We start from the raw sequence: 55,420 nt of genomic DNA, 5'->3' as shown, positions 1-55,420 counted from the left end.
CTCCTCGCCCTCCGCCGCCTTCTTCAGGGCCGCGAGCGCCGAGTCCACCGCCCCTTGGTCCCGCTCCGCCCGCAGCCGCGCCAGCCGCTCCGCCTGCTGGGACTCGATCGCCGGGTCCACCCGTAGCGGCTCGTACGGCTCCTCTTGCTCCAGCTGGAAGCGGTTGACGCCCACCACCACCCGTTCCCCCGAGTCCGTCTCCTGGGAGATGCGGTAGGCGTTCTGCTCGATCTCGTTCTTCTGGAAGCCGTGCTCGATGGCCGAGACCGCGCCGCCCAGGTCCTCGACCCTGCGCATCAGGGCCAGCGCCGCCGCCTCCACCTCGTCCGTCATCTTCTCGACCACGTACGAGCCCGCGAAGGGGTCGACCGTCGCCGTCACGTCCGTCTCGTAGGCCAGGACCTGCTGCGTACGGAGAGCGAGACGCGCGCTCTTGTCCGTCGGCAGGGCGATCGCCTCGTCGAAGGAGTTGGTGTGCAGGGACTGGGTGCCGCCCAGCACCGCGGCCAGGCCCTGGACCGCCACCCGGACCAGGTTCACCTCGGGCTGCTGGGCCGTCAGCTGGACGCCCGCCGTCTGGGTGTGGAAGCGCAGCATCAGCGACTTGGGGTCGCGCGCCCCGAACTCGTCCCGCATCACCCGGGCCCAGATCCGGCGCGCGGCGCGGAACTTCGCGACCTCCTCCAGGATCGTCGTACGAGAGACGAAGAAGAAGGACAGGCGGGGCGCGAAGTCGTCGACGTCCATGCCGGCCGCGACCGCCGTGCGCACGTACTCGATGCCGTCGGCCAGCGTGAAGGCGATCTCCTGCGCGGGGGACGCGCCCGCCTCCGCCATGTGGTAGCCGGAGATCGAGATCGTGTTCCACTTCGGGATCTCGGCCCGGCAGTACTTGAAGATGTCCGCGATCAGGCGGAGGGAGGGCTTCGGCGGGAAGATGTACGTCCCACGCGCGATGTACTCCTTCAGGACGTCGTTCTGGATCGTCCCCGTCAGCTGATCGGCGGCCACCCCCTGTTCCTCCGCCACCAGTTGGTAGAGGAGCAGCAGCAGGGCCGCCGGTGCGTTGATCGTCATCGACGTCGAGACCCTGTCCAGCGGGATCCCGTCGAACAGCACCCGCATGTCGTCGACCGAGTCGATCGCCACGCCCACTTTCCCGACCTCGCCGTGCGCGATCGGGGCGTCCGAGTCGTGGCCCATCTGGGTGGGGAGGTCGAAGGCGACCGACAGACCGGTCGTGCCGTGGGCGATCAGCTGGCGGTAGCGGGCGTTGGACTCGGTCGCCGTACCGAAGCCGGCGTACTGGCGCATCGTCCAGGGGCGGCCCGTGTACATCGACGGGTAGACACCGCGGGTGAAGGGGTACGACCCCGGTTCGCCGAGTTTCTCGGCCGGGTCCCAGCCCGCCAGGTCGGCGGGCCCGTAGACCGGTTCGATGGGCAGCCCGGACTCCGACTCACGCGCCATGGGTGTGATGCCTCCCTCGCCGACGGCCCTGTGCAGTCCAGGTCACCTCAATGCGCCGCCGTTCGCAACCAGTCGCCCGCGGGCAGCATCTCCAGTGACATGCGTGCTCATCGGTGAGACGGCGGGGGTCGTGTTGCGTACTACGGGCATGGGGAGAGCGAGCGCCACTGCGGCAGCCGCGGTGGTGGCCGGTCTGGTCGCCGTGTGCGGATGCACCGTGCAGGGCACCGACGGCAAGGGCAACTCTCCCGTGCACATCGAGCTGCCGAGCACCAAGTCGCCGTCGACGAAGGCCGACGACAGGCCGAGCCCGACACCGACGGCCACGGCCACGGCGGGAGCTCCCGTGCTGTGGCGGCGCGGCGACTCGGGGCGTGACGTGCGGGAGCTTCAGGCCCGGCTGCGACAGGTGCAGTGGCTCTTCGACGGGCCGACCGGGACGTACGACGACCTCACCGAGGACGCGGTCAGGGGCTTCCAGGGCAAGCGCGGGCTGCCGAAGACCGGCGAGACGGACACCGTCACCTGGCAGCGGCTGACGAAGATGACGCACGAGCCGGGGAAGTGGGACCTGTACCTGATGGGCGGGCAGCCGGCCGGCGCGCCCGATCCGCGGTGTCTGACCGGCCGGGTGCTGTGCATCGACAAGACGACCCGGACGCTGCGCTGGATGATCGACGGCCGGACGGTGTCGGAGATGTCCGTCCGCTTCGGCGCGACCGGCACGCCCACCCGCGAGGGCGTCTTCCACGTGTACTGGAAGTCACGTCACCACTGGTCGACGCTGTACGACTCCTCGATGCCGTACGCCATGTTCTTCAGCGGCGGCCAGGCCGTGCACTTCTCCTACGACTTCTCGGCCCGGGGTTACTCCGGCGCCTCGCACGGCTGCGTCAACGTCCGGGACGAGGCGGCGATCGCGGACCTGTACGCGCAGGTGAGGAACGGCGACAAGGTCGTCGTGTACTGGTGAAGTGCGGGGCGCGGGCGGGACCGGGGGAACGTGTCCCGCCCGCGCCGAGGTGCACGAGCCGTGGGTACGGGGGGAACCCCGGCTCTGTGCGACGGCCGATGACCAGTCGGCTCACTCAGTACTGCGTGGCGGCGGCCGAAAACGTTACTGGGGCGGCCGGAAAAATTTGGACCGGTAAGGAACCGCAGCTCACAGGGGGTGCGGGCGGGTCAGAGCGCGCTGTACGTCGGGTCCGGCGCCGGCGCCGGGGACTCACTCGTCAGGACGCGGCCGGGCAGCACGGACGTGCTGGTGGACGGGGTTACGGCGCCGCCCCCACCGGGGGCTATGTGGTTGCCGTCGTCGTCACCGCCCTGGCCACCGCTGTTCTGGCCGCCGCCCTGCTCGCCCTGGCCGTTGCCGTTGCCCTGACCGGAGCCGCCCTGGCCGTTCTGATCGCCCTGACCGCCCTGACCGCCCGCGCCGTTCTGCCCCCCGCCCTTGCCGGTCTTCTTGCCGTCGCGTGAGGTGGCGTCGGTGCCGGCGAGGACGTGCTTGCAGTACTTCCAGACCCGGTCGGGGGCGAGGCCGCCCGCCGCGGTCTCCAGCGCCTGCTTGCGGTTGGGCGCGAGTTCCTTGCCGCCGAGCGCGTCCCGGCAGGTCGACGGGGCGTGCTGCTTCCACCACCAGCCGCCGGCCCGGGTGTCGGGCTTGTCCGAGGAACCCGGGGTGGGCGTGTTCCGCGGGGTGGCGGAGCCGCCGGTCGAGCCGTCCGGCGTGGGCTTGCCCAGCAGGCCGTTCGGCGAGGGCGAGATCAGCGGGCGCTCGGGGGTGACGGCGGCCGAGACCGAGGCCGCGGGGCCGGGTTCGTCGCCGCCGAACGGCGTCGGCAGGACTCCGCTGGTGGCCGCGAGCGTCACCCCGCCGACCATGCCGGCCGCCAGTACGGCCGTGAGCCCGAAGCGCAGGGGGCGGCTCAGGGCGCGGCGCCGGGTGTCGGCGTCGGGGCGACCGCCGATCCGGACCAGCCCGGCGTCGGAGGTGTGGCTGCGTGAGCGGCGGCCGGTGTCGGCGGCGTGGGCGCGGTGGCCGGGGGCGGGCCGGCGGTCGTGCGCGGCGGAGCGGGCCGTGCGGAAGGCGGCCAGCGCGGCGGCCTCGCCCGGGAGTTCGGCGCCGCTCGACGGGAGCTCGGAGGTGAGCGACCCAAGCGTCCTCGCGAGGCGTTCTGCCTGGTCACGGGCGTCCGCGTCGACGGCTTCCAGTGACTCACCACGCAGCAGGGCCTCCGCTGCTTCGCGGTTCAGCCACGTGCCGGGGGTCCGGGGGTCGCCCCCCGGGGAGACACAGCGCTCGTCGGCCATCACATGTCCTTCTGCGTCCGCGCACGCAGATGCGTCACACTCGCGGACGTCACCGCGCGACCGCGCGGCTCTCGCTGGGGCGGCAGCGCGTCGAGGCCGCCGGTCGATTCCGGATCCTCGCCGAGCAGTTCGGCGAGCCGTTTGAGACCGCGGTGCGCCGCCGTGCGTACGGCACCCGGTCTCTTGCCGAGCGTCTCCGCCGCGGTCTTGGCGTCGAGGCCGACGACCACGCGCAGCACCACGGCCTCGGCCTGGTCCTGCGGGAGTCTGGCGATGAGGGAGAGCGTGTGGTCGGTGGCCAGGGCCTCGATGGCCTCGCCGGCGGTGTCGGACTCGCCGGCCTTGCCCGTCAGCTCGGTCTCGTCGCCGCCGATCGCGGGGCGGCGGCCGCGCATGCGTATGTGGTCCAGGGCGCGGTTGCGGGCGATCCGGGCGGCCCAGCCGCGGAAGCGGTCGGCGTCGCCGTCGAAGCGGTCCAGGTCACGGGCGATCTGCAGCCAGGCCTCGGAGGCGACGTCCTCCGCGTCCGGGTCGCCGACCAGGGTGCGGACGTAGCCGAGCAGCCGCGGGTGCACAGCTCGGTACACAGTCCGGAACGCGGTCTCGTTCCCGTCCTGTGCCGCAAGCACCGCGGCGGTCAGCTCCGCGTCGTCCCCCAGCACCCGTGGTACGCCCTTTGCGCCTAAACCGGCGCCGCTCTCGCGGACCGGGTCCTCGCCGTCGTGGTTCCTCAATTGATGGTTGCGGTGGTCGGGGCCGCAGCTGGTGGCGGTGGTCGTACGCGCCCGCCGTGCCCCGGCGCGAAAGGCACGTTACGACCTGAAACCGCTGCTCGTCCATGTCCGTACAACCTGCAACCACCTTGTGACGGAGCGGTCCGCATGCGGGGTGTGACAGAAACCGCAGTCATGGCGCTGTAGAAGATACGGGCCGCCGCGCGGCCCGACCGCGCGACGGCCGGGGCCTCTCCTGTGGGGGGTGGCGGCCCCGGCCGTCTCCCGGGCGTCACGTCTTTGTCGGGATGTCCGGAAGGTCGTTCCACCACCAGGAGACCGCGGGATTGTCCAGTGCCCGACCGGCCTGGGGCGGTGCGTCGCTGCGGCAGCCGCCGGTCAGGGCGGCCGGGCAGTCGGGGTTGACGTAGCGGTCGACGTCGTAGGACCAGTCCAGCCAGGAGCGCACCCAGGTCCGCATGCCGGAGACGTACGCGGTGAGCGCCTCGTCGGCCGTGTCGAGGATTCGGGTGCTCAAGGTGTCGAAGCGGCTCATGATCCGGTCCCGCATGTCCATCGCGCCGGCCAGCGCCTGCTCCAACGGCGCTTCGTCGATGCGGGCGAGCAGACTGACGAGATTGGGGTCGTCGGGGCTTCGGTGCATTTCCTTGTGCAGGGAGACGATGTCGTCGTCGAGGCCGATCACGGCGATTCCCATTTCGCAGACGGCCCGCACTGCCGGACGGTTGAAGTTCTTCCCGTCCACTTCCGTTCCGCGGGCGTAGTCGTTGAGGGCGAACACGGGGAAGGTTCCCGCGGTTTCGAGCCGCGTCGTCATGAAGTCGACGAGGTCGGGCCGGACGGATCGGCCGCGGGCAAGGGTCTCTCTGACCTGCCCGAACAGGAACATGCGCAGGCCGTAGGACCAGCGCAGGATCTGCGTTCCCGTGGCGCCGGTCGCCTCCAGGCGCCGGCGCAGTTCCCGCACGCTTGCCACATAGGGGTTGGCGTCGAACGCGTCGACCTCGGGGGCTTCCAGCACGCGAAGCACCTGAGCGGCGAAGGCCGCGTACTCGTACGGTGCATGGGAGAGGCCCGTTTCGTCGCAGTAGTCGTCCACGGCGAACAGCCACATGACGAAGTCGCTTATGACACGTGTCCGCTCGGGTGTCCCGTGCGGGACCCCGCGCGCCGTGAGGTGTCCGACATCCACACGTTCGAGACGGCTCCTGTGTTCCGGGCTGTTGTAGATCCCGGAGCGGGCCATCCATTCGTTGGTCTGCCGGTCGAGGAGGTCTCCGTCGACGTCCGGGGCCGGCGCGGGGAGGGGGCAGAACGGTGCGGGGACGGGGAGAGGGAGGGGAAGGGGGAGAGGCAGAGGGCTGCTCGATCGCCGGGGAAATGACATCGGGAATCCTCGATCTCGGGCCCTGGGCCTGGGGCCTTGGGCCTTGTGTGTGCCCCGGTCAGGCGTGGGGCGTCCCCTCCATGCGACTTCCCTGCCCTGACACGGCATCAACCTGGGCCGGCGGGCGTACGGAAGCGAACCGAGGCATCCGCGAGGGCCACGTCGAGGCCCGCGGGCGCGCCCCGTGCGGAACGGCCCCGTCCGGGCGCCGTACGCGCCGTGCCTGTTCGGCGGCCCTCGGCCCCTAGGTCAGTTGTTGTTGCCGTTGCCCTTGTCGGCGTTCTTGCCGTTGTCGGTCTTCGCGGAGCCGTCGGTCGCCTCGGACTTGCCGACCTTGCCGCTGTTGCCCGGCTTGGTCGCCGACGGTGTGGCCGTCGGCTCCCCCAGCTGCTCCGCGCAGTACGCGGCGACGTTCTGCTCGCCGCCCGCCGCCGCGATCAGCCGCTGCCAGGCCGTCGACTCAAGCGCCTTGCCGTTGCCCTTGACGTTGTCGTACGCCCGGCAGTGTGCCGCGGTGTCCTTCGCCGTGGCCGGACGGTCCGGCGTGGCGGCGGAGGTGCCCGGCGTGCGGGGCGCCGAGGTGGAGGGGCCGGTCGGCAGCTGTTCCCGCTGCCGGGCCGCGTGTCCGTCGTCGTGCGTGGAGCCGCCGCCCGTGCCGATCGCCGCGAACGCGACGCCGCCCAGGGTGAAGCCGGCGAGCGTGAGCGTGAGGGTGGCCTTCAGGGAGCGGCGGGTACGGCGCTGCTCGCGCGGCCGCCAGTCGTCACGGCGCCGGGTCCGCGCCTTGAGCGCCCCGGTGTCCCGGGCCTCCCGGAACGCCGCCACCGCCCGCTGCTCGGCCGCGCTGTCCAGCGCCTCCGGCCGCATCGCACCGGCCAGCAACTCCTCCAGCACCGGGCCGCCGGCCGCCCGGTCCTCGGGGCCCGACACGGCGCCGGGGTGCACGCGCCGAGGGCCATGCGCCCCGCCGTCGCTCCGCCGCTCACCCATGTCCGTATCCGTATCCATCCATGTCCGACGACCGTCCGCCGCCGCCACTCCTGCCACCCATGACGGCCGACCCGCCACAGGCGTTCACCCGACCACCGCCACCGGGGCCACCGCGGCCGAACCAACCACAACCACCAGGACCGCCCCGGCCGAACCAACCACAACCACCAGGACCGCCCCGGCCGAACCGACCACCGCAGCCGCCACGACCGACACCCGCCCGACCACCGCAGCCGCCCCGCCCGACAGCCGCCCGGCCACCGCAGCCGCCGCGACCGATGCCCGTCCGGCCACCGCTCCCGCCGCGACCGGCTAGCTCCCGACCGCCACCGCTGCCGCCGCCGATGCGCCGCCGACCGGCCTCACCGTCGCCGCCGACGGCCGTCCGGCCGCCTCCGCCGTCGTGGCCCCCGGTGATCCGGCCGCCACCGCTTTCGCGGCCCCCGGCATTCGCACTGCCGCTGTCGTTCATTTCGACTCCCCCAGCGTCCGGGGATCCTCATTCGTCACACCCGCGCCGCCGAGGCGGGCCGCGAGGCGCTTCAGGCCCCGGTGGGCCGCGGTGCGTACCGCGCCGGGGCGTTTGCCGAGGACCCGGGCCGCCCCCGGGCCGTCGAGGCCGACCACCACGCGGAGCAGTACCGCCTCGGCCTGGTCCCGGGGCAGGCTCCTGACCAGTTCCAGGGCGCGCTCGGTGGAGAGCGCCTCCAGGGCCTGGTCGTGGGTGCTGTGCGGGCCTGGGAGGTCCAGGACGTCCTGTTCCAGCCCGGCCGACCGGGGCCGTACCTTCAGCCGGCGCAGATGGTCCAGGGCCCGGTGCCGGGCGATGGTCGCCGTCCAGCCGCGGAAGCCCGCCCCGTCGCCCTTGAACCGCCCCAGGTCGCGGGCGATTTCCAGCCAGGCGTCCGAGGCCACGTCCTCCGCGTCCTCGCCGACGATCCCGCGCAGATAGCCGAGCAGTCCGGGCTGCACCAGCCGGTACGCGACCGCGAACGCGGCCTCGTCGCCCTCCTGGGCCCGCGCGACGGCCGCGCCCAGCTCCCCGTCGTAAGCCTGCGCGCGGCGGGGTTCCCGTCCCTGGCCCAACAACTGTCCTCGTCCGTACGAGTGCGAAGGGGGCTCTGCCGAACCCGCACCGCGCGCCACATCCGTCCGTGCGCACGCCTCCATGGACCTCTGCGTCCGGCATCACGGAAGTGTCACAGGGGACCCGTGTGACGGGCCGTCGGGGAGCCGGGACTCCGGGCCCTGCCGTGCAGCATCAGATAGAAGGTGAGCAGGGAGTCCTCCGGGTCGCCCGTCCCGAGACGGTTGTGGACCTTGCCGACCGGGTTCCACACCCGCCCGTCCGGCATCCGCACGCCGACCGGCTGGCCGAAGTACGCCCGCTGGTCGGCGTCGAAATCCACCCAGACCGCCCCTGCCCGGCGCACCAGCACCTCACCGACGTACGCCCCGAGTCCGAAGAGTGTGCCCCGGGCCCGTTCCGGGTCGGCGCCGCCCTTGCGCAGGCCGTCGACCAGGAAGTCGACGATCCGGAGGCTGCGCTCGGAGTAGTCGAGCGGCAGGCGGTTGCGGGCCGTGGCGCGGGCGACGAAGCCCGCGGCGCAGGACCGCATCCCGCTCGCGCCGGGAACGCGGTCGTCACTGGTGCTCATGGGTCCCCACCCCTCGTTCGATCGACGGGAGGCTCCCCACCTCCCGTTCAGCAAGCGGATGCGGTGCCGCGAACATCACCGGCCGGGAAAGGTGTGACGTTTGGCCAGAGGCCGACGCTGAGTTGTAAGTGCCACCTGTGTGACCGATGTGGACAGGTGTGGCAGTCGTGGCCAGTCATGGTCTTTCTCTAGGGGTGGGGTAGTTGAGTCCTCGTGGGACGCGTGCGTACAGACCGCTGAGCATGAAGCGGCGGGCCTGGCTGACGCTGGGGGCGGTCGTCCTGGGTGGCGGGGGTGTGGTGTCGTACGCCGTCGCCAGCCCGTCCTCCGGTCAGGCGGACGTGGGGCAGGCCAAGCGGCCGGTGAAGGTGTACGACCTGTCCCTGAAGGGCGGCGCGACCGGCAGGCGGGAGCTGCCGCGCACGGAGACCAAGCAGTTCTCGATGCTGGGTGTCTCCTGGACCGGCCCGAAGACGCGGCTGCACGGCACCGCTCAGGTCCGCACCCGCAGCGTCGAGACCGGCGAGTGGTCCGGGTGGCAGGACCTGGAGGCGGACGTCGACCCGCTACAGGACCAGGAGGCCGGCGCCGACGCGCGCGGCGCCTCCGAGCCGCTCTGGGTCGGGCCCGCCGACGGCGTCCAGGTCCAGGTCGTCCACAAGGACGGCTCCACCAGCGCGGGCCTGCCCAAGGGCCTCCAGGTCAACCTGGTCGACCCGGGCGTGGCGACCGCCGCCGAGCAGAAGGCCGCCGCCCCGGCCCCCGCCGCGTACGCCGCCGAGGCGTCCGCGAGCGACAGCGCCTCCGCGACCGACAGCGCCTCGCCCACCGACTCCGCGTCACCCACCGACTCGGTGTCCCCCACCGACTCCGTGTCCCCCACCGACTCGGTCTCCCCGAGCGACAGCGCCTCCGCGTCCCCGAGCGACTCGGCGTCCGCCACCACGCCCACCGCGCCGCCGTCCACCGTGCCCGAGCCGCCGATCACCTCGCGCGCAGGCTGGGGCGCCGACGAGTCGCTCAGCCCGGACCCCTCGGAGTACAACGCCGATGTGAAGGCCGTCTTCGTGCACCACACGGACGGCACGAACGACTACTCCTGCGCCGACTCCGCGGCGATCGTGCGGGGCATCTACGCGTACCACACGCAGACCAACGGCTGGAACGACATCGGCTACAACTTCCTGGTCGACAAGTGCGGCACGATCTTCGAGGGCCGCAAGGGCGGCGTCGACCTCCCGGTGCTCGGCGCCCACACCTACGGCTGGAACCGTGAGTCGGCCGGCATCGCGGTGCTCGGCGACTACACGACCACGGGGGCGAGCAACGCGGCCCTGGAGTCGGTCGCGCGGATCGCCGCCTGGAAGCTCGGCCAGTACGACGCCGATCCGAACTCGACGGTCCAGCTCAAGGCGGGCGCGACCCAGACGAACTACTTCGGCACCAGCTTCACCTCGGGCAGCAGCTACACCTTCAACCGGATCTCCGGTCACCGCGACGGCTACAACACCCAGTGCCCCGGCAGCTCGCTCTACGACCAGCTGCCCACCATCCGCGCCTGGGCGTCCGGCCCGGTCCAGGGCCTGAAGCTGGCCTCGCTCTCCGGCGCGGGCCTGTCCGGCTCGACGTACTACACCAAGGGCGCGATCACGGCGAAGTGGTCGACGACCACGCCGGGTTCGCTGATCTCGAAGTTCGAGCTGCTGGTGGACGGCACGGTCGCCGCCTCCGCGTCCGGCACGTCCACCTCGGTCGGCGCGACGCTCGCCGCGGGCAGCCACACGGTCGCCGTACGGGCCGTGCACCAGTCCGGCAGGACCACGACCACGGCCGCCGTGAAGGTCGTGACGGACACGACCGCGCCCACCTTCTCCACCGCGCCGAAACTCTCCCTGCGCACGGGCACGGTCAACACCACCGCCGTCCCGGTCACCCTCGGCTGGAAGGCGGCCGACGGCCAGGCCCTGAAGTCCGTGAGCCTGCTGACGCCGACCACGGCCACCTTCGGCCCGACCACGACCAGCTCCAAGCAGATCGCCAAGTCCGGTACGGCGTCCACCTGGTCGATGAAGGCGTACGACTACGCGGGCAACACCCGCACCTCGTCGCCGGCCTTCACGCCGCTGATCCTCCAGGAGACCTCGGCCACCAAGTCCGGTACCTGGACGGCCCGTTCGTCCACCAGCTACCTGGGCGGGAAGTCGTACTCCAGCAGCTCCAAGGGCGCGAGCCTGAGCTGGACGTTCACCGGACGGTCCGCGTCCTGGGTGGTCAGCCGGGCCTCCAGCAGCGGTCAGGCGTACGTGTACGTCGACGGGGTGAAGGTGAGCACCGTCGACCTGAAGTCCTCGACCACCGCCTACCGTCAGGCGATCTGGACCAAGACCTGGTCGAGCAGTGCCAAGCACACGGTGAAGATCGTGGTCGTGGCGACCAGCGGCCGTCCGACGGTCACGACGGACGGCCTGGTCTACATCAAGTAGCCGGCAAGTGGTCAGCCCAGCGTGTCCACCGGTTCGGGCGCCTGCTTCTCCGCACTCTGCGGGGTGGGCGCCCGGTCCGCGTTCACGACCACGCCCGCGATGACCGCGGCCAGCAGCAGCGCGGCCAGCGCCCACCAGGTGGCGACGTTGAAGCCGTGCACGGTGGCCTTCGCGGCGAGCAGCTGCTTGTCGACACCCGGTCCCGCATGGGCCGTCAGATAGGTCGCCGTCACGCTCGCGGCGATCGTGTTCAGCAGCGCCGTACCGATCGAACCGCCCACCTGCTGGGCCGTGTTGAAGGTCGCGGAGGCCGCGCCCGAGTCGCGCGGCGCCACGCTTCCGGTGGCCAGCGACACCGAGGTCATCATCGCCGTACTCATGCCGAGACCCAGCATGATCATGCCGGGCAGGACGTGCGAGGCGTACGCCGGTTCCACGCCGACCTGGGCGATGATCGCCAGCCCGCCCGCGGCGACCAGCAGCCCCGGCACCATCAGGAAGCGGGGCGGCACCTTGTTCAGCAGCCGCGCGGCGATCTGCGTCGAGCCGATCACCATCGCGACCGTCATCGGCAGGTAGGCGACGCCGGTCTTCAGCGGCGACCAGCCGAGCACGCCCTGGAGGTAGTACGTCAGGAAGAGGAACGTGCCGAACATGCCGATGGTGACGAACAGCGTGGCCAGGAAGGCGCCGACGCGCTGCCGGTCCTTGACCACGGACATCGGCAGCAGCGGCACCTTCGCCCGGGTCTGCCAGAATCCGAAGAGAGCGAGCAGTACGACGCCGGCGACGAGCAGCGTCAGGACCAGGCCGTCGTGCCAACTGCGCGACTCCGCCTCGGAGAAGCCGTAGACCACCGAGAGCATGCCGGCCGAGCCGAGCAGCGCGCCCGGTACGTCGAGCCGGGCGCCGGGATGGCGCTCGCCGACCTCGAGCAGCGCCAGCGCGCCGAAGAAGGCGACCAGCGCGATCGGGATGTTGACGTACAGGCACCAGCGCCAGTTCAGGTACTCGGTGAGGATGCCGCCCGCGAGCAGCCCGACCGCGGCGCCCGCGCCGATGATCGCGCCGAAGATGCCGAAGGCCTTGCCCCGGTCCTTGGGGTCGGTGAACGTCGTCGCGAGCAGCGACAGCGCGGACGGTGCGAGCAGCGCGGCGAACACGCCCTGCAGCGCCCGCGCCCCGAACAGCATCCCGGAGTTGGCCGCGGCACCGCCGAGCGCGGAGGCGGCGGCGAAGCCGAGCAGGCCGATCACGAAGGTGTTGCGGCGGCCCACCAGGTCGGCTATCCGGCCGCCGAGCAGCAGCAGTCCGCCGAAGGCCAGGGTGTATGCGGTGATGACCCACTGCCGGTTGCCGTCCGACATGTTCAGGTCGGCCTGGGCGGAGGGCAGCGCGATGTTGACGATGGTCATGTCGAGGACGACCATCAACTGGGCGAGCGCGATGACGACCAGCGCCCACCAGCGGCGGTTCTCGGCCATGGAGGCCTCCCGAATCGAGCCGAGTCGTACCGTCCCTGAGGTCGACTCCATGCTCCCTCCAGGATCCGCCGTTTGGGAACGCCAGCGTCTCTTATTACGCCGATTTTGCTTACGGCGACTCCGCCCGGGTGCTCATCCGCGTACGCCGCCGGTCGCGTCCCGGCACATCAGCCGCAGCGAACCGTCGCCGTAGAAGCAGCGCCGGGCCTCGTCGACCGGATCCCACAGCCGCCCGTCCGGCGTCCGCAGCCAGTACTCGCTCCCGCTCGACCACCACTCGCCACCGGTCTGCCGCACGATCACCTCACCGGCGTACGCGCCGAGCCCGCGCAACACGCTCTCCACGGCCGCATACGGCGCACCCTCCCGTCGTATGTCGTCGATCAGGCGGTCCACCCGCCACAGACTCTGCGCCGAGTAGTCGAGGCGCAGCCGCGCCCCCTCGCGCATCGTCGCCACCGCGTCGGCCGCCAGGCGCGCGGGCTTGGCCGCGGCGGAGGGCCGTCCTGTCGTCGCATGCTGGGCTGTCACACCCGGGAAAGCGCTCCGGGGAAGCGTTTCGTCACGGGAATTCGGGGTGCTCCCCCGGACCGGCGCAGGACCACCTCACCTCCACCCCACGACAGCCACAGTCCCCTCTCACATGGGGCTTTCGCCCGGGAGTGACGCTTCGCCCCTTCCGTGCGCTCCTCTCACTGATGAACGTGTACTTCCATCTCCGCGCGGTGCCGCCCTCGGCGCTGCGCAACAGCGCGAACTGGATGCAACGGCTGTTCGAGGACGACTGGAACGCGGTGCGCGAGCGAGTGGACCGCCACCGCGAGGAGTTCCTGGACCGGCGGTACTGCGACCACGACGTCTTCTACGCCGGCGCCGACCCGGCGGAGGACATACGAACCCATGTGGTCCTCGGCGGCCACCGAATCGCCCACCCGGACAAGGAAGCGCCACCCTTCCTGATGCTGACGGCGGCACAGGCGGCGAGAGTCGCCGACTTCCTGACGTCGACGGACTTCGACTCCCTGTGGAGCGCGGCCCGCGCCGAACTGCTCCCGCGCTACGGCGGCAAGGAGTCGGAGGAGGAGGCGAGGTGCGTCTTCGCGTCGGCACACCGCGACCTGACGGCGTTCTACGCACAGACTGCGGAGTACGGCGACGCGGTGGTGAAGTGGATTCTCGACTGATGAGGCGGGTTCTACGAAGTGGTCCTACGAGCCCGTCGCGAGACAACCGCCCGCAACACCCGCCGCCCCTCGGTGGACACCTCCAGCGCCCGGCGCAGGCCGGCCGCCCCATGCCCGGCCAGCAGCTCGAGCACCGTCACCTGCCGCCGCAACTCCGCGGCGACCAACGGCGAGATCCCCTCCGTACGCCCTTCCCGCCGCGCATCGACCGAAGAACCCTCGTCGTCGAGCGGATCGAGCAGCCGATGTATCTGCAAGGCGGCGACGGAACACCCGTCGGCCCACACCCGCACCACACCCGCGTCCCACTCCACCGGCGCGGCCGCCAGCATCCGACGAGCCAGCAACGCGGCCTCGTCCTCGGGGGACTCCGCGTACTCCTCCGGCCCGGCGAGCGTGTCCCGCACCTGCTCCAGCCACCCGCCCCAGTCCCCGGCGTCACCGTCGTCCGCGAGGCACCCCCACAACGGCCGCAACACCTCGTCGTCGGCCCCGAGCAGCGGCACACACCGGTCCAAACAAGCCAACCCGCTGGCGGCCAGCCCACGCTCGTCGGCCTGAGCGATCAGTTCCACCAGACTCATCCGGCCCTCCTTCTGCGGGGCGTCCGCAAGGCGCGACGGGCGTCTTTCCTGACGGAACCCGCACTTCCCCTTACTGCGTGCGACGGCCCGGGAGTGTCACAGGGGCACCACACCCAGCCGGTCGAGCAGCCGGAAGAAGAGATTTTCGGCCAACGGATCGGGGTCCGCGGTCAGCACGTCGAGCAGCGGATCCGCGGCCACGTCACGCCCCGCCTCGGCGGCCCAGGCGACGGCCCGGTCGGCGGCGTCGCGCGGTTCGAGGAAGTAGTCCTCGAGCGTGAGGCCCTCGTTCCCGGCGTCCAGATACCCGGCCATCGCGGCCCGCGCGAGACAGGTGGTCCACGCTCCGCTCTCCGGCGCCGCCGCCTCCACGACCACCGAGGCGCTGTCCATGACGTACCCGAAGAGCGCGGGCGCCCCGGTCTCCCCGGCGAGGACGTTCATGCTGCCGACCTCGCCGTCCCCGCTCGGGTACTCCCACACCTGCCAGCCGCCCGGCGCCTCGGCCCGTAACTCCATGCCCTTGGCGCCGGACAGCGCGTCCAGTTCGGTGAGCGGCCGCTCGCTGCGGCCCACGACGTAGTACCCCCAGTAGCCCATGTCCCGTTCCCCCACGGCAGTGTCGGCTTCGGCTCGCGCCGAATACACCACAGCCGTACGGCTGTTCGCAGCCGTACGCGCCAAGTGGCCGGGTTTCAGCCGAGCTTGTCCGCCAGCGCCTTGAACCGGGCCCACGTCAGCTTCGGTTGCCCGGGATCCCACAGTTTCTGCACGGTCGCCCTGAGCGGCATCCGGATCCCCGCCGCGACCTGGTCCTGCGTCTGCGCGTTCGCGAGATCGCACCACACCGCGAAGGACCCGCCGAGGATCTGCCCGTCGTACCTCGACGGCACCGCCTGCGTGCCGCGCACGACCAGCGGCGTCCACCGCTCGTAGATCCGCTGCCCGGTCGGGTAGACGAAGTTGTTCGGCTGCCCGAGCACGTAGTAGAGGAACTCGTCGTTGTAGTTGACGACCTTCCGCCCGGCGCTCAGGTACTCCACCGGCTGCCGCGCCCCGATCTCCTTGCCGGTCCAGTACCCGACCCGCAGGTCCTTGGCGGGCTGCACGGTCGTACCGCGGAAGAACCCGTCGTTCCACACGCGCATGGTCCGGTCGTGCGCGCGGACGGTGTCGGCGCGGTCGTTGAGCCACCCGGTGGTCAGGTCGGAGACGGTGGCGCCGGAGCCGTACCTGCTCCGCGCGGCGGCGGCCAGCTGCGGATAGGAGGCGGCCGGGTTGGACACCACGAGCGCCTGGTACTCGTCGCCGCCGAGGTTCCACTGCCCGCCGGGGAACAGACCGGCGTACTCGTTCAGCAGGTCGTCGACGATCTCGGCGGCGGCAGGCTTGGAGATGTCCACCGCGCCCTTCGTCGCCACCCCCTGCGTGTTGCGCAGCTGCAGATCCGGATGCGCGGCGATGACCGCCCCCAGATGCCCGGGCGAGTCGATCTCGGGCACCACGGTGATGTGCCGGCTCGCGGCGAGCGCGACGATCCGCTTGACCTCGGCCTTCGTCAGATGCGGCTGGGACACCACCTCGGGATGGGTGTCGGACTCGATCCGGAAGCCCTGGTCGTCGGAGAAGTGCAGCCCCAGCTCGTTGAACTTCAGGTCGCCGAGCTCCCGCACCCGGTCCTCGATCCACTTCGCCGTGTAGTGCTTGCGCGCGATGTCGAGCATGAACCCGCGCACCGGCTTGGCCGGTTCGTCCCGCACGACACCCTCCGGCGCCGTACCACCGCCGTGGACCTCCTGCTTGAGCGTCCGGGTCCCGTAGAAGACCCCCGCCTCACCCGGCCCGCTGACACTGACCCGCCCGCCGCGCACGGTCATGCGGTACGACTCCGGGTCGGCCCCTTCGTCGTCGTTCAGCGCCAGTCGTACGTCCCCGGCCCGCACGTCGTCCTTCTCACCGGCGTACGTCAGCCCCAGCTCGGAGGCGATCAGCCGTCCCTCGTCGGCCAGTTCGGCGTCGTCCACGACCACGCGCTCACCGCGGGCCGGACGCCAGCCGGGCCCACGCGCCGCGGTGTGCGAACGCACCGCGGGGATGGTGCGGGGGGCCTGCGAGAGGGCGTACGACCGCGACGGACTCGGCGAGGGACTGGTCCTGCCCGCCGAACTGGGCGCAACGGCCGACTTGGCGTCGGTGGGCCGCTCCTGCCGCTGCGCCGACCCCGCCGGACCGCTGTCGTCGCCGGAGGCCCACAGCCCGAAGCTCACCCCGGCCCCGACCGTCACGGCGAGGGCCGTGCCGATCACCACCCGCGTTCTCATGTTCCGCGCCGGGCGCCGGCGCCTGTGCTGGCTCACCACGCCAACCTAAGACCCTCGGACGGCCCGATGCGTCCACCACACGTTCCGAAACTCTCCCCTGCGGGTGAAAAACGGGCATCCGTCGGACACGTCCCGCCCACTCCCGATAACGTGACGCAACACCTCTCACACTTCCCTCTGCTTCCGCTGCTTCCCCTGCCGAAACACACGTGACGCCCACACACCTCCCTGGCCGGCCGGCCATACCGTCCCTGCCCACCATCCTGGGCGCCTTCAACACCGCCCCGCAGGACGACGCCCGCAAACTCCTCCTCGACTGCCTCCGCAGCCTCCGCTGGGCGGACCGCATCGCGGCCCACCGCCCCTACCCGGATGCCGACGCCCTGCTGGCCGCATCCGACGAGGCGGCCTACGACCTCACCCCGGCCGACCTGTCGGAAGCCCTGGCGGCCGAGACATTGCCGACATTGCCGGACGGATCGTACGGCGCAGCCTATACGGCCCTGAGCGCGGCCCACGCGGCCTACGAGTCCCGCTTCGGCCACGCCTTCGTCATCTGCCTGGAGGGCCTGTCGGCCGGGGAGGCGCTGGACCACGTACTGGAAGGAATCCGGTCGCGCCTGACGAACGATCCGGATGAGGAGCGGGTGGTGGCGGCCGAGGAGCTGCGTCGCCTCGCAAAGGAACGGTTGGGCGACCTGCTTTTCAGGGGCGCGGGGAACGGCGCGACCAGCCACACGCGACCCGCACCCGGCGAATAACCATCCACGCCGCCCCAGAAGCCGCAAAACTCACCCATCCGCGTGCCACTTTGATCACACCGGTAGGCCCCACGTAAGCCCGGCGCCCACCGCTGAGTACGATGCTGGGGGCCGGTGGACCGTACCCGGCCGGGCCCGACCGACAGGCAAAGCCGGCGCGGCCCCAATCCCCGCTCCCGGAGGGACTTCCGTGCCGGCTGGAACGCTGTACCGCGGCCGGGAAGGAATGTGGTCCTGGGTGGCTCACCGAGTCACCGGCGTCCTCATCTTCTTCTTCCTGTTCGTTCACGTGCTGGACACCGCTCTCGTCCGTGTCTCCCCCGAGGACTACGACAAGGTCGTAGCCACCTACAAGACCCCGATCGTCGGAGTGCTGGAGTACGGCCTCGTCGCCGCCATCCTCTTCCACGCTCTCAACGGCCTGCGCGTCATCGCCGTCGACTTCTGGTCGAAGGGCCCGCGCTACCAGAAGCAGATGCTCTGGTCGGTCGTCGGCATCTGGGTCGTGCTGATGATCGGGGCGATCTACCCCGTCCTCGGTCACGCCGCTCGTGAACTGTTCGGGAGCTGACACCGATGGCCACCACTGAATCCACCGCGTCCGGGATCGGCCCCGTCGAGGGCGAGTCGCTCTACAACGTCGACAACCCGGCCCCCGTCATCGAGGCCCCGCGCAAGCGCACCAAGAAGTCCCCGAAGTCCACGCGGGGCAACTTCGAGATGTACGGCTGGCTGTTCATGCGGCTGTCCGGCATCGTGCTGGTCGTCCTGGTCCTGGGCCACCTGCTGATCCAGCTCGTGCTGGACGGCGGCGTGTCGAAGATCGGCTTCGCCTTCGTGGCCGGCCGCTGGGCGTCCCCGTTCTGGCAGGTCTGGGACCTGCTGATGCTGTGGCTCGCGATGCTGCACGGCGCCAACGGCCTGCGCACGGTCATCAACGACTACGCGGAGCGCGCGAACACCCGGCTCTGGCTGAAGGGCCTGCTCTACACCGCCACGGTGTTCACCATCCTGCTGGGCACGCTGGTGATCTTCACCTTCGACCCGAACATCCGCTAGGCACGGGGCTGAGGCAACTACCGATGAAGATCCACAAGTACGACACCGTCATCGTCGGCGCCGGTGGCGCGGGCATGCGCGCGGCCATCGAGTCCACGAAGCGCAGCCGCACCGCGGTCCTGACCAAGCTGTACCCCACCCGCTCCCACACGGGCGCCGCGCAGGGCGGCATGGCCGCCGCGCTCGCCAACGTGGAGGAGGACAACTGGGAGTGGCACACCTTCGACACCGTCAAGGGCGGTGACTACCTGGTCGACCAGGACGCCGCCGAGATCCTGGCGAAGGAGGCCATCGACTCGGTCCTCGACCTGGAGAAGATGGGCCTGCCGTTCAACCGGACGCCGAACGGCACGATCGACCAGCGGCGATTCGGCGGCCACTCCCGTAACCACGGTGAGGCGCCGGTCCGCCGCTCCTGCTACGCGGCCGACCGCACCGGCCACATGATCCTCCAGACGCTGTACCAGAACTGCGTGAAGGAGGGCGTGGAGTTCTTCAACGAGTTCTACGTCCTGGACCAGCTGATCACCGAGGTCGACGGCGTGAAGCGGTCGGCCGGTGTGGTCGCGTACGAACTCGCCACCGGCGAGATCCACGTCTTCCAGGCGAAGGCCGTGATCTACGCGTCCGGTGGCACCGGCAAGTTCTTCAAGGTGACGTCGAACGCGCACACGCTGACCGGTGACGGCCAGGCGGCCGTCTACCGTCGCGGGCTGCCGCTGGAGGACATGGAGTTCTTCCAGTTCCACCCGACCGGCATCTGGCGCATGGGCATCCTGCTGACGGAGGGCGCCCGCGGTGAGGGCGGCATCCTCCGCAACAAGGACGGCGAGCGCTTCATGGAGAAGTACGCGCCGGTGATGAAGGACCTGGCATCGCGAGACGTGGTGTCGAGGTCGATCTACACGGAGATCCGCGAGGGCCGCGGCTGCGGTCCGGCCGGCGACCACGTGTACCTGGACCTCACCCACCTGCCGCCGGAGCAGCTGGACGCCAAGCTCCCGGACATCACCGAGTTCGCCCGCACCTACCTGGGCATCGAGCCGTACACGGACCCGATCCCGATCCAGCCCACCGCGCACTACGCGATGGGCGGCATCCCCACGAACGTCGAGGGTGAGGTGCTGAGCGACAACACGACGGTCGTCCCGGGCCTGTACGCGGCCGGCGAGGTCGCCTGCGTGTCCGTCCACGGCGCCAACCGCCTCGGCACCAACTCCCTGCTGGACATCAACGTGTTCGGACGGCGGGCCGGCATCGCGGCGGCGGAGTACAGCCAGAAGGCCGCCTACGTCGAGCTGCCGGAGAACCCGGAGGAGCAGGTCGTCGCGCAGATCGAGAACCTGCGTACGTCGACGGGCACCGAGCGGGTGGCGGTCCTGCGCAACGAGCTGCAGGAGACCATGGACGCCAACGTCATGGTGTTCCGCACCGAGCAGACGATCAAGACGGCCGTCGAGAAGATCGCCGAGCTGCGCGAGCGCTACAAGAACGTCTCGATCCAGGACAAGGGCAAGCGGTTCAACACGGACCTCCTTGAGGCCATCGAGCTGGGCAACCTGCTGGAGCTGGCCGAGGTCATGGCGGTCTCCGCGCTCGCCCGCAAGGAGTCCCGCGGCGGCCACTACCGCGAGGACTACCCCAACCGCGACGACGTCAACTTCATGCGCCACACCATGGCGTACCGCGAGGTGGGCGACGACGGCACCGAGTCCGTCCGTCTCGACTACAAGCCGGTCGTCCAGACCCGCTACCAGCCGATGGAGCGTAAGTACTGATGGCAACCCCCGTTCTGGACAAGGTGGAGGCGGAGGCCGCCGCCTCGTCCCACCTCATCACCGTCACCTTCCGGGTCCGCCGCTTCAACCCGGAGGTCTCCGCGGACGCCGTCTGGGAAGACTTCCAGCTGGAGATCGACCCGAAGGAGCGCGTCCTCGACGGCCTCCACAAGATCAAGTGGGACGTCGACGGCACGCTGACCTTCCGCCGCTCGTGCGCGCACGGCATCTGCGGCTCGGACGCGATGCGGATCAACGGCAAGAACCGCCTCGCGTGCAAGACCCTGATCAAGGACATCAACCCCGAGAAGCCGATCACGGTCGAGCCCATCAAGGGCCTGACGGTCCTGAAGGACCTGGTCGTCGACATGGACCCGTTCTTCCAGGCGTACCGCGACGTGATGCCCTTCCTCATCACGAAGGACACGAACGAGCCGACGCGCGAACGCCTCCAGACGGCGGAGGACCGCGAACGCTTCGACGACACGACGAAGTGCATCCTCTGCGCGGCCTGCACGTCCTCGTGCCCGGTCTTCTGGAACGACGGCCAGTACTTCGGCCCGGCGGCCATCGTCAACGCCCACCGCTTCATCTTCGACTCGCGCGACGAGGCGGGCGAACAGCGCCTGGAAATCCTCAACGACCGGGATGGCGTGTGGCGCTGCCGCACGACCTTCAACTGCACGGACGCCTGCCCGCGCGGGATCGAGGTCACCAAGGCGATCCAGGAAGTGAAGAGGGCACTGATCACTCGGCGCTTCTGACCTCCGTTCGTCCTTCGATTCGCCTTTCTCTACGGCGATATGGGCCCCGCCTCCCGGATACGCACCGGGGGCGGGGCTTTCGTCGTCCCGAGAGTCCCTTGCCCCTGCTTTACTCCTGCTCACGGACGTGATCAGCTTCGTCGGTCATGTACATAGCAGCCTCTGGGGAGGGGCTGCCGGGAGGGGGGAGGGCGCGCCGATGAGTGCCGCCGAGGAGCAGACCGTAAGACCATGCCCGGAGTGCGGGGCGGAGATCCGTGCGGACCGCCGGTTCACCACGTGGTGCGCGGCCTGCGACTGGAACCTGGAACCCGACGGGCGGGACGAGGAGAAGGGCAGGCTGCAGCGGCTGCGCCATCGGTTGGCCCAGCAGTACGGCGAAGGGCTGCTCGCGGACCTGAGCACCAGCGACGAACGGCAGCGGACGGGACGTACGACGGCGGGCGTCCTGGCCTACGCGATCGCGCTCACGGTGCATGCGGTGACCGCCGCCCTGGTCGTGGGCGGGCTCTGGCTCCTGATCGTGGGCCGGGGCGGCTTCCTCATGGTGGCCGGCATCCTCCTGCTGGCGCTGGCGTGGCCACTGCGGCCGAGGCTGAACCGGCTGCCCTCCGACGCACGGGTCCTGTCCCGGGACGCGGCGCCCGAGCTGTACGCCCTGATCGACGAGATCGCCGGGGCGCTGGGCACACAGAGCGTGGACGTGGTGGTCGTGGACGCCCGGGCCAACGCGAGCGTGACGCTGCTCGGCCTGCGCCGCCGGCTGCTGACCTTGGGACTGCCGCTGTGGGAGGTGCTGACCCCGCAGGAGCGGATCGCCCTCCTGGGCCACGAACTCGGACACTTCACCAACGGGGACACGCGGCACGGGGCGGTCGTCGGAACCGCGTACAAGTCCCTGACCACGTGGCACTACTTCCTGGCGCCGATCGAGCGGCCGACGATCACGGAGGCCTTCATCAACGTGGTTTACCTGCTCCCCCGCTGGCTCATCACCGGCCTGCTGACGCTCCTCGAACTGCTGACCTCGCGCGATTCCCAGCGCAGCGAGTACCTCGCGGACGCCGCGGCCGCCCGTGCCGCCTCCACCGAGGCCGCGGTCGGGCTGATGGACCGTCTCCTCGTCACCGGCTCGATCACCACTACGCTGTATCGCGAGGTCAACGGCCGCCGGATGCGGAGGTCCGGGCGGGTCACGGCGGAGGACGCACAGGGGGTGTGGGAGGCGCTGGCCGACCACATGGACTCGATCCCGGAGTCGGAGTACGAGCGCCGCCGCCGAGTCGGCGAACGCCACGGCCACAGCGTCGACGGGACCCATCCCCCGACCCACCTGCGCCGAGGGCTCCTGCTGGGGGCCACGCCTGTACCGGCCCTGGTGACGGCGGACGCCGAGCGGGTCGGGCGTATCGGCGCCGAGTTGGGGGACACCCGAGAGGCGTTGGCGCGGAAGGTCGTGACGGATGGTGTCAACGCATAGACGCCTGGCGTGGGCAACCGAGGCCGCATTCTCGTCGCGAACATACTGTGCGGACAGTGGAGTTGACTGCATACTCGATCCACCGGAGTGGGGACGGGTATGGCAGGGAAGCGGCTCGGCGGAGCGGGATTCGGGTTTCGGTTACTGGCCCTGGCGTGGGCGCTGGCGGCCCGGCCTGCACCGCCGCCGCGCGGCTCGTTCCAGCTCGAATCAGCGAAATCCCCCAAGAAGAAGACTTTCGTCTACGCCTGCACCAAGCGGAACTGCGTCGCCAACGCCCAGATCATCCCATCCGAGGTCGCTCCTCAACACAGCCCTTGCTCCAGCGGACACCCCACCTTGCGCAGCCAATTGTCCAATGGCGTTCTCATCCCACTCTGGGAAGGGCAGCGTGACGACGTCTGGGTGTGCGTCGAGTGCGAAGAACCGCCGTTCCGGCCCAAGGACCGGCCCGGTCGAAGGACACCCGTCCACCCCACTGCCGAGTTCCTGCAAATCGCCACCAAGAACGGAGGTTAGAAAATGCTCAAGGCACTCGCCGAAGCAGGCGGCAAGGTCATCGGCGGCGGCCGCTTCAGCCTGACCAGCGTTCTGCCCGGCGCGCTGCTTGTGACGATCATCGCGGCTGTCGCACGTGCGGGACTGTACGACTTCGGGGCAAAGCCAGATTTCTCCGCTGTCCAGCCCACCAAGGACGACACCGCGACCGTGGTGCTTTTCGTCTTCTTCGCCTTCGTGTTCGGCGTGCTCATACGGCCCTTCGAAGCCGCAGTCGTGCAACTGCTGGAGGGGTATTGGGAGAGGCCGTCGCCACTGGCCCCCCTGCGCGAAGCGGCGGTGGAGCGACACCGGCGCCGCAGGGATCGGGCTGCCCTCGTGCTCGAGCACTCCAAGCGCCTGGCGGAAGCCGAGGCCGCGTCTGCTCCAACAGGCGCACGCGCCCCCATCGGATCCGTCTCGCTGCAGGATCTGGCGGAGCGGGACCGGCGGAGCGTCCGTCTCCGACGTGAGGCCCAGCGTGCGAGCCGCATCCGGTCCGGTTATCCCACCGAGATTCGCCCGGACGATCCAGAGGAGGACCGGGATCCTGCGGGGGAACTCCTGCCTACGTCACTGGGGAACATGCTGTTGCGGGCAGAACGACTCTCGGGTGACCGCTATGGACTCGACATGTCGCGCGTCTATCCGCGCATCTATCCCTTCATCGCACCCCGATTGGAAGGTGCTGTCACCCAACAACTCAGTCTCATAGCGGCCACCGCATCGCTCGCCGTTTCTCTGGGAATATCGACGCTGGCCATGCTGCCCCTGGTCCTACGCTGGGACGTGTGGTCCCTGTTGCCACTGGCTCCGGGGATCCTGACCGTCCTGGCCTACCGTGGCGCGGTGTCAGCTGCGGCCTTCCACGGCACCCTTCTGTCAGCCGTTTTCGACGTGCACCGGTTCGATCTCGTCAAAGCGTTCCACTACCCCGTACCGGAGGCAGCCGACCGATTGGTGGGGCTGAACATGATGATCTCGGATTATCTCGCCCAGGACGCTGCCCGGCTCGACGAGGAATTGGACCTTCCGATGAAACATCCGTCCGAAAGCGAAGACGTCCTACAACGAGCGAACAGCAACGGCCCCACCCAGACCTAGCACGTTCAGTACCATCCGGTGCGGTCGGCGCTGGGCACCGCTGTCCAAGTCCAAGTACTGGTCCACGTCGGCGTACACCACGACCCGCTCGGCGAAGCGCACCGCGTGTGTGCTCTCCACGTTTCCCTTCACCACCGCACAGGACGGCCCCACGACGAGTTCGACACGTCCGAAGAACACCGTCACGTCCACGCGAACCACGCGCAACGCGGCGTCGGCGGAATCCTCGGCGAACTGCGCACCCGAGAGATCTACTACGGCGTTCCCGAAGTACGAACCCACCGTCAGGGTCTGCAAAGGCACGGACGATGCGAGCACCCTCCGGTCCACCGGCACCAGCACACTGCGGTATCGCCGCAGAGGATGCTCCTCCTCCCGGCTGCCGGACTCCGTCCGTACCCCCAGGGACAAAGCCACCCCGACCGCGATCACGACAGACGGCCAGATCCGGTCGGCCGTCTCGCCTTCGAAGACCCCAGCGTTGTAGGCCGCCCACAAGCCACCGCCCGCGACGAGCGCCACAGGGCCGACCAGCAACCCCCGGGGCACAGCCGCCCGCAGTATGAGCAGCAATCCCACCGCGGCCAGCACGTACGGCAGCGCCGACAGAGTCAATCGCCCGCCCGAGCGGACGGCCGACCCGCCGCCCACCAGCCAGACCATGCCGACGATCACCACCAGCAGCCCGAAGGCTGTGCGCAAACGGCCCACCGGCTCCCCCTCCCGCAATCAGCTGAAGGGTACTCAAGGGTCCCTGCTACAACTGACTGAGGATCGTCGGGTCCGTGATCTTCCGGTCGTCGGCCAGCATCAGCGCCTTGCTCAGGATCACCCCCAGCATCCGATCCCCTTCGTACGGCAGGTAACCCGCCTGCGGAGCACCCGGGTTGGGCTTGGGGACGATGCACAGGTACTGGTCGTTCGGGGTCATGAGGATGTTGCCCGAGCCCAAGTGGATTTTGTACGTGTGGCGTTCGCCCTTCACATGCAGGAAGCGGCCCTCGATGGTGCAGCGGTCGGCGATCGCGAGGCGGGGTATCAGGCGGTCCAGGAGGGCGCGGCGTGTCTCCGCGCCCTGGCTGAGGTCTCCGAAGCCGTACGACGTCCAGTACTCGCGGAAGCGGCCGCCGGGGCCGCCGTCCTGCCAGGTCGGGTCGTTGCCGACGCTCGCCACGCCGACGAACAGGTCGACGTCGCGCAGGACTTCGGAGAGGACGAGGGGCGGGATGTCCATGAGGGGGACGGGAGTCACCGGGTCGACTCCATCGCGTAGCCACATGTGGTACTCGCCGCCGCAGCAGTGCGCCCAGTTCTCCGGGGCGTCGATCGGGTAGAAGCGGACCTGGTCGGTGCGGAGGCGGAGGTAGCTGCCGGATTCCGTGGTGTCGGCGCCGTAGTTCTCGCCCTCGCCCTCGATCCAGTACTCGGCGCGCAGACCCCACTCCGGCAGGTCGCGCGTGGCCGGCGGTGCCGAGTCGTCGACCATCAGGCGCAGCTTGTTGCGCCAACCCCTGATCGCCGCCAGGGAGTTGAACTGGTGCTGGCGCAGCACATGCGCCGCGAAGCGGTTCGAGTACGTGTGCGTGGTGCGCTCGGCGTCCGTGAGGAGGTACACCTCCCGGTGGGCCTGTTTGAACGGCTGGGTGATGGCGTGCCGCTCCAGCCAGTCCCGCCAGGCGACGACCTCGGCGGGATCGTGGCCGACCGGGTGCCAGAGGCAGACTTCGGTGCCGCTGGTGACGACGTCGTCGGTCAGGGTGCGCAGCTCGCCGTCGGCGTATCCCACTGTCGTCCCGTCCACCGTCCACAGGAGGCGGCGGGCCAGCGTGCCGACCAGTGGGTGGTCCAGGTAGCGCTCCCGCCAGGCCGCGTACGGCCAGGTGCGGCGGGCCAGGAACTGGCGGTCCAGGCGCTCGCTCTGCGCCGAGAGCATCTTGTCGATGTCCTTGGCCGCAGCCTTCAGCTCCTTGAGCTCGTCGGCGTGGTCGCGCTTCACTGCGGCCGGCACGCTCTTCACGGCCTTCCCCGCAGCGTTGCGCCAGCTCAACACCGCCTTGGTGCCGTGCACTTCGAGTACGGCGGTCACGTCGCCGAGCAGCAGATCGGCCCGCCCGACCTCCCTCAGGCCGTACGCCGGCACGGCCAGCTCCTCGATCTCCTCGCGGCTGAGGCCGAGGGCGCCGGCGCGGGCGTCCAGTGCGGTGTTCAGCAGCTTCAGCGTGCCCTTGTAGGTGACGCGGGTGGCCAGGCGGGCCAGTTCGGCGAGGGAGGTCTCGCCGTCGATGCGGGCGAGGGCGTTGACCGAGGCGTTGGCGATCTTGGGGTTCATCGGTCCGAGGCCCTGGACCTTGCGCAGCGCGGTCTCGACCAGGGCTCCGAGCGCGCGGTCGGAGTCGGGGCGGCCGGGCAGGAAGGAGAGCAGCCAGGTCAGACCGCGCAGCGCATCGGCGTTGTACGCGTCGAGGGACGCGTTGGGATGGGCTCCCCAGCCCCGGTCGAGGAGGGGACGCGTGCGAGGCCTCCCGACGAGACGGATCCAGGCCGTCACCCGCTCGCGCACCGCCTCGGCACCGAGCTCCTCGATCAGCGCCGTCGCGGCCTGCTCCCACTTGGCCGAGGGGCGGGCGGAGTTGGCCGTGGCCGCGTGCGCGAGCAGTTGCTCCCAGCGCGGGTCGAGGTCGGAGAGGTCGGCCAGGGCGCGGTCCGCCCACGCCTCGCCGGGGTTCACGACGGGCCGACCTAGCTTCGCGACCAAGGGGCCCAGCTTCGCCTTGCCGTCCCACTGGGCCAGATGCGTGCGTCGGACCACGGCCACGAACTCCCCGGGCAGCTCACGGCCGTCGGCCAGTTCCAGTTCGGCCAGCCGGATCAGCTCCCCGACGCTGTAGTGCACGTCCTGCTCGCCGGCCAGGCGGATCAACGCGGAGCGGGCGTCGAGGGGCTTCGGCTCATCGGGCGTCTCCGCCATCGGCAGATTACCGAGCAGGGCCACGATGCTGCGCCGTGCAGGTGCACCCGGCTCCAGTTCGTGGAAGCGGCCGGCCAGCGCGTGCGCCAGCCGGATCCGGAAGGTGCCGTCCGCGTCGCGCACCGCGTCGATGACCTTGCGGTGTCGCGAGCCCCAGTGGTTGCCGACCGACTCGGCATGCGCGAGCAGTTGCGGAACGAGCCCGTCGACGTCCCCGGCCTCGACGAGGGCGCGGATGTCGGTGACCAGCCGGGAGTACTCGGCAGGAGACATGTCCATCAGCCACCCACCAGCGGTACGAGCTTCAGGAACGTCACCTCGGTGCTGAGCGGCAGCTCGACCTCCTCGTCCGCCTCGGTGACCTGGCGGTCGCCGACCAGCACCAGGAAGCCGTTCCCCGCGAACGCCTTCAGGGCCAGCTCGGTCTGTGTCTCGGGGTCTATCCGGCGGGGTGTGCGCAGCGCGTACCCGTTCAGCACCCGCTCCGCGTCCCGCGGCTGCACCAGTCCCTGGAACACCCCCGGCGTACGCGCGTTGTACTCGGCGACCTCCTGGAACACCCGGCGCCGGATCAACTCACCCACGGTGAGCCAATCCTCGGCGACCTCCAGCTCCCAGCCGGCGCCCCGCTCCCCCGCAGTCGTCTCGTCGACGAACGTCACGAATCCCATGCCGACGACAGTAGAGGCCGCCACTGACAATCACCGGTTCCGGGCGATCGCGCACCTATTCTGACGGTATGTCAGATGACCAGTCGTACGAACTGCTCGGATTCGACAACGCCCTGCTGCCCGTCGGAGACCTCGGCGCGGCCGTCGGCTTCTACGAGCGGGCCGGGTTCGCTGTGGGGTTCCGGCTCGACGAGGCCGGGATCGCGCTACTGAAGGTCGGGGGCGAGACGCCCGGGATCCTGCTGCGGCAGGAGGACGGGCTGGGGCAACGCCCGCCGGCGTGGCCGTCGCCGCGGCTGTGGGTCGAGGTGGGGGACGCCCGGAAGGCTGCCCGCGCCCTCGCCGCGGCCGGCGTCCCGCTGCTCGACGAGCCGTTTCCCGTGGCCACGGGCTGGACCGTCGAGATCGCCGATCCCTGGGGGAACGTCATCGGGTTCACCGACTACTCGAAGCGGCCGGAGCTCGGCCGCCGGCCGTGACGCGGGCCCCGGCGCGGCCGTGACGCAGACCCCACTCCATCCAGGTTGAACGTGTTCAAAAACCGGTCTACAGTCATTCCTGTCAGCGTTTTGAACGCGTTCAAGAAGGGGTGGGGCATGGACCGCACGGTCATCGCCTACGTCATCTACCTGCTGGTCAGCATCGCGCTGACCATCTGGGTGGCCCGCACGCTCAGCCGCAACGGACGGATCTTCCTCGCCGACGTGCTCCAGGGGAACGAGAAGCTCGCCGACGCCGTCAACCACCTCCTGGTGGTCGGCTTCTACCTCGTCAACCTCGGCTTCGTCGCCCTCTACCTGAGCGGCGACGGGACCATCGAGGACACCCGGGGCATCTTCGAGGCCCTGTCGACCAAGCTCGGTGTGGTGCTGCTGGTGCTCGGTGTCATGCACCTGGGGAACGTGTACGTCCTCAACAAGATCCGGCGCCGCAGCGTCCTGGAGCGCGAGCAGGTGCCGCCGGTCGGGCCGCAGGACTGGGTCGCTCCGCCGGTCGGGGCGTGAAGGGCGTGACGACCCTCCAGGGCCGGGACGCCAGGCGCGTCCCGGTCCGCCGGCTCACCGTCCTGTACGACGCCGACTGCTCGCTCTGCGCCTTCCTGCGCGACTGGCTGGCGCGGCAGCCGCAGCTGGTGCCACTGGAACTCGTACCGGCGAACTCGGAGCGGGCCCGGCGGCGCTACCCGGACCTCGACCACCGGGCGACGCTCGACGACATCACCGTCGTAGGAGATTCGGGTCAGGTCTACCGGGGCACGGCCGCCTGGATCGTCACCCTGTGGGCGCTGCGCGAGCACCGGCCGCTCGCGCACCGGCTGAGCACGCCGTCGGGGGCGCCGTTCGCCAAGGGGGCGGCGCTGGCGGCGGCCAAGTGGCGGGGCTCGCAGTGGGGGCAGCGGCAGTGGGGTGGGCAGACGTACCGCACGGCCGACGGGTGGTCGTACGACCCGGCGGCGGGCTGGACGTACACCGCACCGGGCTGCGACAACGGCGCCTGCGTCACCCCGTAGGCTCTCGTCCGTGCCTGCGATGAACGACAGCCCGGACAGCGACCGCCCGCACGGCGAGGGGCCCGACGAGGGCGGCGGGCCCAGCAAGTCCGAGCAGACCCGTGCGCTGATCCTGGAGACCGCGATGCGGCTCTTCCAGGAGCGGGGCTACGACAAGACGACGATGCGGGCGATCGCCACGGAGGCCGGCGTCTCGGTGGGCAACGCGTACTACTACTTCGCCGGCAAGGAGCATCTGATCCAGGGCTTCTACGACCGGATCGCCGCCGAGCACCAGGTGGCGGTCCGGGAGGTGCTGGACCGGGAGACCGACCTGGAGGCGCGGCTCGCGGGCGTCCTGAAGGCGTGGCTGGACATCGCGAAGCCGTATCACGAGTTCGCGGTGCAGTTCTTCAAGAACGCGGCGGACCCGGACAGTCCGCTCAGCCCGTTCTCCCCCGAGTCGGAGCACGCGCGCGTGGAGGCGATTTCCGTCCACCGCGAGGTGCTTGCGGGGGCGACGAAGACCAAGGTGCCGGAGGAACTCCGGGACATCCTGCCCGAGTTGATGTGGCTGTCCCAGATGGGGCTCGTCCTGTACTGGATCTTCGACCGGACGGAGGGGCGCGAGCGCACCTACCGGCTGGCCGAGCGGGGGGCCAAGCTGACCACCCGGGGTGTGTCGCTGGCCCGGTTCCGGGTGCTGCGCCCGCTCGTGCGTGAGGTGCACGAGCTGTTCACGGACTTCCTGCCGGGGATGACCAGGGTGCTGCCCACCCCCGGCAAGTCCTGACGCGGTCAGTTCACCGCGTCCACCTCGCCCTCGGCGAGCTCGACGTCGTACACCAACGGGCCCGCCGCGACCGCCACCTGGGCCACCCGCGAGCCGTACGACGTCGCCGTCGTCGCCAGCAGGTACGCCCCCGGGGCAGGCACCGACACGATGTACGAGCCGTCGGCCAGCGACTCGACCCGGTCCAGCTGGCGCCCGCCCTTGGTCAGCAGGGTCACCGAGGCGCCGTCCACGGGCTCGCCGTCGGCGGTGCGGATGAAGCCGTGGACCACCGAGGCCGGGCCGTCCGCGGCCGGCGTCTCGAGCGCGTCCTCCTTGGGCTCGACCGCGAGGTGCGGCAGCCGCTTCTCCAGCCAGGCCGGCAGCCACCAGTTGGAGTTGCCGAGCAGGTGCATCGCGGCCGGCACCAGTGCCGTACGGAGAATGAAGGCGTCGAGCGCCACCGCGGCGGCCAGGCCGACGCCCGCCATCGCCGCCCCGGAGTCGCCGCTCAGTACGAACGCCATGAACACGCAGACCATGATCAGGGCCGCCGAGTTGATGACCCGGCTGGTCTCGGCGAGGCCCACGCGCACCGCGCGCGCGTTGTCGCGCGTGTGCACCCACTCCTCGTGCATCCGGCTCACCAGGAAGACCTGGTAGTCCATCGAGAGGCCGAAGAGCAGGGACAGCATGATGACCGGCAGGAAGGCGTTGATCGGGCCCTCCTTGCCGAGGCCCAGGAGGTCCAGGCCCCAGCCCCACTGGAAGATCGCGACCAGGACGCCGAAGGAGGCGGCCGCGGCTATCAGGTTCATCAGGGCGGCCGTCAACGGCACCACCAGGGAGCGGAAGGCGATCAGCAGGAGCAGGAAGCCGAGGCCGATGATCGTCGCGATGAAGAGGGGCAGGCGATCGCCGGTCACGGACGCGAAGTCCTTCGACACGGCCGTCACACCGCCGACGTGGGCCTGCGCGCCGGCCTGCGGGATCACCTTGTCGCGCAAGGTGTCGATCAGGTCGTCCGTCGCCTTGGACTGCGGTGACGTCGTCGGCACGACCTGGATCACCGTCACGCCCTTCGCGGGCGGCAGCGCGGCGACCTGGGCGACCCCGGAGGTCGACTCGATGCCCTTGACCAGGGTGTCGGTGTCGCCGCCGACGGTGACCACCTGGAGCGGGCCGTTGAAGCCCGGTCCGAAGCCGTCCGCGAGCAGGTCGTACGCCTTCCTGGTGGTCGTGGACGCCTGGTCGTTGCCCTGGTCGGTGGCGCCGAGACGGAGCGACAGCACAGGGATGGCGAGGACGGCCATGACGACCAGGGCCAGCGCGGCGATCCGGCGCGGGCGCTTCTCGACGTTCACCGACCAGCTGGCGGCGAGGCCGCTCGTCCGCTCCGGCTCGGGGCCCTCGGCGGCCAGCCTGCGGCGCTGACGGCGGCTGAGCACGCGGGGGCCCAGGAAGCCGAGCAGGGCCGGCAGCAGGGTGGTGGCGGCGAGCACGCTCAGCACGACCGTGAGCGAGGTGCCGATCACCACGCCGTCCAGGAAGCGCAGTTGCGTCACGAGCATGCCGGCCAGCGCGATGCAGACCGTGCCGCCCGCGAACAGCACCGCGCGCCCCGAGGTGTTGAGGGCGGTGACCGCCGACTCCTCGGGGTCGAGGCCGCGCTGGATGCCGCGCCGGTGCCGGGTGACGATGAACAGGGCGTAGTCGATGCCGACGCCGAGGCCGATCAGGGAGGCGAGCAGCGGGGCGATGTCCGGGATGTCGGTGGAGTGGCTGAGCAGCTGGGTGGAGAACAGCCCCATGCCGACGCCGAAGACCGCGATGGCTATCGGCAGCAGCATCGCGAAGAACGAGCCGAAGGCCAGGAACAGCACGATCGCGGCCGCGATGATGCCGACCGACTCCGACAGGCCCTGCGGCGGCTCCTGGACGCGCTGGATGGCCTGGCCGCCCAACTCGACCTGCAGACCGCTCTTCTCGGCCGCCTGAGCGGTGTCCAGGACCTTCTGCACCTGCTCCTTGGGGATCTCGTTGGCCCGCTTGGTGAAGGTGAGCTGGGCGTACGCGATCCGGCCGTCCTTGCTGATCTGCCCGGCCCCCGGGTGCCGACGTAGGGGCTGGTGACCTCGCCGACGCCGGGCAGCTTCGCGATCTTGTCGAGGGCCGGCTGGACGCGGTCCTGGACGGCCGCGTCCTTCACCGAACCCTGGTCGGTCTTCCAGACCACGGTGTCGGTGTCACCGGAGGTGTTCGGGAAGGCCTTCTCCATCAGGTCGTACGCGCTCTTGGAGTCCGTGTCGGGGAGGGAGAAGACGTTCGCGTAGTTCGTCCCCGCCGAAGAGGCCGAGAAGCCCAGGCCGAACAGTGCCCCCACCCACAGCAACAGGACCACCAGCCGGTGCCGATAGCACCACCGTGCCAATGCCGCCACGATCAACGCTCCTTAGTCGGTCGTCGGTTGGTCCCCCAGGTCCTGGGCAACAGAATTGGGGGCGGCACGCGCGCGTGGACACGACCCGGCCATGACTCTCAAGGAACTCCAAAGACCGATCCGGGCCGACTGTCAGTGGTCCGCCCGATACTGGGGGCATGACGACGGCTCCAGGCACCGTGCTGGTGGTGGAGGACGAACCGAGCATCGCGGACGTCCTCGCCATCGCCCTGCGCTTCCACCGCTTCGAGGTGATGGTCGCGGGCAGCGTCCGCGAGGCCCGCGCGCTCGCCGAGCGCACCCGGCCCGACGCCGCGCTGCTCGACGTCATGCTGCCGGACGGCGACGGCCGGGCCCTGGGCCGCCAGCTGCGCGCCGAGCGGCCCGACCTCGCGCTGGTCTTCCTCACCGCGCGGGACTCGCCGGCCGAGGTCGTCGGTGCCCTCGGCTTCGGCGACGACTACATCACCAAGCCGTTCAACATCGACGAGGTCGTCGCCCGCATCACGGCGGTGCTGCGGCGCACGCGCGCGGCGGACGTCCTGCCGCAGCGACCGCCCCTGCGGTACGGCGATCTGGAGCTGGACGAGACGACGTACAGCGTGCACCGCGCGGGCCGCAGCGTCGAGCTGACCCCCACCGAATACGCCCTGCTGCGCTTCCTGGTGCGCAACGAGGGCCGGATCGTGCCCAAGGACCAACTCCTGCGCCACGTCTGGCAGTACGAGCACACCCCGCCCGAGTCGACGGTCGTCGAGACCTACATCAGCTATCTGCGGCGCAAGCTGGACACCCTGGGGCCGCCGGTGATCACCACGCGGCGCGGCGTCGGATACGGGCTGGCATGAACCTCAGGGAGCGGCTGCGCTGCCATCACGGGATGCACTCGCTGCGCGCCAAGCTGACCATGACGAACGTGGCGCTGCTCGCCCTCGGCATCGTGGCGACCACCGCGATCAGCCTCATGGGCATGCGGTACTACCTCATCGACCAGATCGACTCCCAGCTGACCAAGATGCGCGACTCGCTGGGGAGTTCCCAGCTCACGATCCGGCAGATCGACTCGCTCAGCGCCCTGAACTTCGTCCACGACCGGCTGGTCCCGGACGACACCGAGAAGGAGCGGTCGACCCCGGACTCGATCTACGCGGCCGTCAACGGCAAGGGCACCGCCGTCGGCATCCTGGGCGTCCAGCCCACCGAGGCACAGCTCGGCCTGGCCCACGCGGTCGGCGACGCCGCGGCGCTCGCCAAGGACTCGGACCCGCACGAAGTGAAGGTGCACGGCACCTCGTACCGGGTCACCGCCGTCCATCTCGCCGACGGCACGTACGTGCTGATGGCCACCTCCACCGAGGCCCTGCACACGGGCATGGCCAAGGCCCTCAAGCTGGACTTCGCCGTCGGCGGCACGCTGCTGGCGCTGCTCGCCTGTCTGACCCTGTTCAGCGTCAGCCGCCGGATGCGGCCGCTGGAGGACATGGTGGAGACCTCGTCGGCGATCGCCGAGGGCGACCTGGCCCGGCGCGTGCCGTCCAGCACGCACCCGACCCAGGAGGTCGAGCAGCTGCGTCTCGCCCTCAACTCGATGCTCCACCAGGTCGAGTCGGCGTACCGCACGCGCGAGCGCAGCGCCGCCCAGCTGCGCCGTTTCGTCGCCGACGCCTCGCACGAACTGCGCACCCCGCTGTCCGCGATACGCGGCTATCTCCAGCTCTACGACAAAGGGATGCTCTCCGACCCGGACGAGCGCAAGCGGGCCTGGGAGCGGGTGCTGGCCGAGACCGACCGCATGGGGCGCCTGGTCGACGAACTGCTCACCCTGGCCCGCCTCGACCAGCAGCCCGAGCTGCGCTTCCGCAACGTCGACGTGAGCCGGCTGATGCGGGACGCGGCCGAGGATCTGCGGGTGCAGCAGCCGGACCGGCCCATCGAGGTCGCCGCCGACGGCTCCCTGCTGGTGCACGCGGACGAGTCGGGGCTCAGACAGGTGCTGGGCAACCTGGTCGGCAACGTCCGCACGCACACGCCCGCCGCGGCGCGGGTGCGGCTCGGTGTGGAGCGGGCGGACGGGACCGTACGGCTGTGTGTCTCGGACGAGGGTCCGGGGCTGTGCGAGGAGGACGCGGCGCGGGTCTTCGACCGGTTCTTCCGGGCCGGCGGGGGCGCGGGCAGCGGCCTCGGGATGGCGATCGTGCAGGGCGTCGTACAGGCCCACGGCGGCGAGGTGGCGGTGCGCACGGCACCGGGCGAGGGGTTGGCGGTGACGGTCACACTCCCGGCCCGGACGGCCGCCGTACGGGCGTGACGCCTGTTACGACGGCTGTAGTGCCGCCGGAAGTCCTGTTACGACGGCTGTGACTCCCCATACAACGCTCAGGTGTCGGCCAGGACCAGCGCCCATACCGTCTTGCCGTGGCGGCCTCTGGTCCATACGCCCCAGGCCGCCGCGATGCTCTCCACCAGGTGCAGGCCGCGGCCGGTCTCCTCCCAGTCCTCGACCACCCGCAGCCGCGGCACCAGTTGGCCCTCGTCCGAGACCTCGATGAGGCAGGACCCGTCGGCGAGCGCGGTCACCGCCACCTCGAACTCCCGCTCCAGGAGCGGGCCGTGGCGCACGACGTTGGTGGCCAGCTCGGACACCAGCAGCACCGCGTCCTGGAGGGCAGGATCGTCAGGCCCGTGGCCCCAGTCGGCCAGATGGTCCCGCACCCGGCGCCTGGCGAGACCGACGGAAGCCGGATGCCGGGGCAGCCGGAAGGAGTTGCGTCTCAGCACGTTTGCTCCTCACCCCACGCACACCTCCGTCACATCGTCCTGCGTTGGGTGGGCGCCCGGCGTCACTCGGGCGAATGTCAATGCCGCGAGATCGCGTCAGATCCAGTTCAGGCTCCACAGCCTGAACACGCCCGTGCCGTCGTCCAGATACTGGCTGCCGCCCACGTCCTCGCTGCTGAGGACGTACTCCTTGCCCTGCCACAGCGGGATCACCGGCACGTCCCGGGCGACGTCCTGCTGGACCGTGCGGAAGTCTGACGTGGCGTCACCGCGGTCCGGGTACTGCTGGCTGTTCTGGATCAGCGCGTCCACGGCCTTGTTGCTGTAGCCGGTGTTCATGGTGCCGTCGGTGCCGATGAGCGGGGCGCCGTAGGTGTCCGGGTCGGGGTAGTCGGCGACCCAGCCGACGGCGTACGCGTCCAGCTTGCCGGTGGCCCAGTGCTCCTGGAAGTCGGTCCACTCGTAGCCCTTGAGCGTGACCTTGAACAGCCCGCCCGCCTCCAGCTGCTTCTTGAGCGCCTCGGCCTCCTCCTGCGAGGAGCCGCGGTTCTTGGCGTAGCCGTAGGTGAAGTTGACCGGCAGACTCACGCCGGCCTCGGTGAGCAGCGTCTTCGCCTTCTTGGCGTCCTGCTTGGGGTAGGCGTCGAAGAAGGAGGTGGTGTGGCCGGTGATGCCCGTCGGGATCAACGAGTAGAGCGGGTCCACGGTTCCCTCGTAGACCGTCGCGGCGAGTTCCTCGCGGTTGATCAGCCAGGCCATGGCCTGCCGGACCCGGAAGTCGTGCAGGGGCGAGCTCGCGCGGGTGTTGAGGTAGAGGTTGCGGGTCTCGGAGCTGTCCGACTCGGAGACGCGCTGGTCCGGGTCGCTCGGCGAGAGCGCGGACAGCACCTTGGGCGGCAGCTGGCGGGTGGCGACGTCGATCTGCTTGTCGTCCCACGCCTTGTTGAGGGCGTCCGCGTCGGTGTAGTAGAGCAGGTCGACGGGCCGTCCGGTGCTGCTGAGCGCGCCCTTGTAGTGCGAGTTCGGGCTGAGGACGGCCTTCTTGTTCTTCGTGTACGACGCCAGCGTGTACGGCCCGGAGCCGTCGACACCGGGGTCGGTGCGCAGGCTGTTGCGCGGGTACTTCTCACGGTCGACGATCGAGCCGGCCCCGGTGGCCACCTTGAACGGGAAGGTGGCGTCCGGCGAGGACAGGTGGAAGGTGACGGTCAGGCCGTCCGCGTCCACCGACTTGAGCGTGGAGAGCAGGGAGGACGGGCCGACCTCGGACTTGATCTTCTTGACCCGGTCGAAGGAGTACTTGACGTCCTCCGCCGTCACCCCACGGCCGCTGGAGAAGGTGAGCCCCTTGCGCAGCGTGCAGTGGTACGTGGTCAGGTCGGTGCCCTCGAAACCGCAGCTCTCGGCCGCGTCCGGCACCGGTGCGGCGCCGCCCGGCTCGAAGGTCAGCAGTGACTGGAACACGTTGCTGAACAGCGCCCAGGAACCCGCGTCGTAGGCGCCGGCCGGGTCGAGCGCCGTGACGGCGTCCGTGGTACCGACCGAGATCGTCTTGTCCTTGTTCTCCTGCGACGGCAGCAGCTGCCAGCCACCGACTCCCACGCCTGCGAGTACGAGCAGCGTCGCGAGAATCCGCATGCGAACCGAGCGCATCGGTTGCCCTCTCCGGGCCCGACAGGCCCCGCCCCACATGCCACTCCCCTAGTGGCGCGGCTCACCTAATCACACGTGTTTCACCTGGAGGAAGAGGCGTTTATTGAATTGAGAAAGAAGTTACCGCAAGGGGTTTCCGGCAGATTTCACAGCGCTCTCACAGAGTCTGCGACGAACCGTTTCCGCCGTGTCGCACATTTCGGTCACGCGCGCGTGGACGCCAACTCGATCACCGTGATGTCCGACGGCGCGCCCACGCGCGTGGGCGGACCCCAGGCGCCCGCGCCCCGGCTGACGTACAACTGCGTGTCGCCGTAGCGGTCCAGGCCCGCGACGGTCGGATTCGCGGCCGCCGCGATGAAGTTGCCGGGCCAGAGCTGGCCGCCGTGGGTGTGGCCGGAGAGCTGGAGGTCGACGTCGTGCTTGACGGCCTCGTGGATCTGGACGGGCTGGTGGGCGAGGAGCACACACGCGCGTGCCGTGTCCCGGTCGCCGAGCGCCCTGGTGAAGTCGGGGCCGTGGCCCTCGCTCTCGCCCGCGATGTCGTTGACCCCGGCGAGGTCGAACCAGGGGAGTTCGGTGCGGGCGTTCTCCAGGGGGTGCAGACCGAGCCGCCGCACCTCCTCGACCCATTGTTCGGCGCCGGAGAAGTACTCGTGATTGCCGGTGACGAAGTACGAGGGCGCGTTGAGCTGACGCAGCGGGGCCGCGGCCGGGCCCAGGTCCTTCACGCTGCCGTCCACCAGGTCGCCGACGACCGCGACGATGTCGGGCTGCGTGGAGTTGATCGTGTCCACGACCTGCTGGGCGAAGCCGCGGCCGAGGATCGGGCCCAGGTGGATGTCGCTCACCACGGCGATGCGATAACCGTGCGCCGCACGCGGAAGCTTGGCCAACGGCACGGTGACTCGCTTCACGCGCGGGCCGCGGAGGACTCCGTAGGTGCCGTAGCCGACGGTCGCGACGGCGGCCGTGGCGGCGGCGCCGGCGACCACTCGGGAGACGAAGAGGCGGCGGGAGGGGGTTGGGGTGGGTGCGGATTCCGGGGTGGGCGCGGATTCCGGGGCGGGCGCGGGCTCGTGGGTGGTGCGCGCCGGCGTGTGATTCGCTTCACGCGCCGGAGCCGACGGCGCGCCCGCCGGCACCGGCTCCGTGTGCGATACGGCCGTGGCGGTGCGCGCCCGCCGTTCCAAAACGCGCCGCAGCAGGGGGCGTACGACCTCTCCCGCCACCACCGCGATCAGCAGGTAGATCGACAGCGCGAGCCACAGGAAGCCCGGCCAGGCCAGGGTCTGCTGGAGCCAGAACGGTGCGCCCGCGCGTTCGGCGACCAGGGCGCCGACCGCCGCCACCCAGCCGCCCGCGATCAGCACCGCGCCCGCGCGGCGGGCGAGGCCGGGGCGCCGGGTGGTATCGCGGAACAGGCGGCGCCAGAGGTACCAGTTGGCGGCCACCAGGATGCCGAGCGCGAGCAGCGCGAAGAGGATGACCACCGTGCCGTGAACCCCCGCTGTCGGTTCCGTCGCCGTCCGGTTTGTTGCCGTACGGCCGGTTATGAAGTGCGGCGCAAAGCGCGCAGGCCGCGCAACCCGATGCTCCCGACGACCGTCCCCAATACGAAGGAGACGACGGCGAGCGTCAGATGCACCCAGAAGAACGCTGTCGGGTGCCCGTCGTCGAAGGCCTGCCCGCTGCTGTCCTTGACAAGGTTTTTGACGAAAGTGACCCAGATGACCCAGCTCCACACCCCGAAGGCGAGCAGGAACCAGGAGACGGGGCGGCTGAGCTTCATGCCTTCAGTATCGCCGTCGCGGTTCCGGTCCCGTGCCCGGGGTGGGGTGCCAGGCGCGACTTCACACCGCGTGGCATGTACGTTCTCGTCCGTGTCCGCACCCAAGAAGACCGTCAGGCGATCCCTGCTGGTCACCTCAGCCGCCCTGTCGTCGCTCGCGCTGACCGCGCCCGCAGCCCTCGCGGCCCCCAGTCCCTCGACGAGCCCCTCCGCGAGCCCTTCGGCCACTCCCCCGGCGAACATGTCCAGCGTGGGCGGCACGCGCCTGGGGCAGCCGGGCACGCAGGTCGACCTGGGCAGCGGCGCCCCGGTGATCCCCAAGGACATCACCGCGCGCTCCTGGATCGTCGCCGACGCCGAGTCGGGCGAGGTGCTCGCCGCGCACAACGCGCACTGGCGGCTGCCCCCGGCGAGCACGATGAAGATGCTGTTCGCGGACACCGTGCTGCCCAGGTTCCCGAAGACCGAGAAGCACAAGGTCGTCCCCTCGGACCTGGCCGGCATGGGCTCCGGCTCCAGCATGGTCGGGATAAAGGAAGGCGAGACGTACACGGTCCACGACCTGTGGCTCGGCGTCTTCCTGCGCTCCGGCAACGACGCCGTGCACGTGCTCGCGGCCATGAACGGTGGCGTCGACAACACCGTCAAGGCGATGAACGAGCACGCCGAGGAGCTCCAGGCCCTCGACACCAACGTGGTCACGCCCGACGGCTACGACGCTCCCCGGCAGGTCTCGTCGGCGTACGACCTGACGCTGTTCGCCCGCTCCGGGCTCCAGAAGAAGGACTTCCGCGAGTACTGCTCGACGGTCAGCGCCAAGTTCCCCGGCGAGACGAAGAAGGGCAAGAAGGGGAAGTCGGTCCGGGAGTCGTTCGAGATCCAGAACACCAACCGACTGCTGAGCGGCGACTCCGACGTGCCCGTCTACCAGGGCATCGCGGGCGTCAAGAACGGCAACACGACCAACGCGGGCGCGACCTTCACCGGTGTCGCCGAGCGCAATGGCAAGGTGCTGCTCGTCACCGTCATGAACCCGTCGAAGGACGAGCACAACGAGGTCTACAAGGAGACCGCCAAGCTCTTCGACTGGGGCTTCCAGGCGGCCGGCAAGGCGCGTGCGGTGGGTGAGCTGGTGCCGCCGAAGAGCGCCACGCAGGCGAGCGCCCAGCCGGGGGCCAACGCCTCGGCGGGCCAGGCGGGCGGCGCGGACTCCTCGGCCTCGCCGAGGACGAAGGCCGCGGCCGGGACGGCCTCCGGCGGCATGGGGGTCGCGTTGGCGATCACCGGTGGGCTGCTGGTGCTGCTGGCGGCCGCCGCGTTCCTGGTCAACCGCCGCTGGCCGCTGCCCGACCTGGTACGTCGTCGTCCTCGTCCCTGACCTTGCGGATGACGCCCTCCCGGTCCTCGCGCTCCTCCTCCCGGAGTTCCTGCTCCTTGCTCTGCGTCGCCGTCCAGGCGGCGCAGAACAGGACCAGCTTCGAGGTGAAGTTGATCCACAGCAGCAGCGCCACGGGGACGCCGAAGGCGCCGTACATGCTCTTCGCGGCGACACCCTGCATATAGCCGCTCAGCAGCGTCTTGAGCAGTTCGAAGCCGACCGCGCCGATCAGCGCGGCGACCATCAGGCGGCGGCGCTGCGGTTCGACGCCGGGCAGCAGGGTGAGGACGTACAGGAGCAGCAGGAAGTCGGCGAACACGGCGACGGCGAACGCCGCGACGTACAACAGCATCCCGCCCCAGCCGCCCTTGTCGATGCCGAGCTGCTCGGTGATCCAGCCGACCATCGCGGAGGCGACCGTGGAGGCGGCGAGGGTGACGAGGACGGCGCCGCCGAGGCCGACGAGGATGCCGAGGTCCTTCGCCTTGCGCAGGACCGGGTTCTCCTCCTGGTCGGGCAGCTCCCACACCGACCGCAGGCACTCGCGCATGGAGCCGGCCCAACCGATGCCGGTGACCAGCAGTGCGAGGCCTGCGATGAGGCCGACGGTGCCCGCGTTCTGGACCAGGTTGTGGATGTCCAGCTGGTCCGAGATGCCGGGCACCTGCTCGGCGATCTTGTCCTGCAGATCGTCCTGCTGCTGCTTGCTGAGCGTGGCCGCGGCGATCGCGGCGGCCACGGTGAGCAGCGGGAACAGCGCGATGAAGCTGATGAAGGTCATCGCGGCCGCCAGCCGCGACCACTTCACCCGGTCGAGCCGTTCGTACGATCGCCACGCGTGCGTGGTCGTCAGGCGCGCCACCAGCGGCCCGACGACGGGGAGCTTTTTCAGCCAGTCCATGATCCGACTCTGCCCTAGGTACGGAAGACCAATGTGCGAGTACCCCAAAAGCGCAGCACTGTGGCGAGCGCCATACCGATTCCGGCCCCGGATACGGTGTCCGCACGTTGCGAGGTGAGCCCGAGACCGTAGTGGCTCACGGCCAGGCAGAGTAGTTGTACGACGGCTCCGGCGACGTTCACCGCGAAGAACACGGCATAGGGGCGCAGGCCTTGCACGCGCGCGTGCCGGTAGGTACCGAGCGCGTTCCCCGCGTACGCCACCGAGCAGCCCGCGACGAAGGAGAGCACCTTGGCGGTGATCGGGTCGAGGCCGGCCGGTCCGCGCAGGTAGGTGAAGAGGGCGAGGTCGACGGCGTAGGCGAGGAGTCCGACGGTGGCGAAGCCGACCAGCTCGGCTCGGCGCGGGGAACTCGCGCACGCGCGCGTGGCCGCCGGTTCGCCTCGGCTCGCGCACGCGCGTGTGCTCACCAATTCGCCACCGCCAGGCCGTACATCGCGAGCCAGACCAGGCCGATGAGGGCGAGGGCGCGGTCGCGCAGGACGACGTCCTCGGGCTCGCCCGCGGTGCCGCGGTCGGCGAAGACGGCGTATCTGAGGATCGCGAGGATGAAGGCGACCATGGACAGCTGGCGCCAGGGCAGCACGCTGGTGTGCGGGACGCCGCCCTCCTCGAGGGCCCACAGGCAGTAGCCGAGGACGGCGACGCCGGCCGCGAGCTGCCACACGAAGCGCAGGTACCCGGTGGTGTACTCGGTGAGCAGCGCGCGCGTGGCGCCCGCTTTCCCGGCCATCTGCACGGCCTCGGAGTAGCGCTTGGCCGACACCATGAACAGCGCGCCGAACCCGGTCGTGATCAGGAACCAGCGGGAGAGCGGGATCCCCAGGGCGAGCCCGCCGATCACCGCCCGCATCAGGAACCCGGTGGTGACGACCACGAGGTCGACGACCAGGACGTGCTTGAGGCTGACGCAGTAGGCGAGTTGCATGCCGAGGTACGCCGTCAGGAGCGCCGCGACGGCCGGCGAGACCAGCCAGGCCGCGGCGACCGGCGCGAGCACGCCGAGGGCGCCTCCGACGGCGTACGCGACGGGTACGGGCACGTGTCCCGCGGCCACCGGGCGGTGCCGCTTGGTGGGGTGCGCGCGGTCGGCCTCGGCGTCCCGGGCGTCGTTGATCAGGTAGACGGCGGCGGCGCAGGCGGTGAACAGCGTGAAGACCAGCGCGAGTTGGATACCGGCGTGCCGTGAGAAGAGCTGGCCGGCGGCGGCCGGGGCGGCGACGACCAGGAGGTTCTTGACCCACTGTTTGGGGCGCGCGGTTCTGAGCAGGCCGCGCAGGAGGGCGCCGAGGCCGCCGAACGGGCCGCGGGGGCATTTGAGGTGGGGTGGTGCGGGGCTCCGGTGGGGCGTGCGTTGTTCGAGAAGCGCCGTTTCCTGAGTGCGCACGCTGCTCGTGAGGGGCGCTGTCTCAGTCATGCGCGCCCCCTGCCATCCAGCGCGACCCGGCGCGCGCCGTGAGCGCCCCGAGGGCCGCGCCCGCCGCCACGTCCGAGGGGTAGTGGACGCCCACGACCAGGCGCGAGAGGCACATCGCGACGGCGAGCGGCGGGATCGCGTGGGCGCCGAGCGCCCCGTAAGCGACAGCGGCGGCCGCGGCGGAGGTCGCGTGCGAGCTCGGGAAGGAGTGCCGGCCGGCGGTGCGCACGAGGGGTTCGACGTGCGCCGGGCGCGGACGGCGCACCACCCTTTTCACGCCCATGCTCACGAGGTGCGCGCCCGCGGTGAGCGCCGTGCCGCGCAACCAGGCACCGCGGCGCGCGCCGTCCACGGCGGCTCCCGCGAGGCCCGCCGCGAGCCACAGCGCACCGTGCTCGCCGGCCCGGGAGAGGGCGCGTGCGGCACCGGCGACACGCGGGTCGCTGCCGTACGCGCGGAACACGGAAAGGATTCGGCGGTCCATATGGTCCATGTCATCCATGTCGTCCATGTGGACTCACTGTTCACGTCAACACCGCCGGAACTCCGGCAATATTGAGCGACATCCCATTAATCACCCATTTCGGGGAGAGCATTCACGTTTCAAAACTAATCGGTCACACATGGGCGATACGGTCACCTTCATGCCTTCCGACACCGCTCCCGTGACCGTCACCGGATGGGGCCGCACCGCGCCCACCGCGGCCCGTCTGATCCGCCCACGGACCTACGAGGAGGCCGCGGCCGCGGTCCGGGGCTGCGGGGCCCGCGGTGGCATCCCCAGGGGCCTGGGACGGGCGTACGGGGACGCGGCGCAGAACGCCGGCGGGGCGGTGCTCGACATGACGGGCCTGGACCGCGTCCACGCGATCGACGCCGACGGTGGCACCGTGCTGTGCGACGCGGGCGTCTCCCTGCACCGGCTGATGGAAGTGCTGCTGCCGCTGGGCTGGTTCGTGCCGGTGACGCCAGGCACGCGCTATGTGACCGTCGGCGGCGCGATCGGCGCGGACATCCACGGCAAGAACCACCATGTGTCCGGCTCCTTCTCGCGCCACGTCCTGTCGCTCGAACTCCTCACCGCCGACGGCGAGATCCGCACGGTGAGCCGCGGCACGCCCCTCTTCGACGCGACCTCGGGCGGCATGGGCCTGACCGGCGTGATCCTCACGGCCACCATCAGGTTGCTGCCGGTCGAGACGTCCTTGATGTCGGTCGACACGGAGCGCGCGACGGACCTCGACGACCTGATGACGCGTCTGACGGCATCCGACCACCGCTACCGCTACTCGGTCGCCTGGATCGACCTCCTGGCGCGCGGCACGGCGACGGGCCGCGCGGTCCTCACCCGCGGCGACCACGCGCCCCTGGACGCGCTGCCCGCACGCGCGCGTAGAACACCGTTGGATTTCCGGACCCCCCAGTTCCCGGCCGCCCCCGCCGTCTTCCCTGACGGCCTCCTCAGCCGCACGACCGTGGGCCTCTTCAACGAGCTCTGGTACCGGAAGGCACCACGCGCGCGTACCGGCCAACTTCAGAAGATCGCCACCTTCTTCCACCCCCTGGACGGCGTGCCCCACTGGAACCGCGTCTACGGCCGCGGCGGCTTCGTGCAGTACCAGTTCGTCGTCGGACACGGCCAGGAGGACACCCTGCGCCGGATCGTGCGGCGCATCTCCGAGCACCGCTGCCCGTCCTTCCTGGCCGTCCTCAAGCGCTTCGGGGAGGCCGATCCCGGCTGGCTCTCCTTCCCCGTGCCCGGCTGGACCCTCGCCCTGGACATCCCGGCCGGCCTGCCCGGTCTCGGCGGCTTCCTCGACGAGCTCGACGAGGAGGTCGCGACGGCGGGCGGGCGCGTCTACCTCGCCAAGGACTCCCGCCTGCGCCCCGAACTCCTCGCCGCGATGTACCCCCGCCTCGACGACTTCCGCACCCTGCGCGCCGGACTCGACCCGCGCTCGGTGTTCACCTCGGACCTGTCCCGCCGTCTCGCCCTCTAGGAGCTGCTGTCGTGAAGGACGCCTTCGGTCTCCCCCAGTCCCTGCTCGTCCTCGGCGGTACGTCCGAGATCGCGCTGGCCACCGCCCGCCGCCTGATCGCGCGCCGCACGCGCGTGGTGTGGCTCGCGGGCCGTCCCTCGCCCGCCCTGGAGCAGGCCGCGGAGCAACTGCGCGGCTGCGGCGCGGACGTGCACACCGTCGGCTTCGACGCGCTCGACCCGCACTCCCACGAGACCGCGCTCGGCAAGGTCTTCGCGGAGGGCGACATCGACATGGTGCTGCTCGCCTTCGGGATCCTCGGCGACCAGGCGACCGACGAGCGCGAACCGGCCGCCGCGGTGCGGGTCGCGCAGACCAACTACACGGGCGCGGTGTCGGCGGGCCTGGTGAGCGCACGCGCGTTGCAGGCGCAGGGGCACGGCTCGCTGGTGGTGCTCTCCTCCGTCGCCGCCGAGCGGGCCCGTCGCAGCAACTTCATCTACGGCTCCAGCAAGGCGGGCCTGGACGCCTTCGCGCAGGGCCTGGGCGACGCGCTGCACGGCACGGGCGTGCACGTGATGGTCGTACGCCCCGGGTTCGTACGCTCCAAGATGACCGCGGGTCTCCCGGAAGCACCGCTCGCGACGACTCCGGAGGCGGTCGCCACGGCCGTGGAACTGGGGCTGCGACGGCGCTCGGAGACGGTGTGGGTGCCGGGCGCGCTGCGCGTGGTGATGTCGGCGCTGCGGCACGTCCCGCGCGGGGTGTTCCGGCGGCTGCCGATCTAAGGGGGCGGTTTCCGGACGAGCTCGGTGTCCGGAGCCTGAGCCGCTAACGGCTGCCGATGGTGCCGCGCTCCGCGTGGCCGAGCTGCGGCGGCACCACGGTGCCTCCGAAGGCGTACTCGCGCAGCTTGCGCCACACGCCGTCCTCGCCCTGCTCGTACAGCGCGAAGCCGGTGCACGGCCAGTCCGCCGCGTAGTCGGCGAGTTCCTCGAAGGCGCGGTCCATCGACTCCTCGTCGATGCCGTGCGCGACGGTGACGTGCGGGTGGTACGGGAACGCCAGTTCACGTGCCACCGGCCCGGAGGCGTCGCGGACCTGCTTCTGCAGCCAGGTACAGGCCTCGGCGCCCTCCACGACCCGCACGAAGACGACGGGCGACAGGGGCCGGAAGGTCCCGGTGCCCGACAGCCGCATCGGGAACGGGCGACCGGCCGCGGCGACCTCGGTCAGGTGGGCCTCGATGGCCGGCAGGTCGGCGCCGTCGACCTCCGTCGGCGGCAGCAGGGTCACGTGCGTGGGGATGCCGTGAGCAGCGGCGTCGCCGAAGCCCGCGCGCAGCTGCTGGAGCTGGCCGCCCTGTGGCTCCGGGACCGCGATCGACACGCCGATCGTTACGGTCCCCACGTCGTCTCCTGTCGTCGTGACGGATTTGTTCCCGGCCGTCGGCTATCGACTGTAAGGCCACGGCTGTGTTGCGGGCAGGCGCAACCATAGTGATGTGCAGCGCTCTGCCCGGTGGTACGTGTGTGTGAGGGTGCGCGTCAGTGCTTGGCGGGGAGGAAACCCACCCGCTCGTAGGCCTGCGAGAGGGTCTCCGCGGCCACGGCGCGGGCCTTCTCGGCCCCCTTGGCCAGAATCGAGTCCAGCGTCTCCGAGTCGTCCAGGTACTGCTGGGTGCGCTCCTTGAAGGGCGTCACGAACTCGACCATGACCTCGGCGAGGTCCGTCTTGAGCGCGCCGTACATCTTGCCCTCGTACTCGCGCTCCAGGTCGGCGATCGGCTTGCCGGTGAGGGTCGAGTAGATGGTGAGCAGGTTGCTGACGCCCGGTTTGTTCTCGGCGTCGTAGCGGATGACGGTGTCGGTGTCGGTGACCGCGCTCTTGACCTTCTTGGCGGTGGCCTTGGGGTCGTCGAGGAGGTTGATGAGGCCCTTCGGCGTGGATGCCGACTTGCTCATCTTGATCGACGGGTCCTGGAGGTCGTAGATCTTCGCCGTCTCCTTGAGGATGTACGGCTTCGGGATCGTGAAGGTCTCGCCGAAGCGGCCGTTGAAGCGCTCGGCGAGGTCGCGGGTCAGCTCGATGTGCTGGCGCTGGTCCTCGCCGACCGGCACCTCGTTGGCCTGGTAGAGCAGGATGTCCGCGACCTGGAGGATCGGGTACGTGAACAGGCCGACGCTGGCCCGGTCCGCGCCCTGCTTGGCGGACTTGTCCTTGAACTGGGTCATGCGGGAGGCCTCGCCGAAGCCGGTGAGGCAGTTCATGACCCAGGCGAGCTGGGCGTGCTCGGGGACGTGGCTCTGGACGAAGAGCGTGCAGCGCTCCGGGTCGAGTCCGGCGGCGAGCAGCTGGGCGGTGGCGAGCCGGGTGTTGGCCCGCAGCTCCGCCGGGTCCTGCGGGACCGTGATCGCGTGCAGGTCGACGACCATGTAGAACGCGTCGTGGGTCTCCTGGAGGGCCACCCACTGGCGGACGGCGCCGAGGTAGTTGCCGAGGTGGAACGAGCCTGCGGTGGGCTGGATTCCGGAGAGCACGCGGGGACGGTCTGAAGCCATGTTCACCATTCTCTCAGGTGTCAGGGCCCGATCCGGAACTGGTCGGAAACAGATGGGAACCGATCTCTCCTCCGCGGTGTAACAAGAGTGTGAGAACGCGGGAGGGGGGCCGCATCGTCGATGAGGCCGCGGTGATCGCACGCGTACGGGCCGGGGAGCCGGAGGCGTACGCGGAGCTGGTGCGGGCCCATACGGGCATCGCGCTCAGGGCGGCCGCGGCGCTCGGGGCGGGTGCGGACGCGGAGGACGTGGTGCAGCAGGCCTTCGTGAAGGCGTACTGCGCGCTGGGCAGATTCCGGGACGGCGCGGCCTTCAAGCCGTGGCTGCTGTCGATCGTCGCCAATGAGACGAGGAACACAGTGCGGACGGCGGCCCGGCAGCGCACGCTCGCCGGCCGGGAGGCGGCCTTCGTGGAGGCGGAGCCGCTGATACCGGAATCTGCGGACCCGGCGGTGGCGACGCTGGAGACGGAGCGTCGCGCAGCCCTTCTGTCCGCCCTGGACAAGCTGAGCGAGGAGCACCGCCTGGTCGTCACCTACCGCTATCTCCTGGAGATGGACGAAGCCGAGACGGCCCAGGCCCTGGGCTGGCCCCGCGGCACGGTCAAGTCCCGCCTCAACCGCGCCCTGCGGAAGCTGGGCCGACTACTGCCGGATTTCGAGCCTCGGGAAGGGGGTGATGAGCGTGAGTGAGGGACGGGAGTCCTACGACGATGAGGGGGGCCGTGGCCCGAGGGGCGCCGGTGGCCGGGGACCGCGCGGGCGTGGTGGTGGCCGGGGTCCGGGATCGCGGGGACGCGCGCGTGGGCGGGGGCCCGAGGGTGCGTCCCGGCTGCCGGAGGAGCTGAAGGCACTGGGCCGCTCGCTGGACTCGGCCGACCGTTCCAGCGGCTCCGAGACGATGGTCGAGCGGGTGCTGGGCCAGATACTGGCCGAGCAGCTGCCGGTCCCGAAGGCCGAGCCGCGGGGCGCCCGCGAGAGACTGCGGGCGGTCCGGCGCTGGACACGCGTCCGATGGCGCTCGCTGACCGCGGCGCTGTGCGGTCTGCTGACGGTGCTCGCGCTCACGCCCCCGGTGCGGGCGGCGGTGATCGACTGGTTCGACTTCGGTGGGGTCGAGGTGCGGTACGACCCGTCGGCGGTGCCCTCGCCCGGCGCCGAGGTGCCCGGCTGTGGCAGGTCCGTGTCACTCGGGCAGGCCGAGCACCGGGCCGGGTTCGAGCCGCTGGTGCCGGACGCGCTGGGCGCCCCGGACACGGTGACGGTCACCGGCGAGCCGCAGGGGCGGTTCCTGGTCAGCCTGTGCTGGCGCGAGGGCGGGCACACGGTCCGGCTGGACGAGTTCCCCGCCTGGCTGGACGTCGGTTTCGCCAAGACGCCGCCGGACCCTCCGGAGTGGCTGGAGCTGGGCGGGAAGCCGGCCGCGGACGGCCTCCAGGAGTACGCCCTGTGGTTCCCGCGCCCGCACCTGCTGAGCTTCTGGCTGGTGGATGCGGACGGGCACCACTTCACCCGCAAGGAGCGGACCGCGGGGCCGACGCTGCTGTGGACCCACCGGACCGGCGAGACCCAGGTGACGCTGCGGTTGGAGGGGGTTGCGTCGAAGGCGCGTGCCGTGCAAATCGCCAAGTCGCTGGAGGAGCCGACCGGTCCCCCCGGTCCGTCCGGGAAGTCCCCCGACTAGTTCGCGGAGAGTGGGAACCCCGGCGGGTCGGGCGGTGTACCAGAAGTGACACGCGGCTCGCGGACGGGCCGCAGGGGACGACTGGTTGGGGGACACGATGCGTGGATGGAGGCGCAGGGTTCATGAACTGGCCGCGCTGACCGGGGCGTTGACGGCGACACTGGCGCTGATGGTGTGGGGCGCGTCGTCGGCGTCGGCGGGCGGACCGACGAGCGTGCTGGTGACCTCGCCGTCGAGCGGGGAGGCCAACGCGTTGTACTACTCCGACAAGGAGTACGAGGAGCTGGAGCAACTGCTCGGCCCGCCTGACACCGGCACCCGGGAGGAGCCTCCTGGGACCGACCTGACCAACGCCCGCCAGATAAACGTCACTTGGCTGGCGCACGACATATCGCCATGGCGGATGGACCGGGTCTTCCCAGGCGAGTCGGCATCCGGGGCGGTCTGGATCCATACGGCGGCAGGCGTGCCGGACAGCATGAACGGCTACTGGCACCGGGCCGACCATCCCACCGAGCTGCGCACCCTGCTCAAGAAGCTGGGCGTGATGGGGAAGGCGGCCAAGGGCGAAGGCCACTCGGGGATCTTTCCGGCGCCTTGGGAGTCGGACGGGGTTGACGCAGACGCCGGGACTGCCTCGGTTGCGGTCGGCGCGGCCCCGCCGGACGGCGGCACGGCCTGGTGGGCCAACTGGTGGTGGACGCTGCCCGGCGCGGCGACCGGGGCGGCACTGGCGCTGGTGCTGCGGCCGTACGCGTCGCGGGTGCGGACCGGCGGGTGGCGGCGGACGCGGGTGGGCGAGCCGAGGCAGGAGTTGCGGGACGTATGAGGGGCGGTTGGTGGGGAGGGGGACGGATGAGGCGTCGGCGGGGGCCTGCCCTGGAGGGGGGCGACTGGTGAGGAGGGGACGGATGAGCCGTCGGAGGGGGCCTGCCCTGGAGGGGGCGGGCGGCGGAGGGGTGCGGGTGAAGGTCGCCTGTTTGGTGCCGGCGGTGGTGGTGGTTGGGGTGTGCGGGATGTCGGTCGCGTGCGGGGGCGGGGTCGGGCGGCCGGTGGACGGAGTGGGTGTTGCGGGTCTTGCGGGGGACGGGAGCGTGATCGTTGCGGGGCGCTCGGAGGACGGTGCGATCGCTGCCGGGTGGCTCTCGGGTGCGCAGGCCGTGGCCAGGCCGACGCCGGTTTCGTCGCCGACTCGGGATGTGCCCGATCTGGCGATGATCGTCGCGGGCGGCACCGGGCGGACGGCGGTGCTGAAGTCCGGTGAGCCGGCCTTCGTCCGGTTGCGGCAGCTGTTGCGGCCGTCCTTCACCGGGACGGAGCGGGTGCCGGAGGCGTGGACCGAGGGACGTTATCCGCCGGTGGCCTTCACCGTGGTCTGGGGGCTGACGGGGGTCGGGGGCTGGCCGCAGACGAACCGGGCGCCGGGGGGTGACGTGGCCGTCGAGCGGCAGGACCAGTTGTTCGTGGCGGCGGACGGGACGCCCTGGATACGCAGCGATCCCGCGCCGGACGTGCCGGACGACGACATCCGCTGGCATCGGGCGCCACGCTCGGTGTTCGTGCAGCTGGAGCGGGAGAAGGTGCTGGTCGGGCTGGGTGAAGGAGCGGCTGCGGCTGGAGGCGGCGGGGGCGGAGACGGCGACGGGCGCGCTGCCGGGCAGGCCGCGGGACGGGTTGGCGGAGGCCACGGCAGCGTCTGGTGGGCGGCACCGGGACTGGCCGTGGGGGTCGTGGTCGGGGTCGGCGGCGGTCTGCTGATACGCCGCGCGGCGGACCGGCCGGGTGCCGGACCGCCGCGGGAGGAGCCACGACAGGAACTCATCGATCTTTGAGGAGCCGACCCGTGAAGGCGGACCTGTGAAAGCCGACCTGTGAGAACGGATCTGTAATAGCCGACGAGTGAAAGCAGACCGACGAGGGCGGACCTGCAAGAGCCGCCGACCTGCAAGAGCCGATCTTTGACAACTCAAGAGGGAGCGTGGGCGGCCAGGGCTGGGCCGGGGTCAGCCCAGGTCGATCTCCGGGTAGAGCGGGAAGCCGGCCACCAGGTCGGTCGCGCGGCGGGAGATCTCGTCCGCGATCTTCGGGTCGAGGATGTGCTGGGCCTTGGAGGGGGCGCCCGACTTGGTGGTGCCCGGCTCGGCGGTGGTCAGGACGCGGTCGATGAGGCCGGCGACCTCGTCCATCTCGGCGGTGCCCAGACCACGCGTGGTCAGAGCGGGGGTGCCGATGCGGATACCCGAGGTGTACCAGGCGCCGTTCGGGTCGGCGGGGATGGCGTTGCGGTTGGTGACGATGCCGGAGTCGAGGAGCGCGGCCTCGGCCTGGCGGCCGGTGAGGCCGTAGGAGGTGGCGACGTCGATCAGGTTGAGGTGGTTGTCGGTGCCGCCGGTGACCAGGGTCGCGCCGCGGCGCATCAGGCCTTCCGCGAGCGCCCGGGAGTTGTCGACGATGCGCTGGGCGTAGTCCTGGAAGGAGGGCTGACGCGCCTCGGCAAGGGCAACGGCCTTGGCGGCCATGACGTGCGGGAGCGGGCCGCCGAGAACCATCGGGCATCCGCGGTCGACCTGGTCCTTGAGCGAGTCGTCGCACAGGACCATGCCGCCGCGCGGGCCACGCAGCGACTTGTGGGTGGTGGTGGTGACGATCTGGGCGTGCGGGACCGGGTCGAAGTCGCCGGTCAGCACCTTGCCCGCGACCAGGCCGGCGAAGTGCGCCATGTCGACCATGAGGGTCGCCCCGACCTCGTCGGCGATCTCGCGCATGATGCGGAAGTTCACCAGGCGGGGGTAGGCGGAGTAACCGGCGACGATGATCAGCGGCTTGAAGTCGCGGGCGGAGGTGCGCAGGGCTTCGTAGTCGATGAGGCCGGTGGCCGGGTCGGTGCCGTAGGAGCGCTGGTCGAACATCTTGCCGGAGATGTTCGGGCGGAAGCCGTGGGTGAGGTGGCCGCCGGCGTCCAGGGACATGCCGAGCATGCGCTGGTTGCCGAAGGCCTGGCGCAGCTCGGCCCAGTCGGCCTCGGAGAGGTCGTTGACCTGGCGGACGCCGGTCTTCTCCAGGAAGGGGGCCTCGACGCGGTCGGCGAGGACCGACCAGAAGGCGACGAGGTTGGCGTCGATGCCGGAGTGCGGCTGGACGTAGGCGTGGCGGGCGCCGAAGAGCTCCTTGGCGTGCTCGGCGGCGAGGGACTCGACGGTGTCGACGTTGCGGCAGCCGGCGTAGAAGCGGCGGCCGATGGTGCCCTCGGCGTACTTGTCGCTGAACCAGTTGCCCATCGCGAGGAGGGTGGCCGGGGAGGCGTAGTTCTCGGAGGCGATCAGCTTGAGCATCTCGCGCTGGTCGTGGACCTCCTGGCCGATGGCGTCGGCGACCCGGGGCTCGACGGCGCGGATCACGTCGAGGGCGGCGCGGAAGGCGGTGGACTCGGTGGAGAGGGGCTGCTGCTCTGACATGTCTTCGGCCTCCGGACGGCGTGGCTTGAAGCGTTCACGGTTCACGGTTGGCCCAGGCGCACGGCACTCGCTCACACACAGGCCGCTCCCCGATGGTCCGTCCCATCCCAGCGCGCCAGTCACGGCCCGCCGGTCAGCCTACCGGGCGCGTCGAAGAGCCGAGGTCCCGCGTCCACCATGCGAGCGACGATAGGAAGGGGGCCATCCTCAGCACTCGGCACCACCTGGAGATCCCGTGACCACTACGGAGACACTCATCGCCGCCGCCGAAGCGCACAGCGCGCACAACTACCACCCGCTGCCCGTGGTCGTCGCCTCCGCCGACGGGGCCTGGATGACGGATGTGGAGGGGAGGCGGTATCTGGACCTGCTGGCCGGTTACTCGGCGCTCAACTTCGGCCATCGCAACCGGCGGCTGGTGGAGGCGGCGAAGGCGCAGCTGGAGCGGGTGACGCTGACGTCGCGGGCGTTCCACCACGACCGGTACGCGGTGTTCTGCGAGCGGCTCGCCGAGCTGTGCGGCATGGAGATGGTACTGCCGGTGAACACGGGCGCCGAGGCGGTGGAGACCGCGGTGAAGACGGCCCGGAAGTGGGGGTACACGGTCAAGGGCGTGCCCTCGGAGATGGCGAAGATCGTGGTCGCGGGCAACAATTTCCACGGCCGTACGACGACGCTGATCAGCTTCTCCACCGACGCGGAGGCGCGGGCGGACTTCGGGCCCTACACGCCGGGCTTCGAGATCGTGCCGTACGGGGACATGACGGCGATGCGGTCGGCGGTCACGGAGAACACCGTGGCCGTGCTGCTGGAGCCGATCCAGGGCGAGGCGAGGGTGCTGGTGCCGCCGGCCGGTTATCTGCCGGCGGTGCGGGAGCTGACGCGGGAGCGGAACGTGCTGTTCGTCGCCGACGAGATCCAGTCGGGGCTGGGGCGGACGGGAAAGACCTTCGCGTGCGAGCACGAGGGTGTGGTGCCGGATGTGTATGTGCTCGGGAAGGCGCTGGGCGGCGGGATCGTGCCGGTGTCGGCGGTGGTGTCGAGCGCCGAGGTGCTCGGGGTGTTCCGGCCCGGAGAACACGGGTCGACGTTCGGCGGCAATCCGCTGGCCTGTGCGGTGGCGCTGGAGGTGATCGCCATGCTGCGGACGGGCGAGTTCCAGGCGCGGTCCGCGGAGCTGGGCGAGCATCTGCACCGGGAGTTGGGGGCGTTGGCCGGCACGGGGCGGGTGACGGCGGTGCGCGGACGGGGGTTGTGGGCGGGCGTCGACATCGCCCCGCGGTACGGGACGGGGCGGGAGGTGTCCGAGAAGCTGATGGATCGCGGAGTACTGGTCAAGGACACGCATGGGTCGACGGTACGGATCGCGCCGCCGCTGGTGATCGGAAAGGAGGACCTGGACTGGGGGCTCGGTCAACTGCGGGCGGTTCTGGGGGTGTAGGCCGCGCCGGGGGTGAGGTCACAGTGGCTTTCGACCCCATGCGGTGACCATGAAGTTGGGGAGGCAGAAGGTTCCTTGCCGCTCCGTCAGCGCCATGACCTCGTCGACGTCCCGGGCGCTGACCTGGCCGGTCTCCAACAGGCGTGGGCGCAACCTGCGCAGGGTGAGACCCATGAACTCGGCGGCGCCGCCGGCCAGGACCGGGGTGTGGGTCCGTCGAGGTCGAAGGCGCCGTCGGGGAGGGAGTCCGCAAGGAGGTCGTGCCGCCGTACGGTCAGGTTGGGCATGCCGTGGTCGAGGGCGAACCGTGGGTCGAGGCGATCGCCAGCACCCGGCCGCCGGTACCGACCCGCTGAGCCAGCCAGCGGGCGATGCTGCCGGCTCCGCAGCCCACCTCCAGGCACTGCCATCCCTCCGCGACACCGAGTTCGGCGAGCCGGTGCCGGGACTGGCCGTCGTAGACGTCCTCCAAAGCGCGTAGTCGAGCGTGCTCGTCCTTCCACGACTGGTCGAAGATGTACCCGTCGTCCACCGGTCGGTGCTCATCGCGTCACATAGGGCGAACATTCTGTCGAACAACAGCCCTTCGTTCAGGCTGCTCAGGCTGCTCAGGCCGTCAGCGGATCACATGGGGCAGGAAGCGCGCGTACTCATCCGTGATCAGGCCCGACGACTCGCGAATGCCCAGGCCGGCGGACTCGTCCTCGACGACCCAGGCTCCGAGGACGACGTGGTTGCCGTCGAAGTCGGGCAGAGGGGCCAACTCCTGGTAGCAGCACGGTTCTTGGCGTGCCGCCGACTCGGTACCCGGTTCGTGGACCGTCACCCCCGCGCCCTCGCGGCCCAGCAGCGGCTTGGCGACGTAACCCGTCGTCGTCGCCAGTTCGCGTGGGCCGTCGAGGTAGGAAGGGAGCAGGTTCGGGTGGTTCGGGTACAGGTCCCAGAGGACGGCGAGCAGGGCCTTGTTGCTGAGGAGCATCTTCCAGGCCGGCTCGATCCAGAGGGTGGTGCCGGTGCCGCCGCCGTTGTCGAGGGTGTCGAGGACGTGGCCGGCGAATGTGTCGGTGGTGAGCCACTCCCAGGGGTAGAGCTTGAAGCAGCTGCGGATGAAGCGGAGTTGGTTGTCGACGAAGCGGCCGGAGAGGTGGTCCCAGCCGATCTCCTCCATCGAGATCCAGTCGGTGTCCAGGCCGGCCTGTTCGGCGGTCTCCTTGAGGTAGGCGACCGTCATCAGGTCCTCGCCGAGTTCGTCGTCCGAGGAGTGCGCGAAGTAGAGGGGGCTGCCCGGCGGGAGGAGGGCGGACTGTTTCTTCCAGGCGGCGATCAGGCGTTCGTGGAGGGAGTTCCACTGGTCGGCGCCCGGGAAGCGTTCCTCCATCCAGAACCACTGGGGTGAGGCGGCCTCGACCAGGGAGGTGGGGGTGTCGGCGTTGTACTCCAGCAGCTTCGCCGGGCCCGTACCGTCGTAGCGGAGGTCGAAACGGCCGTAGAGGGACGGGAGTTCGTCTCGCCGGCGCCAGGCCTCGGCGACCGCTTCGGCGATGCGCGGGTCTTTGATGCCGAGGTCGGCGAAGCGGCCGGTGGTGACGATGTGGTCGGCGGCCGCGAGGCACATGGCGTGAAGTTCCTCGACGACCTCCTCCAGGGCCTCCACCTCGGGGAGCGTGAAGGAGTAGTACGCACTCTCGTCCCAGTAGGGGCGCAGGGAGCCGTCGGGGTGGCGGGTGAGCGGGTAGACCAGGCCCTGCGCCTCGACGGTCTGCTGCCAGCCGGGGCGGGGCGTGATGGTGTGGCGTTCCATGGTGGTGCTGGCTCTGTTCCGGGGTGTTGGCTCTGGTCCGCGCTATCGGCTCTGTTCCGGGGTCCTGGTTCAGCCGCCGGAGCTGCCCTT

Annotated in this window: 56 protein-coding genes, 1 pseudogene and 1 riboswitch (2 of these 58 cut by a window edge); of the genes and pseudogenes, 25 read left to right on the top strand and 32 right to left on the bottom strand. The window is 70.6% G+C overall.

The features are described from left to right. A protein-coding gene (locus ACQEWB_RS29920; protein ID WP_432836363.1) for an acyl-CoA mutase large subunit family protein crosses the window boundary here: on the bottom strand, positions 1-1,470 show its 5' portion. 111 nt of this gene lie to the left of the window's left edge; the window shows 1,470 of its 1,581 coding nt (coding positions 1-1,470); it begins with the start codon at positions 1,468-1,470; its stop codon lies beyond the left edge, outside the window. A gap of 148 nt (positions 1,471-1,618) precedes the next feature. Here ACQEWB_RS29920 and ACQEWB_RS29915 point away from each other — a divergent pair, with 148 nt between their 5' ends. Continuing rightward, positions 1,619-2,443, top strand: a complete 825-nt coding sequence (locus ACQEWB_RS29915; RefSeq protein ID WP_432836361.1) for a L,D-transpeptidase family protein — start codon at positions 1,619-1,621, stop codon at positions 2,441-2,443. Positions 2,444-2,652: 209 nt separating this feature from the next. On the opposite strand, the gene ACQEWB_RS29910 is transcribed toward ACQEWB_RS29915, so the two are convergent. The 7 genes from ACQEWB_RS29910 to ACQEWB_RS29880 all read right to left on the bottom strand — a co-directional run bounded on the left by ACQEWB_RS29910 (position 2,653) and on the right by ACQEWB_RS29880 (position 8,552). Next, the gene (locus tag ACQEWB_RS29910) at positions 2,653-3,783 is read right to left on the bottom strand and encodes a hypothetical protein (protein ID WP_432836359.1); all 1,131 of its coding nucleotides are present in this window, start codon (positions 3,781-3,783) and stop codon (positions 2,653-2,655) included. Beyond that, the gene (locus ACQEWB_RS29905; RefSeq protein ID WP_432844079.1) at positions 3,783-4,445 is read right to left on the bottom strand and encodes an RNA polymerase sigma factor; all 663 of its coding nucleotides are present in this window, start codon (positions 4,443-4,445) and stop codon (positions 3,783-3,785) included. Before ACQEWB_RS29905 ends, ACQEWB_RS29910 begins: the two co-directional genes overlap by 1 nt. Positions 4,446-4,788: 343 nt before the next feature. After that, the gene (locus ACQEWB_RS29900; protein ID WP_432836357.1) at positions 4,789-5,709 is read right to left on the bottom strand and encodes a terpene synthase family protein; all 921 of its coding nucleotides are present in this window, start codon (positions 5,707-5,709) and stop codon (positions 4,789-4,791) included. A 444-nt stretch (positions 5,710-6,153) separates the two neighbouring features. Beyond that, positions 6,154-6,894, bottom strand: a complete 741-nt coding sequence (locus tag ACQEWB_RS29895; protein ID WP_432836355.1) for a hypothetical protein — start codon at positions 6,892-6,894, stop codon at positions 6,154-6,156. Between the two features lie 84 nt (positions 6,895-6,978). Beyond that, positions 6,979-7,188 (bottom strand): hypothetical protein, encoded by a 210-nt coding sequence (locus tag ACQEWB_RS29890; protein ID WP_432836353.1) that lies wholly within the window; start codon positions 7,186-7,188, stop codon positions 6,979-6,981. A 174-nt stretch (positions 7,189-7,362) separates the two neighbouring features. Next, on the bottom strand, positions 7,363-7,980 hold the full coding sequence (locus ACQEWB_RS29885; protein WP_432836351.1) for an RNA polymerase sigma factor: 618 nt from the start codon (positions 7,978-7,980) through the stop codon (positions 7,363-7,365). A gap of 113 nt (positions 7,981-8,093) precedes the next feature. Beyond that, the gene (locus ACQEWB_RS29880) at positions 8,094-8,552 is read right to left on the bottom strand and encodes a hypothetical protein (RefSeq protein WP_432836349.1); all 459 of its coding nucleotides are present in this window, start codon (positions 8,550-8,552) and stop codon (positions 8,094-8,096) included. A 242-nt stretch (positions 8,553-8,794) separates the two neighbouring features. Between ACQEWB_RS29880 and ACQEWB_RS29875 the strand changes: the two genes are divergently transcribed. Further along, a complete protein-coding gene (locus ACQEWB_RS29875; RefSeq protein WP_432836347.1) occupies positions 8,795-11,035 on the top strand; it encodes a peptidoglycan recognition protein family protein in 2,241 nt (746 codons plus the stop codon). 11 nt (positions 11,036-11,046) lie between these two features. On the opposite strand, the gene ACQEWB_RS29870 is transcribed toward ACQEWB_RS29875, so the two are convergent. Continuing rightward, positions 11,047-12,519 carry a DHA2 family efflux MFS transporter permease subunit gene (locus ACQEWB_RS29870; protein ID WP_432844077.1) on the bottom strand — a complete coding sequence of 491 codons (1,473 nt, stop codon included), beginning with the start codon at positions 12,517-12,519 and terminating at the stop codon, positions 11,047-11,049. A 132-nt stretch (positions 12,520-12,651) separates the two neighbouring features. After that, positions 12,652-13,050, bottom strand: a complete 399-nt coding sequence (locus ACQEWB_RS29865; protein ID WP_432836345.1) for a hypothetical protein — start codon at positions 13,048-13,050, stop codon at positions 12,652-12,654. A gap of 167 nt (positions 13,051-13,217) precedes the next feature. Here ACQEWB_RS29865 and ACQEWB_RS29860 point away from each other — a divergent pair, with 167 nt between their 5' ends. After that, entirely contained in the window at positions 13,218-13,703 is a 486-nt protein-coding gene (locus ACQEWB_RS29860) for a DUF1877 family protein (protein WP_432836343.1), read from the top strand. 11 nt (positions 13,704-13,714) lie between these two features. Here ACQEWB_RS29860 and ACQEWB_RS29855 read toward each other — a convergent pair whose 3' ends face one another. The 3 genes from ACQEWB_RS29855 to ACQEWB_RS29845 form a co-directional block, all read right to left on the bottom strand. Further along, positions 13,715-14,287 carry a hypothetical protein gene (locus ACQEWB_RS29855; protein ID WP_432836341.1) on the bottom strand — a complete coding sequence of 191 codons (573 nt, stop codon included), beginning with the start codon at positions 14,285-14,287 and terminating at the stop codon, positions 13,715-13,717. Positions 14,288-14,383: 96 nt separating this feature from the next. Continuing rightward, positions 14,384-14,887, bottom strand: a complete 504-nt coding sequence (locus tag ACQEWB_RS29850; protein ID WP_432836339.1) for a hypothetical protein — start codon at positions 14,885-14,887, stop codon at positions 14,384-14,386. Positions 14,888-14,982: 95 nt separating this feature from the next. Next, the gene (locus tag ACQEWB_RS29845) at positions 14,983-16,608 is read right to left on the bottom strand and encodes a beta-N-acetylhexosaminidase (protein WP_432844075.1); all 1,626 of its coding nucleotides are present in this window, start codon (positions 16,606-16,608) and stop codon (positions 14,983-14,985) included. A 209-nt stretch (positions 16,609-16,817) separates the two neighbouring features. Between ACQEWB_RS29845 and ACQEWB_RS29840 the strand changes: the two genes are divergently transcribed. From ACQEWB_RS29840 to ACQEWB_RS29805, 8 genes are all read left to right on the top strand, one after another. Further along, positions 16,818-17,369 (top strand): 2-oxo-4-hydroxy-4-carboxy-5-ureidoimidazoline decarboxylase, encoded by a 552-nt coding sequence (locus tag ACQEWB_RS29840; protein ID WP_432836337.1) that lies wholly within the window; start codon positions 16,818-16,820, stop codon positions 17,367-17,369. Between the two features lie 190 nt (positions 17,370-17,559). Continuing rightward, positions 17,560-17,940, top strand: a complete 381-nt coding sequence (gene sdhC, locus ACQEWB_RS29835; RefSeq protein ID WP_432836335.1) for a succinate dehydrogenase, cytochrome b556 subunit — start codon at positions 17,560-17,562, stop codon at positions 17,938-17,940. A 5-nt stretch (positions 17,941-17,945) separates the two neighbouring features. Continuing rightward, complete coding sequence (locus ACQEWB_RS29830) at positions 17,946-18,428, top strand: succinate dehydrogenase hydrophobic membrane anchor subunit (RefSeq protein ID WP_432836333.1); 483 nt, start codon at positions 17,946-17,948, stop codon at positions 18,426-18,428. Positions 18,429-18,451: 23 nt separating this feature from the next. Next, positions 18,452-20,206: a succinate dehydrogenase flavoprotein subunit gene (gene sdhA / locus ACQEWB_RS29825; protein ID WP_432836331.1), complete on the top strand. Its 1,755-nt coding sequence runs from the start codon at positions 18,452-18,454 to the stop codon at positions 20,204-20,206. Next, the gene (locus ACQEWB_RS29820) at positions 20,206-20,970 is read left to right on the top strand and encodes a succinate dehydrogenase iron-sulfur subunit (RefSeq protein ID WP_432836329.1); all 765 of its coding nucleotides are present in this window, start codon (positions 20,206-20,208) and stop codon (positions 20,968-20,970) included. Before sdhA ends, ACQEWB_RS29820 begins: the two co-directional genes overlap by 1 nt. A gap of 199 nt (positions 20,971-21,169) precedes the next feature. Beyond that, positions 21,170-22,450, top strand: coding sequence for a M48 family metallopeptidase (locus tag ACQEWB_RS29815; protein ID WP_432836327.1), 1,281 nt, complete (start codon positions 21,170-21,172; stop codon positions 22,448-22,450). 99 nt (positions 22,451-22,549) lie between these two features. After that, positions 22,550-22,969, top strand: a complete 420-nt coding sequence (locus ACQEWB_RS29810) for a hypothetical protein (protein ID WP_432836325.1) — start codon at positions 22,550-22,552, stop codon at positions 22,967-22,969. A gap of 3 nt (positions 22,970-22,972) precedes the next feature. After that, the gene (locus tag ACQEWB_RS29805; RefSeq protein WP_432836323.1) at positions 22,973-24,091 is read left to right on the top strand and encodes a hypothetical protein; all 1,119 of its coding nucleotides are present in this window, start codon (positions 22,973-22,975) and stop codon (positions 24,089-24,091) included. Here the strand turns inward: ACQEWB_RS29805 and ACQEWB_RS29800 are convergent. Genes ACQEWB_RS29800 through ACQEWB_RS29790 form a run of 3 tightly spaced genes read right to left on the bottom strand, consistent with a single transcriptional unit; the run spans position 24,053 to position 27,730 of the window. Continuing rightward, complete coding sequence (locus ACQEWB_RS29800; RefSeq protein ID WP_432836321.1) at positions 24,053-24,793, bottom strand: hypothetical protein; 741 nt, start codon at positions 24,791-24,793, stop codon at positions 24,053-24,055. The genes ACQEWB_RS29805 and ACQEWB_RS29800 overlap by 39 nt on opposite strands. A 55-nt stretch (positions 24,794-24,848) precedes the next feature. Then, positions 24,849-27,332 carry a DUF4132 domain-containing protein gene (locus ACQEWB_RS29795; RefSeq protein WP_432844073.1) on the bottom strand — a complete coding sequence of 828 codons (2,484 nt, stop codon included), beginning with the start codon at positions 27,330-27,332 and terminating at the stop codon, positions 24,849-24,851. A 5-nt stretch (positions 27,333-27,337) separates the two neighbouring features. Continuing rightward, a complete protein-coding gene (locus ACQEWB_RS29790; protein WP_432836319.1) occupies positions 27,338-27,730 on the bottom strand; it encodes a hypothetical protein in 393 nt (130 codons plus the stop codon). Between the two features lie 68 nt (positions 27,731-27,798). Between ACQEWB_RS29790 and ACQEWB_RS29785 the strand changes: the two genes are divergently transcribed. The 4 genes from ACQEWB_RS29785 to ACQEWB_RS29770 all read left to right on the top strand — a co-directional run bounded on the left by ACQEWB_RS29785 (position 27,799) and on the right by ACQEWB_RS29770 (position 30,012). Continuing rightward, positions 27,799-28,209 (top strand): VOC family protein, encoded by a 411-nt coding sequence (locus ACQEWB_RS29785; RefSeq protein ID WP_432836317.1) that lies wholly within the window; start codon positions 27,799-27,801, stop codon positions 28,207-28,209. A 117-nt stretch (positions 28,210-28,326) separates the two neighbouring features. Beyond that, the gene (locus ACQEWB_RS29780; RefSeq protein ID WP_432836315.1) at positions 28,327-28,734 is read left to right on the top strand and encodes a hypothetical protein; all 408 of its coding nucleotides are present in this window, start codon (positions 28,327-28,329) and stop codon (positions 28,732-28,734) included. 5 nt (positions 28,735-28,739) lie between these two features. After that, on the top strand, positions 28,740-29,240 hold the full coding sequence (locus ACQEWB_RS29775; protein WP_432836313.1) for a thiol-disulfide oxidoreductase DCC family protein: 501 nt from the start codon (positions 28,740-28,742) through the stop codon (positions 29,238-29,240). A gap of 19 nt (positions 29,241-29,259) precedes the next feature. Next, positions 29,260-30,012 carry a TetR/AcrR family transcriptional regulator gene (locus ACQEWB_RS29770; protein WP_432844071.1) on the top strand — a complete coding sequence of 251 codons (753 nt, stop codon included), beginning with the start codon at positions 29,260-29,262 and terminating at the stop codon, positions 30,010-30,012. Positions 30,013-30,017: 5 nt separating this feature from the next. Here the strand turns inward: ACQEWB_RS29770 and ACQEWB_RS29765 are convergent. Further along, positions 30,018-32,422: pseudogene (locus ACQEWB_RS29765) on the bottom strand (MMPL family transporter). A 167-nt stretch (positions 32,423-32,589) separates the two neighbouring features. On the opposite strand from ACQEWB_RS29765, the gene ACQEWB_RS29760 reads away from it, so the two are divergent. Both ACQEWB_RS29760 and ACQEWB_RS29755 read left to right on the top strand, forming a co-directional pair. Next, positions 32,590-33,279: a response regulator transcription factor gene (locus ACQEWB_RS29760; protein ID WP_432836311.1), complete on the top strand. Its 690-nt coding sequence runs from the start codon at positions 32,590-32,592 to the stop codon at positions 33,277-33,279. Beyond that, complete coding sequence (locus ACQEWB_RS29755; protein ID WP_432836309.1) at positions 33,276-34,739, top strand: ATP-binding protein; 1,464 nt, start codon at positions 33,276-33,278, stop codon at positions 34,737-34,739. Before ACQEWB_RS29760 ends, ACQEWB_RS29755 begins: the two co-directional genes overlap by 4 nt. A 68-nt stretch (positions 34,740-34,807) precedes the next feature. Here the strand turns inward: ACQEWB_RS29755 and ACQEWB_RS29750 are convergent, their stop codons facing one another. The 4 genes from ACQEWB_RS29750 to ACQEWB_RS29735 all read right to left on the bottom strand — a co-directional run bounded on the left by ACQEWB_RS29750 (position 34,808) and on the right by ACQEWB_RS29735 (position 38,654). Further along, on the bottom strand, positions 34,808-35,209 hold the full coding sequence (locus ACQEWB_RS29750; protein WP_432836307.1) for an ATP-binding protein: 402 nt from the start codon (positions 35,207-35,209) through the stop codon (positions 34,808-34,810). A 96-nt stretch (positions 35,210-35,305) separates the two neighbouring features. Then, positions 35,306-36,862 (bottom strand): ABC transporter substrate-binding protein, encoded by a 1,557-nt coding sequence (locus ACQEWB_RS29745; RefSeq protein ID WP_432836305.1) that lies wholly within the window; start codon positions 36,860-36,862, stop codon positions 35,306-35,308. A gap of 203 nt (positions 36,863-37,065) precedes the next feature. Next, a complete protein-coding gene (locus ACQEWB_RS29740; protein WP_432836303.1) occupies positions 37,066-38,355 on the bottom strand; it encodes a metallophosphoesterase in 1,290 nt (429 codons plus the stop codon). Positions 38,356-38,414: 59 nt separating this feature from the next. Further along, positions 38,415-38,654, bottom strand: a complete 240-nt coding sequence (locus ACQEWB_RS29735; protein WP_432836301.1) for an SCO4848 family membrane protein — start codon at positions 38,652-38,654, stop codon at positions 38,415-38,417. A 91-nt stretch (positions 38,655-38,745) separates the two neighbouring features. Here ACQEWB_RS29735 and ACQEWB_RS29730 point away from each other — a divergent pair, with 91 nt between their 5' ends. Next, a complete protein-coding gene (locus tag ACQEWB_RS29730) occupies positions 38,746-40,032 on the top strand; it encodes a D-alanyl-D-alanine carboxypeptidase family protein (RefSeq protein WP_432836299.1) in 1,287 nt (428 codons plus the stop codon). Here the strand turns inward: ACQEWB_RS29730 and ACQEWB_RS29725 are convergent. The 4 genes from ACQEWB_RS29725 to ACQEWB_RS29710 all read right to left on the bottom strand — a co-directional run bounded on the left by ACQEWB_RS29725 (position 39,980) and on the right by ACQEWB_RS29710 (position 42,921). Next, the gene (locus ACQEWB_RS29725; protein WP_432836297.1) at positions 39,980-40,933 is read right to left on the bottom strand and encodes a YihY/virulence factor BrkB family protein; all 954 of its coding nucleotides are present in this window, start codon (positions 40,931-40,933) and stop codon (positions 39,980-39,982) included. The genes ACQEWB_RS29730 and ACQEWB_RS29725 overlap by 53 nt on opposite strands. A 14-nt stretch (positions 40,934-40,947) precedes the next feature. Next, positions 40,948-41,325 (bottom strand): GtrA family protein, encoded by a 378-nt coding sequence (locus ACQEWB_RS29720; protein ID WP_432844069.1) that lies wholly within the window; start codon positions 41,323-41,325, stop codon positions 40,948-40,950. 74 nt (positions 41,326-41,399) lie between these two features. Further along, positions 41,400-42,410: a decaprenyl-phosphate phosphoribosyltransferase gene (locus ACQEWB_RS29715; RefSeq protein WP_432836295.1), complete on the bottom strand. Its 1,011-nt coding sequence runs from the start codon at positions 42,408-42,410 to the stop codon at positions 41,400-41,402. Continuing rightward, on the bottom strand, positions 42,403-42,921 hold the full coding sequence (locus ACQEWB_RS29710) for a phosphatase PAP2 family protein (protein ID WP_432836293.1): 519 nt from the start codon (positions 42,919-42,921) through the stop codon (positions 42,403-42,405). Before ACQEWB_RS29710 ends, ACQEWB_RS29715 begins: the two co-directional genes overlap by 8 nt. 133 nt (positions 42,922-43,054) lie before the next feature. Between ACQEWB_RS29710 and ACQEWB_RS29705 the strand changes: the two genes are divergently transcribed. Together ACQEWB_RS29705 and ACQEWB_RS29700 are read left to right on the top strand one after the other, a co-directional pair. Next, a complete protein-coding gene (locus ACQEWB_RS29705) occupies positions 43,055-44,410 on the top strand; it encodes an FAD-binding protein (RefSeq protein WP_432836291.1) in 1,356 nt (451 codons plus the stop codon). An 11-nt stretch (positions 44,411-44,421) separates the two neighbouring features. Continuing rightward, positions 44,422-45,177 (top strand): decaprenylphospho-beta-D-erythro-pentofuranosid-2-ulose 2-reductase, encoded by a 756-nt coding sequence (locus ACQEWB_RS29700; protein ID WP_432836289.1) that lies wholly within the window; start codon positions 44,422-44,424, stop codon positions 45,175-45,177. A gap of 43 nt (positions 45,178-45,220) precedes the next feature. On the opposite strand, the gene ACQEWB_RS29695 is transcribed toward ACQEWB_RS29700, so the two are convergent. Together ACQEWB_RS29695 and trpS are read right to left on the bottom strand one after the other, a co-directional pair. Continuing rightward, positions 45,221-45,799, bottom strand: a complete 579-nt coding sequence (locus ACQEWB_RS29695) for a 2'-5' RNA ligase family protein (RefSeq protein ID WP_432836287.1) — start codon at positions 45,797-45,799, stop codon at positions 45,221-45,223. A gap of 137 nt (positions 45,800-45,936) precedes the next feature. Then, a complete protein-coding gene (gene trpS / locus ACQEWB_RS29690) occupies positions 45,937-46,950 on the bottom strand; it encodes a tryptophan--tRNA ligase (protein WP_432836285.1) in 1,014 nt (337 codons plus the stop codon). A gap of 131 nt (positions 46,951-47,081) precedes the next feature. Here trpS and ACQEWB_RS29685 point away from each other — a divergent pair, with 131 nt between their 5' ends. From ACQEWB_RS29685 to ACQEWB_RS29670, 4 genes are all read left to right on the top strand, one after another. Further along, the gene (locus ACQEWB_RS29685) at positions 47,082-47,642 is read left to right on the top strand and encodes an RNA polymerase sigma factor (protein WP_432836283.1); all 561 of its coding nucleotides are present in this window, start codon (positions 47,082-47,084) and stop codon (positions 47,640-47,642) included. Next, entirely contained in the window at positions 47,629-48,633 is a 1,005-nt protein-coding gene (locus ACQEWB_RS29680) for a hypothetical protein (protein ID WP_432836281.1), read from the top strand. Before ACQEWB_RS29685 ends, ACQEWB_RS29680 begins: the two co-directional genes overlap by 14 nt. Positions 48,634-48,730: 97 nt before the next feature. Next, entirely contained in the window at positions 48,731-49,462 is a 732-nt protein-coding gene (locus ACQEWB_RS29675; protein WP_432836279.1) for a hypothetical protein, read from the top strand. 385 nt (positions 49,463-49,847) lie between these two features. Further along, entirely contained in the window at positions 49,848-50,465 is a 618-nt protein-coding gene (locus ACQEWB_RS29670; RefSeq protein WP_432844067.1) for a hypothetical protein, read from the top strand. 171 nt (positions 50,466-50,636) lie between these two features. On the opposite strand, the gene ACQEWB_RS29665 is transcribed toward ACQEWB_RS29670, so the two are convergent. After that, entirely contained in the window at positions 50,637-52,088 is a 1,452-nt protein-coding gene (locus ACQEWB_RS29665) for a glycine hydroxymethyltransferase (RefSeq protein ID WP_432836277.1), read from the bottom strand. Positions 52,089-52,131: 43 nt separating this feature from the next. Beyond that, positions 52,132-52,221, bottom strand: a riboswitch (ZMP/ZTP riboswitch). A gap of 102 nt (positions 52,222-52,323) precedes the next feature. Here ACQEWB_RS29665 and rocD point away from each other — a divergent pair. Further along, positions 52,324-53,529 (top strand): ornithine--oxo-acid transaminase, encoded by a 1,206-nt coding sequence (rocD, locus tag ACQEWB_RS29660; protein ID WP_432836275.1) that lies wholly within the window; start codon positions 52,324-52,326, stop codon positions 53,527-53,529. 18 nt (positions 53,530-53,547) lie between these two features. Here the strand turns inward: rocD and ACQEWB_RS29655 are convergent, their stop codons facing one another. The 4 genes from ACQEWB_RS29655 to ACQEWB_RS29640 all read right to left on the bottom strand — a co-directional run. Next, positions 53,548-53,703 carry a hypothetical protein gene (locus tag ACQEWB_RS29655; protein ID WP_432836273.1) on the bottom strand — a complete coding sequence of 52 codons (156 nt, stop codon included), beginning with the start codon at positions 53,701-53,703 and terminating at the stop codon, positions 53,548-53,550. A gap of 100 nt (positions 53,704-53,803) precedes the next feature. Continuing rightward, positions 53,804-54,061, bottom strand: a complete 258-nt coding sequence (locus ACQEWB_RS29650; protein ID WP_432836271.1) for a class I SAM-dependent methyltransferase — start codon at positions 54,059-54,061, stop codon at positions 53,804-53,806. Between the two features lie 84 nt (positions 54,062-54,145). Continuing rightward, positions 54,146-55,330, bottom strand: a complete 1,185-nt coding sequence (locus ACQEWB_RS29645) for a glutathionylspermidine synthase family protein (protein ID WP_432836269.1) — start codon at positions 55,328-55,330, stop codon at positions 54,146-54,148. A gap of 69 nt (positions 55,331-55,399) precedes the next feature. After that, positions 55,400-55,420, bottom strand: partial view of a hypothetical protein gene (locus ACQEWB_RS29640; protein WP_432836267.1) — the 3' portion only. Its footprint extends 333 nt past the window's final position; 21 of the gene's 354 nt are visible here — the last part of the coding sequence; the start codon falls outside the window, past its right edge; it ends in the stop codon at positions 55,400-55,402.

The organism is Streptomyces sp. CA-249302, assembly GCF_050936785.1.
GTDB lineage: Bacteria > Actinomycetota > Actinomycetes > Streptomycetales > Streptomycetaceae > Streptomyces.
Note: the sequence above shows the minus strand (reverse complement) of the source record. Positions and strands in the feature narration are given on the sequence as shown.

Bases quoted from the DNA above. Each gene is read 5' to 3' on its own strand.
- ACQEWB_RS29915 (WP_432836361.1), top strand. From the start codon at position 1,619: ATGGGGAGAGCGAGCGCCACTGCGGCAGCCGCGGTGGTGGCCGGTCTG.
- ACQEWB_RS29910 (WP_432836359.1), bottom strand. From the start codon at position 3,783: ATGGCCGACGAGCGCTGTGTCTCCCCGGGGGGCGACCCCCGGACCCCC.
- ACQEWB_RS29895 (WP_432836355.1), bottom strand. From the start codon at position 6,894: ATGGGTGAGCGGCGGAGCGACGGCGGGGCGCATGGCCCTCGGCGCGTG.
- ACQEWB_RS29880 (WP_432836349.1), bottom strand. From the start codon at position 8,552: ATGAGCACCAGTGACGACCGCGTTCCCGGCGCGAGCGGGATGCGGTCC.
- ACQEWB_RS29875 (WP_432836347.1), top strand. From the start codon at position 8,795: ATGAAGCGGCGGGCCTGGCTGACGCTGGGGGCGGTCGTCCTGGGTGGC.
- ACQEWB_RS29870 (WP_432844077.1), bottom strand. From the start codon at position 12,519: ATGGCCGAGAACCGCCGCTGGTGGGCGCTGGTCGTCATCGCGCTCGCC.
- ACQEWB_RS29860 (WP_432836343.1), top strand. From the start codon at position 13,218: ATGAACGTGTACTTCCATCTCCGCGCGGTGCCGCCCTCGGCGCTGCGC.
- ACQEWB_RS29855 (WP_432836341.1), bottom strand. From the start codon at position 14,287: ATGAGTCTGGTGGAACTGATCGCTCAGGCCGACGAGCGTGGGCTGGCC.
- ACQEWB_RS29850 (WP_432836339.1), bottom strand. From the start codon at position 14,887: ATGGGCTACTGGGGGTACTACGTCGTGGGCCGCAGCGAGCGGCCGCTC.
- ACQEWB_RS29845 (WP_432844075.1), bottom strand. From the start codon at position 16,608: ATGAGAACGCGGGTGGTGATCGGCACGGCCCTCGCCGTGACGGTCGGG.
- ACQEWB_RS29830 (WP_432836333.1), top strand. From the start codon at position 17,946: ATGGCCACCACTGAATCCACCGCGTCCGGGATCGGCCCCGTCGAGGGC.
- sdhA (WP_432836331.1), top strand. From the start codon at position 18,452: ATGAAGATCCACAAGTACGACACCGTCATCGTCGGCGCCGGTGGCGCG.
- ACQEWB_RS29820 (WP_432836329.1), top strand. From the start codon at position 20,206: ATGGCAACCCCCGTTCTGGACAAGGTGGAGGCGGAGGCCGCCGCCTCG.
- ACQEWB_RS29815 (WP_432836327.1), top strand. From the start codon at position 21,170: ATGAGTGCCGCCGAGGAGCAGACCGTAAGACCATGCCCGGAGTGCGGG.
- ACQEWB_RS29810 (WP_432836325.1), top strand. From the start codon at position 22,550: ATGGCAGGGAAGCGGCTCGGCGGAGCGGGATTCGGGTTTCGGTTACTG.
- ACQEWB_RS29805 (WP_432836323.1), top strand. From the start codon at position 22,973: ATGCTCAAGGCACTCGCCGAAGCAGGCGGCAAGGTCATCGGCGGCGGC.
- ACQEWB_RS29795 (WP_432844073.1), bottom strand. From the start codon at position 27,332: ATGTCTCCTGCCGAGTACTCCCGGCTGGTCACCGACATCCGCGCCCTC.
- ACQEWB_RS29790 (WP_432836319.1), bottom strand. From the start codon at position 27,730: ATGGGATTCGTGACGTTCGTCGACGAGACGACTGCGGGGGAGCGGGGC.
- ACQEWB_RS29785 (WP_432836317.1), top strand. From the start codon at position 27,799: ATGTCAGATGACCAGTCGTACGAACTGCTCGGATTCGACAACGCCCTG.
- ACQEWB_RS29780 (WP_432836315.1), top strand. From the start codon at position 28,327: ATGGACCGCACGGTCATCGCCTACGTCATCTACCTGCTGGTCAGCATC.
- ACQEWB_RS29770 (WP_432844071.1), top strand. From the start codon at position 29,260: ATGAACGACAGCCCGGACAGCGACCGCCCGCACGGCGAGGGGCCCGAC.
- ACQEWB_RS29760 (WP_432836311.1), top strand. From the start codon at position 32,590: ATGACGACGGCTCCAGGCACCGTGCTGGTGGTGGAGGACGAACCGAGC.
- ACQEWB_RS29755 (WP_432836309.1), top strand. From the start codon at position 33,276: ATGAACCTCAGGGAGCGGCTGCGCTGCCATCACGGGATGCACTCGCTG.
- ACQEWB_RS29745 (WP_432836305.1), bottom strand. From the start codon at position 36,862: ATGCGCTCGGTTCGCATGCGGATTCTCGCGACGCTGCTCGTACTCGCA.
- ACQEWB_RS29735 (WP_432836301.1), bottom strand. From the start codon at position 38,654: ATGAAGCTCAGCCGCCCCGTCTCCTGGTTCCTGCTCGCCTTCGGGGTG.
- ACQEWB_RS29725 (WP_432836297.1), bottom strand. From the start codon at position 40,933: ATGGACTGGCTGAAAAAGCTCCCCGTCGTCGGGCCGCTGGTGGCGCGC.
- ACQEWB_RS29715 (WP_432836295.1), bottom strand. From the start codon at position 42,410: ATGACTGAGACAGCGCCCCTCACGAGCAGCGTGCGCACTCAGGAAACG.
- ACQEWB_RS29710 (WP_432836293.1), bottom strand. From the start codon at position 42,921: ATGGACGACATGGATGACATGGACCATATGGACCGCCGAATCCTTTCC.
- ACQEWB_RS29705 (WP_432836291.1), top strand. From the start codon at position 43,055: ATGCCTTCCGACACCGCTCCCGTGACCGTCACCGGATGGGGCCGCACC.
- trpS (WP_432836285.1), bottom strand. From the start codon at position 46,950: ATGGCTTCAGACCGTCCCCGCGTGCTCTCCGGAATCCAGCCCACCGCA.
- ACQEWB_RS29680 (WP_432836281.1), top strand. From the start codon at position 47,629: ATGAGCGTGAGTGAGGGACGGGAGTCCTACGACGATGAGGGGGGCCGT.
- ACQEWB_RS29675 (WP_432836279.1), top strand. From the start codon at position 48,731: ATGCGTGGATGGAGGCGCAGGGTTCATGAACTGGCCGCGCTGACCGGG.
- ACQEWB_RS29670 (WP_432844067.1), top strand. From the start codon at position 49,848: ATGATCGTCGCGGGCGGCACCGGGCGGACGGCGGTGCTGAAGTCCGGT.
- ACQEWB_RS29665 (WP_432836277.1), bottom strand. From the start codon at position 52,088: ATGTCAGAGCAGCAGCCCCTCTCCACCGAGTCCACCGCCTTCCGCGCC.
- ACQEWB_RS29655 (WP_432836273.1), bottom strand. From the start codon at position 53,703: ATGGGTCTCACCCTGCGCAGGTTGCGCCCACGCCTGTTGGAGACCGGC.
- ACQEWB_RS29645 (WP_432836269.1), bottom strand. From the start codon at position 55,330: ATGGAACGCCACACCATCACGCCCCGCCCCGGCTGGCAGCAGACCGTC.